We start from the raw sequence: 57,671 nt of genomic DNA on the forward strand, positions 1-57,671 counted from the left end.
TGGTCAATTTGCTCCGAATCTTGGTGGTCAGTTTACTCCGGAACAGGTGGTCAATTTGCTCCGAAAATTGGTGGTCAATTTGAGCGTTTTTTCCATATTACCAAGTATTTTAAATTTGATGAAATTCGCATAGAATTAGCACGGGAACTTAAAAAAAATGCAAAGGAAAGGGCAGAAATGACTACAAATATCAATGCTTCAAAACTTGATAATGATAAAATAAGAGATACCATTAAAAAGGATTTTCCCAACGTGAAAAACCCAAGTAAGAATGATATTGTTCGGTACAAATTGTATCAGGAATTGTCTTTCAATGCTTTTAAAAATTTATATACGGACGAAAAAATTAGTTATGAAAAACTCTACAGCAAAGATTATGATATAGACCACATTATTCCGCAGTCAAAAGTTTTTGATGATAGCTTTTCAAATAAAGTATTGGTTCCAAGACAGTCAAATTTGGATAAAGGAAATAAAACAGCAAATGATTATATGTCCAATAAATCCGCAGACACTTTTGAAAAATATTTAGCAACCGTAGAAACACTTTATAAAGAAAAGAAAATTACCATAGCAAAATACCAAAAATTACAGAAACAAGAATCTGAAATTGGAGATGGTTTTATTGATAGAGATTTGAGAGACAGCCAGTATATTGCTAAGAAAGCAAGAAATATTTTATATGAAATTTGCAGAGTTGTAACACCAACTACTGGAAGTGTTACGGATAAATTGCGCCAAGACTGGGGTTTAATCAACATAATGCAAGAGCTTAATTTTGATAAATTTAAAAAATTAGGCTTAACAGAAATGGTGGAAAAGAAAGACGGTAGTTTTAAAGAACGTATTGTAGATTGGAGCAAACGGAATGACCATCGCCATCATGCCATGGATGCTTTAACCGTAGCTTTTACGAAGAATAGTCATATACAGTTTCTCAATTATTTAAATGCGAGAAAAGATGAACATCATCAAAAACATAACGTAATAATAGGTATTGAAGGAAAGGAAACTACGTGGATTTATGATGATGACGGAAACAAAAAGCGTGTATTTAACTTACCGATTACAAATTTCAGAGAACAAGCTAAAGAACATTTGGAAAATGTATTGGTTTCACATAAAGCAAAAAATAAAGTTGTAACCAAAAACAAGAATAAGACAAAAAATAAAGAAGGGGAAAAAGTAAAGGTAGAACTCACTCCTCGTGGACAATTGCATAAAGAGACGGTTTATGGAAAATACCAATATTATGTAAATAAAGAAGAAAAAGTAAGCGGAAGATTTGATAAAGAAACCATTGAAAAGGTTTCAAATGCAGTGTATAAAAAACTTTTAATGGAGAGGCTTTCCGAAAATGAAAACGATTCTAAAAAAGCATTTACTGGTAAAAATTTTCTTAGTAAAAATCCGATTTATATTGATGAAGCGAAAACAGAAAAGCTGCCCGAAACGGTTAAATTAACTTGGCTGGAAGAAGATTATTCCATAAGAAAAGATATTACTCCGGAGAATTTTAAAGATATAAAAACGATCGATAAAATATTAGACGAAGGCGTAAAAAGAATTTTGAAAAATCGCTTGGAAGAATACGGTAGTGATCCGAAAAAAGCATTTTCAGATTTAGATAAAAATCCTATTTGGCTCAATAAAGAAAAAGGTATTTCTATTAAAAGAGTAACAATTTCTGGGGTAAAAAATGCAGAATTTTTGCATTATAAAAAAGACCATTTAGGAAATGATATTTTAGATAAGAATGATAAAAAGATTCCTGTAGATTTTGTGAGTACTGGGAATAACCATCATGTTGCGATTTATAGGGATGAAAAAGGAAATTTGCAGGAAAGGGTAGTATCATTATTTGAAGCGGTGCAATTAGTAAATGCAGGTGAGCCAATTATTTCAAAAGATTATAACCAAGGTTTGGGGTGGCAATTTTTGTTTACTATGAAGCAGAATGAATATTTTGTTTTCCCAAATTCAAATACAGGTTTTAATCCTAAAGGAATTGATTTATTAGATGTTAATAATAAGAAATTAATAAGTCCGAATTTGTTTAGGGTGCAGAAATTTACAATTAGGGATTATTTTTTCCGACATCACTTAGAAACTAATGTTGAAGACAAGTCTTTGTCTAAAGGGATTACATGGAAAAGAGAAGGATTGGGGGGAATAAATGAGATTATCAAAGTTCGCCTTAATCACCTAGGAGATATCGTAAAAATCGGCGAATATTAAATCAATAGTCTAAGCTTATGATCACCCGCTCTATCTACATAGGCAATCCAGCATATCTCAGACTAAAAGATGAGCAGATGTGCATCATGGAACCCGATAGTGGACAAATTAAAGGAAGAGTTCCCGTTGAAGATCTAGGATTACTCATGCTGGATCATTTTCAAATCACCATTTCCCATCAACTGATACAGAAAATGATGGGAAACAATGTGGTGATCATCAGTTGTGATGCGCATCATCTTCCACACGGAATAATGCTTCCCCTGCACGGTCACACCCAACATTCAGACCGGGTAAAAGACCAATTGGAAGCAAGTGAACCGCTTAAAAAACAATTGTGGAAACAAACGATAGAATGTAAAATTGAAAATCAAAAAGAAGTTTTGCTCCAGTTGGGAAATTATTATGAACCAATGATTGGCTATCAAAATAACGTGAAAAGTGGCGACATTACTAATATGGAGGGAGTCGCTGCACAACATTACTGGAAATATCTGATCAGTTTAGATTTCCTTCGGCAAAGATTTGGGGAGTCACCTAATCAGTTCTTCAATTTTGGATATGCGGTTCTTCGGAGTATTGTTGCAAGAGCGATTGTAGAGACTGGATTGCTTCCTGTATTAGGGATTTTCCATAAAAATAAATACAACCCTTACTGTTTAGCCGATGATTTAATGGAACCTTATCGTCCCTTTGTCGATTTATTGGTGATGAGCTTTTTAGAAAAAAATCCTGATACCGAAGAATTAACCAAAGATTTTAAGGCCTATCTATTACAAATTGCAACGAAAGATGTTAAAATAGACGGACTCAAGAGGCCGTTAATGGTTGCTGTAAAAACTACTGCATCTTCTCTATATAAATGTTATACAAGAGACAAACGCCTTATTTCTTATCCTGAGTTGATATGAAAGCCGACAGGTTTAATGCTTACCGAATTATGTGGATAATGGTTTTATATGATTTACCAACAGAAACAAAAGCCAATATGAGAGATGCTAATCTTTTTAGAAAAAGATTGCTGGATGATGGTTTTGCGCTGTTCCAATTTTCCATGTATATGCGACATTGTCCAAGTCGGGAAAATGCAGAAGTTCATATGAAAAGAGTAAAAGCAATTCTCCCAAAAGCGGGCAAAGTAGCCATCATGTGTATCACAGATAAGCAATTCGGGGACATTGAAATATTTTTTGCCAGGAATAAAGAAGAGCCGCCACCAATGTATCAACAGCTTGAGTTATTCTAAAAAATATTTTCTAAAAACAAAAGAAATCCACTGAAAATCAGTGGATTAACTTTTAAGGTTGTTCTTCGTCCCGAAGATAATAATTTTTGAAAGCAATTCACAACTCACCAGGTGTTGGTCCAGATGTTTTTTTAGTTGTTCTTCGTCCCGAAGATAATAATTTTTGAAAGCAATTCACAACGCGTTTTCAGCTGTGAAAATGATTTTGTTTGTTGTTCTTCGTCCCGAAGATAATAATTTTTGAAAGCAATTCACAACCCACGCTATAACGTCCTTATTTACGTTCTGGTTGTTCTTCGTCCCGAAGATAATAATTTTTGAAAGCAATTCACAACCGTTAAAGACGGTGTAGTATCGTTAATTTCGTTGTTCTTCGTCCCGAAGATAATAATTTTTGAAAGCAATTCACAACTAAAATGAGTTTTGGAAATATGCCTTTGGAGTTGTTCTTCGTCCCGAAGATAATAATTTTTGAAAGCAATTCACAACAAACGCAATAAACGAAAAGGAACTACAAAAGTTGTTCTTCGTCCCGAAGATAATAATTTTTGAAAGCAATTCACAACAGTTCATCGGACTTTAACCAGGAATAAGATGTTGTTCTTCGTCCCGAAGATAATAATTTTTGAAAGCAATTCACAACACATATGACTTTGTGGGATTAGCCTTTTCAGTTGTTCTTCGTCCCGAAGATAATAATTTTTGAAAGCAATTCACAACCGAAAATGAAGCGGAAAAACAATTTGTATGGTTGTTCTTCGTCCCGAAGATAATAATTTTTGAAAGCAATTCACAACTCCTGGAATAACTGCCATTTCTGTTTTTATGTTGTTCTTCGTCCCGAAGATAATAATTTTTGAAAGCAATTCACAACACGGATTTACATGTTAAGAAATTACATCGGGTTGTTCTTCGTCCCGAAGATAATAATTTTTGAAAGCAATTCACAACACTTCAAATACCCTTTCTAAAACGGTAGAAGTTGTTCTTCGTCCCGAAGATAATAATTTTTGAAAGCAATTCACAACAATAACTTTGTTTAAGTCTTCACTCATTTTGTTGTTCTTCGTCCCGAAGATAATAATTTTTGAAAGCAATTCACAACGGTATTCTTAAGATACCTGCAATCCATTGTGTTGTTCTTCGTCCCGAAGATAATAATTTTTGAAAGCAATTCACAACTATAATTGCCGTGATAATTTCACTTACATTGTTGTTCTTCGTCCCGAAGATAATAATTTTTGAAAGCAATTCACAACGGTGTTGGAGTTTTATTAAGTTCATCCTTTGTTGTTCTTCGTCCCGAAGATAATAATTTTTGAAAGCAATTCACAACAAATAGTACCTCGTATTCTGAAACTTGTAAGTTGTTCTTCGTCCCGAAGATAATAATTTTTGAAAGCAATTCACAACTTGTTGATTAATTGTATTGCCACCAACTGCGTTGTTCTTCGTCCCGAAGATAATAATTTTTGAAAGCAATTCACAACTGATCCAAAGCTTCTAATTTCTTAAAGAAAGTTGTTCTTCGTCCCGAAGATAATAATTTTTGAAAGCAATTCACAACCGACAATGCGACGCTTTCTAGTCTATAATAGTTGTTCTTCGTCCCGAAGATAATAATTTTTGAAAGCAATTCACAACTAGAATGTATTTTAGTATCATTGTCTTTAAGTTGTTCTTCGTCCCGAAGATAATAATTTTTGAAAGCAATTCACAACCGAAAACAATTTGTCGAATTCTTCATTTGAGTTGTTCTTCGTCCCGAAGATAATAATTTTTGAAAGCAATTCACAACCGCGGAGAGTGGAGGAGTAACCATATATACGTTGTTCTTCGTCCCGAAGATAATAATTTTTGAAAGCAATTCACAACACCAAGTGCATTATCAATAGTTGCAGGAAAGTTGTTCTTCGTCCCGAAGATAATAATTTTTGAAAGCAATTCACAACTAATCTCGCTAATCACTTCTTTTTTAGGCCGTTGTTCTTCGTCCCGAAGATAATAATTTTTGAAAGCAATTCACAACGTTTATAATCTTTGCGATTTCAGGTGCTTTGTTGTTCTTCGTCCCGAAGATAATAATTTTTGAAAGCAATTCACAACCAAGTTCAGCATCGAACTAATTGCCGTTTTGTTGTTCTTCGTCCCGAAGATAATAATTTTTGAAAGCAATTCACAACGGCGTGAAGGAAGCGGGGATGGACTGAAGGAATGGACGAAGTAAAAAAAATGAGTATGGAATTATCTGAAATTGTAAGTTCTAAAATAGAAAAATGGATTCCAGAGCATGCTTTTGCGGGAAATGTAATTGATGTAGGAATGTTTCTAAGTAGCTCGCCAGAGTATTTTTTAATTAAAAAGTGTACAGAACAAGAACTTAATGGTAAGATTGTAACCTTGGTGTGTTCAATATCTTTTTCATGGACCATAAATTCAGAAGTGATCATCCAAAGAGGTGCGATGATTTGTGCATTGGTCGATGCTTTAGAAATGGCAGGCTATCGTTGTGAGATTATTTTTAATCAGACAACAACTTATTTAAATGGAAAATTTGAGGTAGACTTGTGTTTAAAGAAAGCGCAACAATCGTTAAATATTACTGAGTTGGCATTTTGTTTAGCTCACCCTGCAATGCTTCGCAGATTTATGTTTTCAGTTGCAGAATTAGATGGTTGGGCAGATTACGCTAGTAATTACGGATACCCAGCAAAGGATACGGAAACAGGCGACTTATATATTAATGAAATATTTAGTTCGAAAGTCCCTAATTCGATAGCTATAGAGTGGGTAATTATTCAATTAAGTAATCAAGGAATTCAGATCAACAGTAACAATTAATTAAAATTTTAAACAATGAAAAAGAAAATCACTCCAGAACAAAATGCCGCAAATATGCAAAATAAAAATAAAGGCACAAACGGCTCCAACACACAAAATGCTCAAAATGAAAGTAACAAAGCGAAGCAGTTAGAACAAAATCGGAAAAAAAGTAAAAACTAAGCCTGAGAATAGTTCTCATTTTTTTTATTAAGCACAATGACACCACTCGTAAAGAATATGGTTTTTCGAAACAGAAAAAACTTAAAAGTATAGTCAATTGCTGGAACGATCAAAATATTGATTAATTTTAACCTTATGGAAATTTACTCAGACAACCGTGGCCGCGTAATCTGGCTCACCGTCAGTTCCGATGAAATTAGAGTCGATCTTCAGGATTTAAGTCCAAACTTTGAATATGAAAGATGTGCAGTCGTTAAAGATGTTGATGCAGTTTGTAAAGCTTTGAAAAGTGATTTCGAAAACATAGAAGCTAAACTTTTGGAGAAGCTGGAAAATCAAATGACCGCTTTCGATCTGTTCACCGAGTTGCTGGATAATCATGAAATTTACTTTGAGTATTTTTCTGGGAGGAGATGAACAATACACTCAACAACGCTCTTATCAAATTAAGAGGTAAAAAATTAGGAAATTAATCTTTACTTTGCGACCCTTCTTTTTATTGACTTCAAACATTCCTACCACGATTATGCTCACCAAATACCTCCTCATTTCCATGACCCTCATTACCTTCCTCACCTTTGGGCTGGATAAATGGTTGGCGAAAAAAGAGCGGGGTAGGATCTCGGAAAATGTCTTGCTCATGCTCACCTTTGTGGGGGGAACTTTTGGCGCCGTCTTGGGCATGGTTTTTTTTAAACATAAAACTGCCAAAAAAAGTTTCTTCTTCAAAATCTGCGTGGTGGTTGCACTCCAAATTTTGCTCATCTTTCTTTTAAAAAACCATTTAGAAAGTGACCGCTTATAAACAGTTATACTATTAAAAAGTTTTTTTTAATAGGTATCTACAGAAATTAAAAACTTAATTAAATGTTTGGATCGTATAGGTGGTTGCCCTTCGACAAGCTCAGGGACCGTTCGAAATTAGATGGTGCCTTCGACAGGCTCAGGCACCGCGACAGGCTCAGGCACCGCGACAGGCTCAGGCACCGCGACAGGCTCAGGCACCGCGACAGGCTCAGGCACCGCGACAGGCTCAGGCACCAGAAGTTAGTGCTTTTTTGGGGCGGCTGAGCCTGTCGAAGTCCCAAGTAATTAAAAAATAAGATTCTAATGGCTAAAGGATTTATGTATATTTTAAAATGTGCGGACGACAGTTACTACACTGGTAGTACCGTAAATCTTGAATTGCGATTACTACAACATCAGAATGGAGAAGGAGCTAACCACACCAGGAAAAGGCTCCCGGTAGTCTTGGTCTATTACGAAGAATATCAGAACATTGCAGATGCATTCTACAGAGAAAAACAAGTACAGGGCTGGAGTCGAAAAAAGAAAGAAGCGCTGATTGAAAATAGACCTGAAGATTTGCCGCTTTTGTCTAAAAATAATCAAAGTGATGAGTGAGTGCCTTCGACAGGCTCAGGCACCGCGCTAAGTTATGGCACCAGCAGATATTCGATATTTGATATATTTTACTGGTGTGGTCAGTGCCCTTGTGGTGGCTGAGCTTTCGACAAGCTCAGGCACCAGTAAGAGTTTTTCCGTCGATAGGGTTGTTCCCTCGGTGGCTGAGCCTGTCGAGGTGGCTGAGCCTGTCGAAGCCAAACCACGACAAGCTCAGGCAGCGGATAATGTAATATAATTTCCGTGGAGAAGGTTGAGCTCCTCGTGGTGGTTGCCCTTCGACAAGCTCAGGGGCCGCTCGAAATTAAAAACCGCCTTCGACAATTTCAGGCACCGCGACAGGCTCAGGCACAAGAAATAGCAGAATCTTCAATAAGAATACATCTCTCGGTGGTTGAGCTTGTCGAAACCCAGTGGCTTTCTTTTTAATTATGATCCGGTAAGAAACTATACTCTTTCGCGTACTGCAGCATCTGTTCCGAAAAGGTTTTCGGATATTTCAAAACATAGTCAGTTACTTTGCCGTTCGTGTTTTTCACAGGCGTGATGTAGGGATTTACAAAACCGCGATAGGCGGCCTCTTTGTATTTGGCGTTGCGCGCCAAGACTTCTTTGTGAATGGCCTGATCAACTTTTACACCGTAATTTTCGACCAAATTTTTCGCGGCGTTGTAATCACCTTCAGACTTGATACGTTGTGTTTCCCGCAAAAGCTGACCAAACAAATCATGAAGCTTTTCATAATTGTTGATATTGAAATAAGTTTTACCGTCTCGCATCACTTTCTCAATGACATTGTCTTTCTTGCCTTTTTCAAAAACCCAGGCGCTTACCCATTGTCGGTTTCGCATGTGAGATTCTTCAATATCCGCACCCGGCTCTAAACGCACGAGTTGCATCATCAATCCATTTCGGATATAATTGTCGTAAGCGGCTGTTCCCAAGGCTTTCCAGTCATCCACTAAACCTAGTTCCTGCAATTTAGGATCGTACAGAAAATAAAGTCCAACCAGATCTGCGCGACCTTCTTCCATGGTAGAAGCGTAACTTTTTAAAGTTTCTTTCGGCGTTCCAACACCCGGATTAATTTGTCCCGACGCGTGACCTACCACCTCATGAAGTGCCGTATGCAGTTTGCTGGAAAGCTCGCCATATTTTTCCGCCAAACGAAGTTCTTCCGAATCATTCACAAATTCTTTCAGGCGACCAGAACCACCGGCTTGATTATAAGCATCGATAATATTTCCGAGAGAAATTGATTTCGATCCATGTTCAGCGCGGATCCAGTCTGCATTTGGTAAATTCACACCGATTGGCGTGCTTGGAGAAGAATCCCCGGCTTCTGAAGCCACGATCACTGTTTTGTAACTTACGCCTACCACATTTTTTTTCTTGTGTTGCGGCATCAAGGGTGTATGATCTTCAAACCACTGCGCTTCCTTGGAAAGCACTTCCATTTTTCGCGACATGTCAAAATCTTTGATTTGAACTACACTTTCGTAAGACCCTTTGTGTCCTAAAGGATCATTGTAGACTTCAATAAAACCGTTGATATAATCAATATTACCTTCGGTCGCGCTAACCCAAGCGGTGTTGTAATCATCCCAGGTTTTCAGATCGCCTGTTTTATAATATTGGATAAGCAAGGCTAATCCTTCTGCCTGCTTTTGATTTTCAGTGACTGTTTTTGCTTTCCCTAACCAATAAACAACCTGGTCAATGGCTGAACCGTACATTCCACCGCTCTTCCAAACCTTTTCGCTGATTTTTCCGTTTTCTTGTACCAGTTGAGAATTTAATCCCGTAGATAATGGCCGTTTCGAATCGGGACTTTTCATCGCGGCGTAAAATCTTTCTGCTTCTTCAGAACTAACGTCTTCCCCATAGAAATTCACGGCTGAACCGCGGAGTAAACCTTTGCTCAGATCAAGATTTACTTTTTTATTGTCCACATTGTTAAAGAGGATATCAGCAACCTGTGGCTCCATCTTCGTCTTGGTGGCCTGTAAAAGTTGCTCAAAATAAGCTTTTGAAAAGGTGGGTTTCATCTTTTCGTTAGAGTAGTGGTGATGGATTCCGTTGGCAAACCAAACCCGTTTCAGATAAAGTTCGAAATTTCGCCAATCTTCTGTGTTCTTATTCCCCGTGAAATTCTGGTACACATTTTCCAGGGCACGGCGGATTTTAAGATTGTGTTTATAGTTTTGATCGTAGATCATGTCCCGACCTGCATATCCTGCCTGACTCAGGTAATACACGTATTCTTTTTCTTTTAAGGTTAATTCTTTCCAACCTGGAACCTCATATTTGAGGACTTCAATATCGGCAAAACGATCAATGCTGTTGGAGGTATTTTGACTTTCTTCCTGTGACGTTGATTCATTAGAAGTATTTTGCAGCGTGGTACAGGAAAATACAAGTACGGACGCAAGCGCGAGAAGGGTGATTTTGGATCTTTTCATAATCAGTAATTAAATGAATATATTTATTTTATTTTCGAAATCATAAACTGGTTTTAATATCAATCAAAGTCCAGCTGCTCATTCAAAGCATTAATTCTAAAATATTTATTTATAGAAACAAATTTTATTCCTGAAAGAAAATATCCATCGTGTCTTCATTTTGTTGAACGTTGGAATAGTACATATCGCGGGATTTGCGGTCTTGTAAGCCAGACCTTTTTTGATGTTGAACGATCAGATGAAGGCTTTCAATTTTTTCACCGAGTTTCCGCATAATCATGGAATCTATTTTGAGTAGTATTCCGGCATCGAATAATTTCGTACAATTTTTTTTAACTGAATCCTTTAAAACGGCAAATCAATTCCTTCCGGTAGAATAAAATCCTTTGAGTAGTGTTTTTCCAAAAAACTGAGGGGTGGTTTCTGGAACTGCAAAATATCTTCCCGCTGGATTCCGTACACCGACCAGTAATTGGAGAGCAGTTGCGCAAAAATATCTTCATCCCAAAAACCGAAAATAGGACGATCTGCTGTCGCAGTAATTGGGATTGCTTCAATGGAAATTCCCTTTTCCGTGTTTTCAATTTTATATTCGGGTTTATACTGCAAAATATAATCAGAGTAATGAAAGCGCGCGAATAATTCTTCAAACTGAATGGGATGCAGCACGTGACCTTCCATTTTTTCCAGGATGTCTTCCTGCTTTTCCCCAATTATTCCATTGTCTTGCAAACATGCAATAAAACCAAAACCATTGACGCCAAACTGGAAGAGTAGATTCACCGTATCATCTCGATAACTGAAAATATCCGCAGAATATTTAAGCGGAAAAACCGCGATACTCCAAGGTTTTTGACCTAAAAAAGTGATGGGTTCTACGATGGATTGCAACATCAGATGAAAATTTCCAAACCGTTCCCGAAGTGCTGCAGACAAATTAAATTGATCCCGCAGTTTGAGTTGTCGGTTGCTTTCATAGCGCATTTCGTGGTAGAGCATTCCATACACCATTCTGCCGGTCCAGAGAAAAAGCGAGTGCTCATCAAGTGCATTCATACCTTCGAAACCTAATTGATAAACAGCCTGAATTTTTTCTTCCAACTCTTCAAAAGCTTTCTTTACGCGGGGTGAACACGGCAATTGCAAATCTTGGTATTCGTAAGATTTGGATTTGTCCATCATCTCAATACGATCGGTACCGAATTTAAAATGCTCCATCAACCATTCTGGAAAAACGCTCATTTTTTCGGTGGTTAAATCGCCTGTAAGAAAACAAAATTGCTCATCGAAAATCAAATTCACAAATGGATTAAAGTAAGGTAAAGACATAAAGGAAAGAAAATTAAGTGGAAAATTTTTGCAAATATAGCCATAAACATTGGCTCCTTTTGAATAGATGACCTAGAAATTATTTCAAAAATTTTAAACGAATGATCACTTAAAAAACTCAATTTTAATTTTTGAAAGTTCAGGTGGAATTTAATTATTCTTTTTCGCTGATTCAATCTTCGGAATCCATTTCTCAAACAAACTGCTAAATTTTCTTCTTAAATCCAAGCTTTTCAATTGTTTCATCATCGCCAATAATTCATCCTGAATATATTGATCTTCTTTCCCGTAATTCCAGATCGGGACAATGCATTTTTCAAAACTCTCTAAAAAAGTGGAAGTTGGGCGATAAATTCTTGCGGTTTTTTGGTCATCAAATAAAATTTCGGGAAGTTCATGCGTCATTTTATATTGAAGTAAAGAAAATAGCGCGTGAAGACTAAGAACTGCAGTTGCCGGATCATTAATTCCGGGACTTAAACCTTTCAGCGCGATTTCTGCCAACTGATTGAAACCGTAATCTGAACTTCTGTCAATCGGTTGTCCGCTGAAAAAATCTGCAGAATCTGAGATAATCTTTAATTGGTCTTTCGTAATTTCCTCTTTTCCATAAACGCGCAAACATGGCGTATTTTCTAAAATAAAAGTTCCCTGAGAAAAATAGAAGGAAATATACAGATCATTTTCCGCGCAGTAATTCAACACTTTTTTTTCATTAAATCCTTGAAAATATCCAGATTTTTTAACTTTAATTTCTTGGGCAGATAGATGGTCCCACGTTGGCAAGTCTGCTTTAATGGGTTCAAAATCTTTTTCCATGGTTTGGTAAGTCTGCTTTTTTACACGATCAATCACCGTTTCGTATTTCACGGTTTGCGTTACATAATCCAGAAAATAAATAAAGAGAAAAATATCCACAACCGTCAATAAAATCAGAAGATAAATACTGAGTGCGGGAACATAAATTCCACTGGAAATGTCTCTGATCGTACTCAATAAAAATAAAGCATACACGATGGTTCCAATATAAATTCCGAGAATGACCTGCTGAAAACGGTTTTCGATCATGCTGGTCAAAACCCGGTTGCTCATTTGTGATGCCGCTTGATTCAGCACGATCATCACCATAGAAAAACTAAAAACGGTGAGGGAAATAATGGCACCTGCAACGGTAGAAATAATGGTTCGAGCGGTTCCAGCGTCTTTTAAACTGAGCCAACTTAAATTAGTTTTTAGTTCTTTTCCGAAAGGAGAAAAATCCAGAACCAACATGAAATAGGACAGAAACAAAAACCCTACGGCAATTAAAGCGGGGTAAAAGGCGATGCTTTCTACCATTTTGTTGTAGTAAATTCGGGACCATTTGTTTAAGCTCATCTTCTGGTAATTTTATATGTTAAAAATAAGATAAATAGTTGGGTTTGATATTTGATGTTTTTTTTATTCCAGAATTTTTTAATATCATAAGCCTTTAATTCCGAAACATTTTCCGTTTCAAAATTTTTTGAAAATCATTTTATGGACCAAAAAACCTCCACTCCCGACAATAATAAAACTTTTAAAAATAAAATTTGGATCACGACTGGAATTGTGCTTTTGGTCTTTCTGAGTGCGTATTTATTTACTACGCTTTTAAATCTTTTATTGTTAGTTCTTGCAGGTGTTTTAATGAGCGTTTATTTTCATGCGTGTGCAGATTTTTTAAAAAGGAAGTTAAAAATGGGTTCTCCATATGCGCTTATTCTTTCTGTGATTTTGAATATCATTATTGTAGGAATTTTCTTTTGGTTTGTCGGGGCACGTTTAAATTCGCAAGTGAATGAACTTTCAGACAAACTGCCTCAAACCTTGGAGCATGCGAAAAGTTGGCTTTCGGAAAGACCGTTAGGTGAAAAAATTCTGAATTATTCTACGAATTCTCTGGATTCTGGAAAAGCAAGTTCCACGATCAAATCGTTTTTCTCATCTACTTTTGGAATTTTAAGCGATCTCTATATTGTGGTTTTATTGGGTATGTTTTTTACGGCGAGTCCGAAAGTTTATCGCAAAGGGCTCATTCATCTTATTCCGCCAGAAGGTAAAGCCACAGCGGAAAATTTGTGGGATGAATTGCATCATATTCTGAAGAATTGGTTGAAAGGTCAGATTTTTGGGTTTTTCTTTATTGCCGTTTTAAGTGGGTTAGGGCTTTGGATTTTGGGAATGCCTTTGGTTTTAACCTTAGCTTTAGTGGCGGGAATACTTAATTTTATCCCCAATTTTGGACCTTTAATTGCGCTTATTCCGGCTGTTTTGCTCGGTTTAATGCAGGGAACCAACACTGCGTTATGGGTTCTTGGACTTTATACTTTTATTCAAATTATTCAAACCGCTGTCATGCAACCTTTAATTCAGAAAAAAATGGTGAGTGTTCCAGCTGCGTTATTGGTTTTTGGTCAGGTTGGAATGGGTGTTATTGCAGGATTTTGGGGCGTTTTGCTGGCAACTCCCCTTATCGCGATCGTGATGACTTTGGTGAATAAATTATATGTAGAAAAACAAGAAGGCAAGACAAAGTAAAACTTCGGAGAATGTCAGTTCTCTATTTCTCTTTAAAATTCCGCTACTTTTGCTTACTTTAGTTTTCTAATAATTGAACATGGACGAAAATATTTTAGGTCTTGTTGCGGGTGGAATTACGTCTGTGGCAATGTTGCCGCAACTCCTCAAAATTTTGAAAGAAAAAGACGTTGAAGATCTATCCTTGTGGATGATCCTAGCTTTAATTATCGGACTTTCGCTTTGGGTTTGGTATGGTGTTCTGAAGGATGAATTGCCTATTATTTTGTCTAATGGATTTGCGGTTTTGGTTAATATTTGTCTCTTAATTTCCTATTTTATTTATCGGAAAGAAAAATAAAAGTTTGGCTTACGAGAATACAATAAAGAAACCGGCGAATGATTTCTAATTAATCCACAAAATTTTTAATAAAAAAAAGCGAATCAAAAGGGATTCGCAATTTTAAAAAAGAGGTAAAGAAATGTTGAAATTTAATTCGGCAATTCTATTTTTTCTAAATCTACCGTCGCAGGTCCGTTTAAAACTTTACCTTCAATATCAAATCGAGCTCCGTGACACGGACAATCCCAGGATTTTTCCGTTTTATTCCAGCCTATAGTCCCACCCATGTGGGTGCAAGAACTTTTCACGGCAAATAACTTTCCAGATTCATCTCTATAAACTGACAGAGTTTTCCCTTGTAAAGAAACCGTTTTTCCTTCTCCATTTTTTATTTGTTCTAAATTTTCAATTTTCTCTGCGGTAAATTTATCAGCAATCAAATGGAAAACTGCATCTGCCGTTTCTTTCAGCGTATCTGCAATTCCCGCTTTAACATTAAGCCGAGAAGGATTAAATAGTTTCTCATATTTATTTGCTTTTCCAATGATACAGTCCGAAATCATCATCGCAGAAAGCGTACCGAAGGTCATTCCATTTCCATCAAAACCTGTTGCCCAATAAATATGTTCATCTCCCGGACTTTTTCCAATAAACGGCAAACCATCTGTCGGAGTATAAAATTGAGATGACCATCGATGTGTGATTTTGTCAACATCAAAATATTGTCTTACATAATTTTCTAAATTTTCAAATCGTTCCTCTGGATTTTCTTCCTGACCGGTTTTGTGATCTTCACCACCGGCAATAATGTACTTTTGACCGTCAATTTCCTGCGTTCTGTAATAGTGATATGGCTCATACATATCTGCACCTTGAGCTTCTGGGTAATCATCCGATTGTAAAGTAAATGCCAAAACATAACTCCTATAAGGTGCGGCGAGAAAATTCATACGATTCATATTGGGAATCACATGTGTTGCCCAGATAAAATCCTGAGTTTTGTACGTGAAATTGTCGGTTTTTACTTCTACCATCTTATCTTTTTCGGAAACTTCAGTAACTTTCTTGCCCAGAGAAATTGTTCCGCCCATTTTTAGAAATTCTTCGCTTACCGCTTCGATATATTTTGTGGGGTGAAATTGTGCCTGATCTTTGATTTTAATAATAGTGTCGAAAGGAATAGGAAAGGGGTTTGATGATATTCTTTCTGTCGGAATACCCACTTTTTGGGTCGCTTCAAATAAATCATCTAATTTTTTGGTTTGATCTTTATCCAAAGAAAAGATATAGGAATCTCGATCAGCAAATTCGCAGTCAATATGATGTTCGGCGATGATGGATTTTATTTGATTGATAACTTCAGGTCCGGTTTGAGCTAAAAGTTGGGCATTTTCTTCCCCAAAATCGGCAATAACTTGGTCATATTGAGCATCATAAAAAGTATTGATATGTGCTGTAGTTCCTCCAGTAGTACCGAAACCAATATTATCAGCTTCAATAATTAGACATTTTTTTCCGCTTTTCTGGAGAAGGTAACCTGCTGTAATTCCTGATATTCCTGCGCCTGCAATAATTACATCGTAATTTTTGTCCTCATTCATTGGTTTTGATGATGGCATTTGAACGTCTTGCCATAAGCTTCTATTTTCACCGTCACGTTTCATAAAATTATTTTTTTTGTGTTATTAAAGTATTTGACTTTTTGTAATCAGCAATTTCTACGCCCCAATGAGTTTGATCCTGCGCGTTGTTTATTTAACTAATTTAAGATTTGGGAATTTTTCTTCTAAAACGCATATTATTTATGCGACCATTCTGTTCTTTTGTAATCGTCAATATTTTAAGTCAGAAGTTTAAAGAATTAATTAAATGTATCCCTAAATTGTTCTGCCTTAGGTTTTTATAGAGATATTAATAATTTTATTGGTCAAAAATAGGAGATCATCTCCCGTATAATCTCTTAACAAATAATTTTTTATGAAAAAAATCGACTTTTTCCAGTTTCAGAAAAAGAGTAGTTTATTGCAGCAAAAATTGCTAATCGTGACTCTTTTTGTCTTTCTCACCCAATCTTTAGCAGCACAATATTTACGAAAGTAAGTACAGGAACTTTGGTAGAAACGCCTATAAAAACCTACAGTGTTTCGTGGGCTGATTATAATACTGATGGTTTTGATGACGTCTTAATTGTAGGCAACATTAGTTCTCCCACAACTTTATTTGCAAACAATGGGGATGGAACATTTTCCGTGACAACAGATAATTATGATGCGACCCAATCTCCAACAACTTTTCTTAAAGAATTAAGATAGTTTTTTTTATTTTTTAGGCTGAAATTGTTAATAACTTTACACAGCCAAATCGTTTGTATCATAATAATGGTGACGGAATTTTTACCAAAATTACAGAAGGTGCAATAGTGACCGATGATTTTAATACCTACAGTGCTTCTTGGGTTGATTATGACAATGATGGTTTTCAGGATATGTATGTGGTGAATTATTTTAATAATTCTTTGCCAGGGCAGAATAACTGCCTTTACCATAATAATGGCGATGGAACTTTTACGAAAAATACAACTTCTATTATCGCAAATGATGCATCGGCTTCACAAGGAAGTTCTTGGGGAGATTATAACAATGACGGTTTGATGGATCTTTTTATGATCGTTAATGATTTTGCGGATATCAAACATAATTTTCTTTACAAAAACTTAGGGAATGGAAATTTTGAAGTCCTCAACGCTGCTCCTTCAGTTGATGGTGGAGCAGGTTATGGATCAGCTTGGCTTGATATGAATAATGATGGTTTTCTGGATCTTACCGTTTCAAATAACGGAACAATTCAAAGACGCCTGAATAAATTGTATCTTAATAATGGCGATGAAACTTTCACCAATCAAGCTGCAGATGGTGTGACCACAACACCACTTCGGGATTACTGTTCCACGGTTTCTGATTATAATAATGATGGTTATCCAGATATTTTCACGCCTTCTTATTCTGCAACACTCATTCATGGATTGTATAAAAATATTGGCGGAGCTAATGATTGGATCAGTTTGCGTTTACAAGGCGTACAATCTAACCGCTCCGGGATTGGTGCCCGAATCGTTTGTTATGCCAATGGAAAAGTTCAGACCCGACAAGTTTCGTCTTCTTCAGGTCAATATACAGGAAGTACTTTGGTTCATACATTCGGTATCGGATCAGCTTCTGCCCTTGACAAAATTGAAATTGAGTGGCCATCAGGAATTCATCAGGTGATTAATAATCCTGCAACCAATCAGATCTACAATATTTTAGAAACAGCTACTTTAGCAACCACCGAAAATAACAATAATAAATCTCCCACAATTTATCCAAATCCTGCTAAATCTGAGGGAAATGTATTTATTAAATCGATGAAAAGTGGCAACTATGAATTAACCGTAACGAATTATGTTGGTCAACGAATTAAAAGTTTGAAAGTTAATTTAGAAAGTGGAAAAAGTAAATCAGTAAGTCTTGGATTTTTACAACCAGGAGTTTACATCATCTCTACTTCAAATAAGGAACATCGCGCTTCTCAGAAGTTGATCATCACAAAATAATATTAAAAAGTAGTATTAGTCAATACTGAAGAATAAATTTTACGGCAATTTTTAACCTCTCAAATCATTTTGAATTTGGGAGGTTTTTTTTACCGAATGGGTGTCATTGGTGTGAAAATATTTGTGATATTGGTGTTTAAATTCACCTTAATTTTCCGAAGGATATTTTAATAATTCTTCATCACTTAATGAACCTTAATGTTAAAAATTCTGAAAGTTAAGTTTCCTTATTTTCTCTTTATCAAATCAATCTCCTTTTTCAAACTCAAAAACATCTCTTTCACGGTCATCATATCCAAAGTCTCCGTCTCAAATTCCGCCGTAGTAATACTGCAGGCATATTCCCAAATCTCCACCAAGTCAGAAAGTTTAATGTCATAAGGTTTATATAAAGGATTGTCCGAACTCACGGTTATTGATTTCGAGGTTTTCTTTCCAAATCTTTTATAAACCACCCCTTCATTTTGGGTAATGAAAATATAAGTTTTCTTGCTTTTCAGCTCATTCACATTTTCCACATATTTCCCTACGATGAAGGTTCCATCTTTAAAAGGCGGCATGGAATCACCACTTGCGGGAAAAGCCCGGAATTTTCCGTTCCTCAAAAAAGGCAGAGAAATGGTCTGTAATTTTTCAATGTATTCCGGGTCGCTGTACCCTTGCAGATAACCCATTTGCGCTTTCTCTGGAATAATTTCTATTTGATTTTCCCCTTTTTCATCCACCATAATGGGCAGAATAATTCGGTTGTCCGGCAGTTGCATCATCTTTTCTAAAGAATATTTCCGTACATCCATTCCTACGAGCAAATCAATGCTTACGCGGTAATATTTAGACATGCGGATAAGGATTTCTATGGGCGGTTCTGTGGCGCCATCTTCATATTTTGCGTACCGTCCGCGAGTGATTAAAAGGTCGTCTGCGGTTTTCTGTTGCGCATATTTTTGCTGAGCTCTCAGATACCGCATGTTTTCTGATAAAATTGACATTGCTATAAATTATACCAACAAAGGTACAAAAAATTGATATAAAACCTACTAAGTTTGTACCCATGAATCGAGCAATTGTACATATGGATTTGGATACTTTTTTTGTGTCTTGTGAAAGGTTACAGGAATCAAAACTGAACGGAATTCCCGTCATCATCGGTGGTGGAGATCGTGGAGTAGTAGCGTCCTGCTCTTATGAAGCACGTTATTTTGGCGTGCGTTCTGCAATGCCGATCAAGATGGCTTTAAGATTATGTCCGGAAGCAAAAGTAATTCGTGGCGACTACGAAAGATATTCGAAATTTTCCAAAGAGGTTACCGAAATTATTCAGGAAAAAGTTCCCGTTTTAGAAAAAGCCAGCATCGATGAATTTTACATGGATCTATCGGGAATGGACCAGTTTTTTGGATGTTATCAATGGACCAAAGAAATTGCAGATTCCGTGACGAAAAATACGGGATTACCCATCAGTTTCGCTTTATCTACGAATAAAACGGTTTCCAAAATCGGCACCGGAGAATCTAAACCCGTTGGAAGATTTGAAATTCCTGCTCCCGATATAAAATCGTTTTTAAATCCTTTATCGGTGCGGAAGATTCCCATGGTCGGAGACGTCACTTTTCAGTTGCTTTCCCGAATCGGCATCAGAAAAATTAAGACTTTAGCGGAAATGCCTGTAACTGTTTTGCAACAAATGATTGGTAAAAATGGGGGCGAACTCTGGAAAAAAGCCAACGGAATTGATTTAACTCCCGTTGTTCCATATTCCGAAAGAAAATCACTCTCCAGCGAACACACTTTCACCAATGATACGATGGATATTTTTGAACTGAAAAGACTCATTTCGAGCATGGCAGAATCCTTGGCTTATCAATTACGGGCAGAAAAATGGCTCACTTCCACGGTGGTTTTAAAAATCCGATATGCGAATTTCGATACCGAAACGAGACAGTGCAAAATCTCTTATACTTCTATTGATCACACTTTGGCGAGAGTTGCTTTGGATTTATTCGAGAAATTATATACCCGAAGAATGCGACTTCGATTGGTTGGTTTGCGTTTTACGAACCTGGTTCATGGAACCTATCAAATGAATTTATTCGAAGACAGCGAAGAACTCATGAATCTTTACCAAGCCATGGATCGCATGAAAAATCGATTTGGTAAAAATGCTTTGGGACGAGCTTCTGGATTTGAGTTGGCTTCTTTAAATGTATAAGTTATGACAAATTAATCAAGAAAATATAAACAAAATGAATCTGATAAGTTTCATTATAACGAAACTTTATTTATCTTTGATTCGACCGAATATTTAACAAATGAAGAATCTCTTTGAAATTATCTTTTTAGAGCAAGCATTTGAGTTTTTAAGTGGACTTGGAAAAGAAGCATTATGAAAAGATTCTTTATAATGTTCGTAAGTCCCAAATCAATCACGATGCGGAACTTTTCAAAAAATTGATGGACGAAATTTGGGAAACCTAACGAAGTGGTTCGGCGAAGCCAATTTAGAACGCTTTATCAAGGTCTTCAATATCGACTTCTTGCATTCTGGGGATAAAACTTCTTCCAAACAAACATTGGTTATTTCAACCCATGGATTTATAAAAAAGAGGAGTAAAGTTCCTGATAACGAAGTTCAAAAAGCAACTAATGCAAGAATTAAATATTTTGCAGATCAACAATTAAAAAATAAGAAAAAATGAAAACATATTCTTTAAATCAAGTTCAAGATCAATTGATAGGAGAAATTGGAACATCTGAACGTGACCTATTTGAATATGAACTTCAAATGGATTTAATTGGTAAGGCGATAAAGGAAACCCGAATGGAAAGGAATTTGACCCAAGAAGAATTAGGGAAATTAGTAGGGGTACAAAAAGCTCAAATATCCAGATTAGAAAGTAACGCCAGTAATGCAACAATAGATACTTTATTGAAAGTTTTTACTGCTTTAAAAGCGAAGGTAAAATTGCAGGTAGAATTGCCAAACTTGAATATCAGTGTGGGAAAATAGTATAATTAAATATATTCGTATTATAAGCTTAAAAGTATTTTAAAAACTCTTTAATCCTGAATCTAAAAAGTGGTGTGTACTCTGTAAAAATCTCAAAGTAAAAAATGACTGAAAAAATTTTAAAAGGTGAAAGTCTTATTGAAAAGAAAAAAAGTCTGCAAAAAGTTGGAATAGATGAAAACGGTTGGAATATATATTACATCGCAGATAATTTTGAAAAATGGGTTGAAGAATATCCAAATTCCGAATTTCACGGTGGTGGACTGCCTCAACTTCGATTAATAAAAAAATTTCCTTGGGAATAAAATTAAATCCATGAAAGATTACAGAGATTAAATTATTTTTTATAAATCTCAGTATTTGTTCAAATCCTTCCTTCGCGGCATTAAAAAATACTTTAATCACAAAAGTCTAACATATTTCAATTTCCGAAGGAAATCTTAATTCTCTTAATTCCTGCACGCATTCTTAATGTTGAAAATTCCGAAATGTTTTTCACAGCAACTTCCCTTTGCTGAGAGAAACGCTTTCGCGACCTTATTATTCATCAAAAGTGTAAAAAAAATCTTTGCGTCCCTTGCGAGTAAATAATTTCAGTAAATCTCTAAATCTCAACCTCAACCTCAAAAATGTTCCTCAATTCCCACACTTTTCACAGCTTACGTTACGGCACTTTATCGGTTGAAGAACTGGTGAAGCAAGCCCTAGATTCCGGCGCGAAAAGTTTAGTTTTGACCGACATCAATACCGTAACAGCGATTTATGATTTTAAAAAAGAATGTGAAAAATTCCATATTAAACCAATTGTTGGCGTAGAAATCCGTAAAGAAAATCAACTCCTTTATATTACGATTGCCAAAGACGAAACTGGAATTGCGGAGATCAACCGTTTGCTAACCAACCACAATTGTGACGGTGCAGAACTTCCCCAAGTTTCCCCCGATTTTCAGAAAGTCTTTGTCATTTATCCATTTGCAAATATTCCGGAATATTTAAAGGAGAATGAATTTATCGGAGTTCGGGCAGAAGAACTAAATCTTTTAATTCGACCGGAATGGAAAAGGTTTTTAGATAAAATGGTCGTTTTGCATCCGATTACCTTTAAAACGAAAAAGGAATTTAATCTTCATAAAATTTTAAGAGCCATTGATCAGAATACGTTGATTTCAAAACTCTCGGAAAAAAATTTTTGTTCCCCAAATGAAGTTTTTCAGTCCGTAAAAATGATTGAAGAACAATTTAAAAATCATCCGAAAATCATTGAAAACACACAATATATTTTAGATCAATCTTCCTTTAATTTTGATTTTAAAACCCCAAAAAACAAAATCCATTTTACCCGAAATAAAAAAAATGACGATGCCCTTTTAAGAAAATTCGCGTATGATGGTTTGGAGAAAAGATATCCCGAAAAATCCAAAATCGTTCTCGAACGTATTGAAAAAGAACTGAAAGTCATTACCGAAATGAACTTTTCAGGATATTTTCTCATCACTTTAGATATTGTGAAATACAGCATCAGTCGGGGTTTTCTGCATGTTGGTCGGGGAAGTGGCGCAAACAGCATTGTGAGTTATCTGCTCGGAATTACAGAGATTTGTCCCATCGAACTGAATCTTTATTTTGAGCGTTTCCTCAATAAAAACCGAAATAATCCACCTGATTTTGATATCGATTGGAGTTGGCGGGAACGGGATGAAATTTTGACCTATATTTTTGAGCGTTTTGGAAAAGAACATGTGGCTTTTTGTGGCACCAATGTCGAGTTTAAATACCGTTCCATTTTTCGGGAAGTGGGGAAAGCTTTTGGTTTGCCCAAAGAAGAACTGGATGTTTTGGCCAAAAATCCCATGGAAATTCACGATAATAATAAAGTCGTAAAACTCGTGCAGAAATACGGAATGTTGCTCGAAAAATTCCCGAATCAACGCAGCATGCATTCCTGTGGAATTATTATTTCCCAGGAACCGATCACCAATTATACGGCTTTGGAAATGCCGCCAAAAGGTTTTCCCATCGTTCAGTTTGATATGAATGTGGCGGAAGATATTGGGTTTGAAAAGTTTGATATCCTTTCGCAGCGCGGATTGGGGACGATTAAAGATACTTTGGAACTCGTGAAGAAAAATCAGGGAATTAACATTGATATTCAGAAAACAGCCGTTTTTAAAAATGATAAAAATTGCAATGATTATTTGAGCATTGGAAAAACAATTGGGTGTTTTTATATTGAAAGTCCAGCGATGAGAGGATTGTTGCGGCGTCTGAAATGTGAAGATTACAAAACTTTGGTCGCGGCTTCCTCTATTATTCGTCCGGGTGTGGCGAAAAGTGGCATGATGCGGGAATATATTTTCCGACATAACAATCCCACGAAGTTTGAATATTTCCACGATGTTTTTAAAGAGCAACTTGGGGAAACGTATGGAATTATGGTTTATCAGGAAGATGTGATTAAAATTGCACTTCATTTCGGAGGTGTTTCTGCAGATGATGGTGATGTTCTTCGACGGGCGATGAGTGGAAAAACGCGTTCCATCCAAAAATTACAGGAAGTTCGGGAACATTTTTTTGAATCCTGTGCGCGAAAAGGTCATCCCGAGCAATTATCAAAAGAAGTTTATCGGCAAATTGAATCGTTTGCGGGTTATTCTTTTTGCAAAGCTCACTCCGCTTCTTATGCGGTAGAAAGTTATCAGAGTTTGTATTTAAAGGTCTATTATCCCATAGAATTTATGGTTTCGGCCATCAATAATGGTGGTGGTTTTTATCGGACAGAAGTTTATGTTCACGAATGTAAAATGGGCGGTGGAAAAATTAATAATCCGTGTGTGAATAAAGGTTTATTTGAAACCACGGTTTACGGCGAAGATGTTTTTTTAGGCTTCATGCACATTGAAAAACTCGAAAGCCGGATCGCGAACTTCATTCCCGAAGAAAGAGAAAAGAATGGAGATTACACCTCGTTGGAAAACTTTATCAAACGCGTTCCAGTGGGAATTGAAACCTTGCAGACCTTGATTTTTGTAGGTGCTTTTCGTTTTACCGATAAACCGAAAAATGAACTTTTGATTGAAGCCAGATTGCTCATGATCCATTTTAAACCAGAATATCGGTTGCCAACTTTTTTTGAAACACCTGTTCAGGAATATCAACTTCCGGTCTTAAACAGAAATCGGTTTGAAGACGCTTTTGATGAAATAGAAATTTTGGGATTTTCCGTTTCCTGCAGTCCCTTTGATTTATTGCAAACGAAATTTCGGGGTAAAATAATGGCAAATGATCTGCCGAAATATCATAAACGACAAGTGAAAATGTTGGCGTATTTAATTTCCCGAAAACACGTTCCGACCAAGAAAGGAACCATGTTTTTTGGAACCTGGATTGATGTGGAAGGAAACTTTTTCGACACGGCACATTTCCCGGATAATTTGCAGAAATATCCTTTTCAGGGAGGTGGTTGTTATTTGTTATTGGGACAGGTTGAAGTGGATTTTCATTTCCCCACGATCACGATTTTCAAGATGGCCAAAATGCCTTTCATTCCGGATCCGAGATATGCGGAAGATCAGCAGAAAAGTTATGAAGTTCACAAGAAAATCAATGAAGACGTGAGCATGACGTGGCGAAAACCATATCCGCAGGAAAGTGAAATTGGCTTGCCGCGGAATAAAATGGTGGTGAAATAGGTGTTGAAACTGCGGTTTTTTCTTAACGCAAAGACGCAAAGAGTTTTAACAAAAATGCTTCTGAAATTACGGTCGCAAAGGCGTTTCACTTAGCAAAGGGAATCTCTAATTTTAAAAAAAATTGGTTTCTATTGAATGGTCAAGTTGATTTTTCGTCCAAGTCCCAACTCGATTAATTTATAAAGCGTTGAAAGTTGAATGTCACTGTGTCCGTTTTCGATTCTTGAAATGAAACTTTTTTTTGCGCCAATTTTGTCCGCAAGTTGTTCTTGGGTCATGTTTGCTAATTTTCTTTCTTCTTTTATTAATTCGCCAATTGCAAAAGATTTGGCTTTACTTTCAAAGTTGGTTCTTGATTCTGTACCTATCTTACCGTGTCTTTCGTCAAGATGCTGAGTGAACGGTTTGATATTTTTATTTTTTGTTTCCATCTTTAATTTCTTTTTGTTCTAGAAAATATTCCTCCATTATTTTCTCTGCTTTTTTTAATTCTTTTGTTGGTGTCTTTTGGCTTTTCTTTTGAAATCCATTAAACAGTATAACTAAATTACCTTGATCGAAACAACAGAATATTCTGTAGATGTTACTTTCATATTCAATCCGAACTTCAAAAAGACCTTTTCTACCTTCAATGCTTTTGAAAAAATTTAGTGGGAACGCGTTCAAGAATGGTTATTATAAAAAGTACTTCGTCAATTTTATCCTTTACTTTATCAATAAGGGTTTCAAAAAACTCTTCGAAATAATCTTTATAAAAAACGATAACTCTAATGATTTTCATGTACAAAGTTAACTAATAATGGAACAAATTCAAAAGAAAAATAATTTTCTTTGAAGAACTAAAATCGTAAAAATAAAACCCACTAAATTATCTAAATATTTATTTAAAAATCCCATCTGCAGCCCGACTTGAGTGGATCCCGATGTAAAATCGGGAGGGAACGGAAGGCGGAATTGTCTGCCCAAATAACATCAATAAAAAAAATTCTCAAAAATTAATGATTTACAATTTCATCCAACATCAAACTTCCAAAAGTCGTTTTTCATTTTAAAAATAAACTTATCTTTAGCTTTCAAAAAAAATAGAAAATTCATGAGAAACGTCAAATTTTACATTCCGGTTATCGCACTTGCATTATTGCAAAGTTGCGCCGTAAATCCTATTTCTGCAAGCAATTCAACTGTATCTGCTACTACAAATTCTTCAACATTTTCCAATGCTGCATTTAAAAAATCTTTTCAATCCATCAATTCTGAGGAGCTGAAAAAGCACCTTTACATTGTAGCTTCAGATGAAATGCAAGGAAGAGATACAGGAAGTGAAGGACAAAAAAAAGCGGGCAGATATTTAATTGAGGAATATCAAAAAATGGGGGTTTCGCATCCGAAAGCCATGACTTCTTATTATCAAACCGTACCAAAAGAAGCTTTGGCGGGACGAAGAGGCAACTTACCAGAATCGGAAAACATTTTGGCTTTTGTAGAAGGTTCTGAAAAACCGGAAGAAATCATCGTTATTTCTGCGCATTACGATCATGTGGGAATGAAAGATGGGGAAATTTATAATGGTGCAGATGATGATGGAAGTGGAACAGTGGCGCTTTTGGAAATTGCCGAAGCATTTCAAATGGCAAAAAAATCAGGAAATGGCCCGAAACGTTCCGTGCTTTTTCTGCATGTAACGGGTGAAGAACATGGTTTATTAGGTTCAAAATATTATGCGGAAAATCCAATTTTTCCTATGACAAATACGGTGGTAAACTTGAATATTGATATGATTGGCCGTTGCGATCCGGGAAATTGCGGTAAAGATTATGTGTATGTAATAGGATCAGAAATGTTGAGTACCGATTTGAAAAAAATTAATGAGCAAGCCAATAAAGAAACCGTTAATCTGAAGCTGAATTATCGATATGACGATCCAAATGATAAAGAAAGATTGTACTACCGTTCCGATCATTACAACTTTGCGAAAAATGGGGTTCCGGTTATTTTTTACTTCGATGGAATTCATGAAGATTACCACAAACCTAGCGATACGCCAGATAAAATTGATTACATGGCTTTGCAGAAAAGAGCGCAACTGGTGTTCGCCACCGCTTGGGAATTGGCGAATAGAAAAGACAGAATAATCGTTGATAGAAAATAATTTTTCAAAAGTTTTATAGAAGTCTCTGAATATTTCAGGGACTTTTTTTATGAAAAGAATCCGCTCTTTAGAAGCGGATTCAGTAGATAAAATGATCTCATTTTTTAGTTAGACTCCAAGAAAAAAGAGAAGCCGACGGTGCTTCTCTTAAATTTTTATATTTAATTTAAATAATTTAATTAATCTGTGCGAAAAGAAATTGGTCTTCATCTCAATTTTTATTTCGAAGTAAAAATAATAAATTTTTTAATATCCAATGTGTATTTAATGTTAAAATTCACCACTTAGTTACAAATTTTTGTGGATAAGTGCTTGATTCTGAAAATATTTCTTGAAGTCCAAATTGGTTTTTTCTTTTTCCAAAAGAAGAAATACTCTTCATTCTAGTCCCGATTGACGTGGAAATCCTTTTTGTTTGATCGATAGATTAAACAAAAAGATTGTAGCATAAAGCGGGTCTGCTCTTTGCAAAAAAATCAAATTGTCTACTCCAAAAACTACAAGTCATCTAAACTTTCTAAAAAATCATCGGCATTTTTCAAATGATTTTTCTTTTTCTCCGCATCCATTTTCTGGAAGGAATAATGCATCATGGAAACGCGCGGATTTTTTTTGAAAAATTCTTGCTGCGTTCCGACGAATCTCCAAAATAATCCGTCCCAAATTTTTTCCCAGTCGCCTGTTCCGTAATCGCTCATTTTTTTCAGATAATTGGAACCACTTAAATAAGGTTTCGTGGCGAAAGTTCCGCCATCTGCAAATTGGCTCATTCCATAAATATTCGGCACCATGACCCAATCATAGGCATCAATAAAGAGTTCCATAAACCATTTGTACACTTCTTTTGGATCAAATTCGCAGAGCAGCATGAAGTTTCCAAGCACCATTAATCGCTCAATATGATGAGCATAACCGGTTTTTAAAACCTTTTTGATGGTATCATCGATGGGTACAATTCCAGTGGTTCCATCGTAAAAACTTTTGGGAATTTTTCGCGTGAAGTTGAAGAAGTTTTGCGTTCGGGAAAAGCGACCTTTGTAGAGATACATTCCGTGCATAAACTCGCGCCAACCAATGATCTGGCGGATAAATCCTTCCAAAGAATTAAGTGGAATTTTGTTTTTCTCGGCGAAAATTAAAGTTTGATTAATGACTTCGATCGGTTGCAACAGTCCGGAATTGATCAAAGGTGACAAAATGCTGTGATTAAGGTAGGATTCTTTTTGAACAATTGAATCTTCATAAACGCCAAAATCGTGAAAACGATAATCCAAAAATTGGTCGAGCCATTTCTGAGATTCCTCATGAGTAATAGGATAGAGCAAATTTTCGGAGATTTCGCCGGGATTATTTTTGAAATTTTCTTCGGTATATTTTACAGCTTCCTTCCAAATAGTTGATGTTTCAGGGAAATAAATTGGCGGTGGCGATTGATTTTTAGGATATTTTTTTCGGTTTTCCGTGTCGAAAGTCCATTTTTCACCTTCGGGTTTTCCGTCTTCGGTCAGTAAAATATTGAGGCGAATTCTTTCCTGTTTGTAAAAGGCAGTTTGAAAATAGAATTTTTTTCCGGGGTTAAAGAATTCGGCTAAATCGCTTTTGTTATTGATAAATTGCGGAGAATCAAGAAAATTGAGTTTAATGGTTTCAGCAACTTTTTTTATTCTTCTTTCCAGCCAATCATCACTCGGCGAAACAACATTGATTTCCGTGATATTTTTCATTTTGATCTCGGAGTGAAAATTTCTGATGTCAGATAATTTGTCTTTAATTTCAATATATATTACTTCTGCGCCATTCTGCTCCAAATAAATTTGAAATGATTTCATAGAAGCCCGATGAAAAGCGATTTTTTGTTTGTGAAACTTGAATTCTTTAAAAAATAAATGTTCTTCAATCAAATAAATGTCGCCGCCATTTATAAGTAAAGGATGGTTATGAAATAGCTGATTCGGAAAAATTAGATTAATCGATTTGGACATAATTTTTCAGTATTTTATCTAGTTTCAAATTCTTTTTGCAATTCTTTTTTGATCTTTTTCCAGTAGTTAAAAAAGGAGGGGAAATTTCCTTCCAAAGTTGAGAGCGATTTTCTGTTTTCTGAAGTTCCAAGATAATGAGAATTAGTAGGATGCTCTTTAAAATAGATGTTTTCTTTAGGAATTTTTTCATTTAATTCTGAAAATTCGCCGACGAAAATTTTGAGATCGGAAATATTTTGAGATAACTCCAAAGCGAAATTCAGAACTTTTTGAGAAATCGGAAATTTTTCAAAAAAGGAAGGTTCCAGCAAGAGAATTCTTTGAAAATTTTCTTCTTGATGCCAATCGAAATCTAAGTTATAATACGTATAAATGAGAGTTTTTTCATTTTTTATTGAAGGATTTTCCTTTAGTTCTAATGAAGTTCTCAAATTGAATTTTTCTGTTTCTTTTAAAATTTCTGGAGTTTTTAATGTGTCAAATTCGGAATAATCCACATCCAGAAAAGTGTTTTTTTGACTTCCGCCGAAATATTTATTAAGATTATCCTGATTTGCAAAATACTTTTTATTGGAAAAACTTCCTGCAACCCATTGCCAACTTAAATGATTGCTCGCCAAATCACCATCTAACAAATTACTATAGAGCCATTTTGCAGGTTCTGACCAATGACAATGCGCAATATTGCAACACACGGAAGCCAAATACATCCGCAAATGATTGTGAAGATAACCAGTTTCAAACAGTGTTTTTACCGCATCATCTAATATTGTTATTCCAGTTTCTCCTTTTAAAATAGCAGTTGGAATTCCGTTATTTTCTACATTTTCCTGGAGTTGTTTTAGGTCGGAAAAAATACGGTCACCTTCAATTTTCCAGACATTTTGAAAAAAATCGCGCCACGCTAGTTCCTGCACGAGTCTTTCGACTTCAAACCATAGCAGATTTAAAGTTTTCAAATGTTCAAAAACATCGCAGGTAGATATAACGCCACGGGAAATGTAGGGACTGAGTTTTGTGACGGCGCCATCTTTAAAATTACGGGTGATTCCATATTTGATGGGGTCAATTTCTTTGATTCTTTGCTGGATTTCTGAAATAGTAGTTGGGAATTCGATGGGAGTTGTGTATGCAAATTATTGTGGAATAAAGATAAAAATTATCTCTCATTTTTTGTGGAGTTTGAATTAATATGTTGTTGGTACAAAAAATTTGTAAAACTTCTTATTTAGAAAATTAGAATTGGTTTAAAAGCGCTGTTAGAGCTTTAAGCTCTAACAGCGCTCACAAAAAAGCCAACTAAGAAAAGCTGGCTTATTATTTAAATTAAAAACTATATTTTCTCTAACATCTACCATCTAACCTAACATCTAACATCTAACATCTAACATCTAACATCTAACTTACTACAATTTCTCCTTCAAATATTTCCCGGTATGCGATTTTTTATTCTTCACCAATTCTTCCGGAGTTCCCGCAAAAACAATTTCGCCTCCATATTTTCCAGCTTCTGGACCAATATCGATGACGTAATCTGCCGTTTTAATAATATCCGGTTGATGCTCAATCACAATTACAGAATGTCCCAATTCAATCAAGGCCTGAAGCGATTTCAGTAATTTATTAATATCATGAAAATGCAAACCTGTTGATGGCTCATCAAAAATAAATAAAGTTTTGTCCGTGGTAACGCCTTTTACGAGAAATGAGGCCAATTTTACACGTTGCGCTTCTCCGCCAGAAAGGGTAGAAGAGCTTTGTCCCAGTTGCAGATAACCCAAACCAACTTCCTGCAAAGGTTTTAGCTTGGTCACAATTTTTGTCTGCTTATTTTCGGCGAAAAATTCCAAAGCCTCATCCACCGTCAGGTGAAGAATATCGGAAATATTTTTTTCGTCGAACCTAATTTCTAAAATTTCATCTTTAAAACGAGTTCCGTGACACGTTTCACATTCGAGTTCAATATCTGCCATAAACTGCATGGATACAGTAATTACGCCTTCGCCTTTGCAATCATCACATCTTCCGCCATCTACATTAAAAGAAAAATGTTTAGGCTTCAAATTTTGCATTACTGCTAATTTTTGCTTAGAGTACAGATCTCGAATATCATCGTAAGCTTTTAAGTAAGTCACCGGATTGGAGCGGGAGGATTTTCCGATTGGATTTTGGTCAATCAACTCAATATTTTTAATGAGTTTTTTAGGGAATTCTACAGAATCGTAATCGCCTTTTTTGCCACCCATTCCGAGTTGGATTTGAATTTCATTCGTCAGAATTTCCTTCATCAAAGTTGATTTTCCACTTCCGGAAACGCCTGAAATTACGACTAAACATTCCAGTGGAACGTCTACATCGATATTTTTCAAATTATTTTGTCGAGCTCCTTTGATGTGAATCCATTCTTTAGGTTTTCTGCGGCTTGTAGGAACTTTAATTTCTAATTTTCCCGTTAGGTATTGTGCAGTGAGGGAATCAGAATCTTTCAATTCGTCGAAATGTCCTGAAAATACCAATTCGCCCCCAAGATAACCTGCTTCTGGACCAATATCAATGATATAATCTGCCGCTTTCATTACGTCTTCATCATGTTCTACCACGATTACCGTATTTCCTAAATCGCGAAGATTTTTTAAAACTCCAATTAAATTTTCGGTGTCGCGGGAATGTAAACCAATGGAAGGTTCATCTAAAATGTAAATCGATCCCACTAATGAACTTCCTAAACTCGTGGCCAAATTAATTCTTTGACTTTCTCCACCAGAAAGTGTGTTAGAGGTCCTGTTAATCGTTAAATATCCCAATCCTACTTTATCCAGAAAAGCTAAGCGAGTGGTAATTTCATAGAGCAAACGTTTCGCGATTTCTGCATCATGTTTGTTCAGTTTTAGGGATTTTACCATTGGTAAAAGTTCATCCAAAGGCAATTCTATCATGGTCTGAATGTTATGACCATCAATTTTTACCCATTTTGTTTCCTCCCGCAAACGCAAACCTTCACAACTTGGACATAAGGTTTTTCCACGATAGCGGGAGAGCATGACACGGTATTGGATTTTGTATAAATTTTCCTCCAGCATTTTGAAGAAATTTTTGATCGAAGGGAAACTTTTTGAGCCGTCACCTTTCCACAAATAATTTTTCTGGTCTTTCGTCAATTGAAAGTAAGGTTTATGAATAGGAAAATCTTTATTTTTCTTGATGAAATCTTTTTTCCATTGGCTCATAGTTTCTCCGCGCCAGCTTGCAACTGCATCTTCAAAAACGGATAAATTTTTATTGGGGATAACTAAATCCTCATCAATTCCAATTACTTTTCCGTAGCCTTCACATTCTGGACAGGCGCCGTAAGGATTATTAAAGCTGAAAAAATGGACATTGGGTTCCATAAATTCAATGCCATCTAATTCAAATTTATTGGAGAATTCTGTGATTTTACCAGTCTCAATATTTTTCAAGGAACAATAGCCATGACCTTCATAAAAAGCCATTTGAATGGAATCTGCTAATCTTTGAAGAAAACTTTCATCTTCTTCATATTTAAAACGATCGATGACCAAAAAGATCTGCATGTCTTTTTCCGGCACAAACCCGAAACTTTCCAAATCCTCAATTCCGGCTACATTTTCATTGACTTCAAGCCTGGTGAAACCTGAAACTTTTAAAGTATTTAAAAGCTCTGTGAATTGATCTACCTCAAAATTTAAAGGACTTCTGAGCAGAAAAGTTTGACCTGTACGCTCTTCTATAAAAGTGATAACGTCTGTAACGGAATCTTTTTTAACCTCAATTCCAGAAACCGGAGAAAAAGTACGTCCAACCCGCGCGAAAAATAATTTCATGTAATCATAAACTTCGGTAGAAGTACCGACGGTAGAACGAGGATTTGAGGAAATAACTTTCTGCTGAATCGCGATGGAAGGTGCTAAACCTTTAATATCATCAACTTTTGGTTTTTCTAGTTTTCCTAAAAACTGTCTGGCGTAAGAACTTAAACTTTCTACATATCGTCTTTGCCCTTCTGCATAAATGGTATCAAATGCAAGAGAAGATTTTCCACTTCCAGAAACGCCTGTAATTACAATGAGCTTATTCTTCGGCAGAAGTACGTCAATATGTTTTAGGTTGTTAAGATGTGCGTTTTTTACGAAAAGTTGTTTCTTAATATCGATTTCTGGAGTTGTAATCATAGGGAAAATTGGAGGAACAAAAATACGGATTTTTTTAGAGAAATTTTTTGGAATTTAATTTGAGAAAGTCTTGTGTAAATGGTAATTATTTTGAATATTTGCTAAACAAATAAGTAATACGATATGAGAAAGTTATTCAACGATCTGATTACGCATTTGATGAGAAAAAGATAGTGTCCGAATTAAAAGTGCAATATTAAATTTGCACTTTTTTTGTGCCCAATATTTTTTTAAAAATCCTTTTGTTATTCTGCATTTCTAGAATATATTTGCCGCTTCATTTTTTGTAATCAAGTGATTCAACCTAATAAAAAATCAAAATAAATTTAATGAAGAAAGGAATTACTAGCATTTTTATTTTAGCAACTATGCAAAATTTAAGTGCTCAGGAAAAAGAAAGCCCTATTTCTGAAGTTCTCGTGCAAGGAAAATTTTTAGAACTCCCCTTAAAAAAAGTCAACGAAAATATTACAGTAATTTCCAAAGAAGAGATTCAAAATTCACCCGCAAAAAGTGTGGATGAACTTTTAGCACAATTTACGGGATTTGATGTTAGAAGAAGGGGTGGAAATGGAGTGCAGTCCGATATTTCTATGCGGGGAAGTACTTTTGAACAAGTATTAATTTTGGTGAACGGAATTAGAATGAATGATTCCCAAACAGGACATAATTCCATGAGTCTTCCTTTTGATTTGGCTTCTGTAGAAAAAATTGAAGTGGTGAAAGGTCCTGCTGCAAGACGTTTTGGCCAAAATGCCTACGCGGGAGCGGTTAATATTATTACAAAACCTTCTGCAGAAGACAATGTGATTATTTCTGGAAGTGGCGGAGATTTTGGAACCTACTCTTTAGGAGCAGCGACCAGTTTTGGTGGTGAAAAATTTAGAAATTTTGTTCAAGCCAGTACGTCAAGTTCTGAAGGATACCGCTACAATACCGATTATAAAATCAGCAATATTTTTTACCAAAGTCAGTATCTTATTGAAAATGGAAAAATTAATTTCCAGGCTGGAATTCAAGAGAAAAAGTTTGGGGCCAATGGATTTTATTCTTCGCCAAACGCGAAAGATCAGTATGAAGAAACGCAAGCTTCTGTGGTCAGTTTAGGGATTAATAAAAAATTTTCTAACCTGAATATCAACTCTAATATTTATTGGCGAAGAGGACAGGACGAATATTTATTTGTGCGAAATAAACCTGAAATTTACCGCAATATGCACATCGGCAATAATGTGGGAGCAGAAATTAATGGAAGTTATTTATCATCATTTGGAACTACGGGACTTGGAGTTGAATTAAGAAAAGAATTTTTGGCAAGTAACAACTTAGGTCATCGGGAACGATTTGTCACGCAGCTGTTTTTGGAGCATAATTTCTCATTTTTTCAGAATAAATTGAATATTTCTCCCGGAATTTCTTGGGCGAACTACGATCAGGAAGGAGATTTTTTCTATCCCGGATTGGATGTAGGTTTTGACTTTAGTGACCATCATAAGGTTTACGGAAACATTACAAAAGTAAACAGAATCCCAACTTTTACCGATTTGTATTATGTGAGCAAGACCGAAGCTGGAAATCCCACTCTCTTGCCAGAAAATGCAGTATCTGCCGAATTGGGTTACCGCTTTCAAAGAAATAATTTCCTCGGAAAAATAAGTGGGTTTTTACGCAATTCCGATAATTCCATCGACTGGACCAAAGAAAATTTAAATGATATTTGGCGCGCGGAAAATATTGGAGAAATTATAACCAAAGGAATTGAAATTGAACTTGGGCAAAATTTTAGTTCATTCCTGAAATCCTACTCCGTTGGTTATACGTACATTGACAGCAAATCATCGCAACCTGATAATGCGATTTCTCGTTACGTTTTAGAAAATTTAAAACATCAGTTTGTAGCAAAAGTGGAGCATAAATTCCTGAAGAATTTTACAAATCAGTTGATTTACAGATACAATGAAAGAGTAAATACGGGCAGTTACCAAATTCTGGATGAGAAAATCGCTTATGATTTTAAAAATTTAAATCTGTACGTTTTGGTGAATAATATTACCAATTCTGACTATACTGAAACATTCGGAGTTCCGATGCCTAAACGTTGGTTCCATGTTGGCTTCACCTACTCAATTGGATTATGATCCTATTGAGTAGAGTGCTTTTTAACATTTAGATTTTTCCAATGTTAACAAATTCCGTATTTTCGCAACATGAAAATAAATTTTTTTTCACTGTTTATCAGTCTTTTTTCTATCAATATTTCTGCACAGCAGGAACATATTTCCAGCTTTAATTCTGTGAATGTAACCTATAAGTTTCATCCGAAATTTTTCCTTTTCGCTGAAGGGCAACTTCGGGGAATTGAAGACTATTCCTATCCAGATTATTATGAAATTAAGGGTGGAATCGGCTATAACCTGACTAAAAATCATAAGCCATTTATTGGGATTGGTCGGTACGGAAATTATAAAAATCAACGGATGGACAAAGAAGAATTCCGGATTTGGCTTCAAGATGTGGTGGATTTGAGAGCGGGAAAATTTAAATTAGAAAATAGAGTCCGTGCAGAGAAAAGTTGGTTCTACGAACCGCAAAAGGATCTACATTCAGATCGTATTCGCCTGAGATACCGAATGAATATTTCAGTACCTCTGAACGCAGAATCTGTAAAACCGGGAACTATTTCTGCCAATGTTTACGATGAAGTTTTCTTCATCACCACAGAAAAACCCACGTTTGCACGGAATCGCGTTTATGGCGGATTCAATTATCAAGTTGATGAGATTTTTGGAATGTCTACTGGCTATTTGTGGCAAAGAGAATTTGGAAAAACGGGTAACAAAAACCTCCATTTTTTGTATCTCTCTTTGAGCATAAACATCGATAATAATGAGGAAAAAAATTATCCTAATCACGGCGCTGATTAATGTTGATAACTTTTAAGATCTTTCCCTTTTAATTTTAAGGATTGTTTCCTTTTTTTGCTTCATTTTCATATATTTGTGAAAATTATTTTTTAAATGGAAATGCGTGCGTTTTCATTTGATGAATACCCAAAATAAATAAAAACGAATGAAATTTATTGTTGCAAGTGGTGAATTACAGAAAGCATTGAACACAGTGAGTGGTGTGATTTCCAGTTCCCAATCCAGACCAATTCTTGAAAATTATCTTTTTGAACTCGAAGAAAATAATCTGAAAATAACTGCTTCTGATGGCGAAACTACTTTGGTTACGACCCTAGAAGTAAAATCTGATGACACGGGAAAATTCGCAGTTCCAGCTAAAATCTTTCAAGACTTTGTAAAAACTTACAACGAACAGCCTTTGACTTTATCTGTAAAAGATGCAGCAGATGGAAACGGAAGTTTATTGGAAATTTTAGATGAGAAGGATAACTTCGCGGTCGCTTTAGATAATGCAGATGATTACCCGGAACTTCCAGAATTTGATGCTTCCCAAAGTGTTAAAATTGCTGCCGGCATTTTATCAGAAGCGCTTGCCAATACTTTATTCGCAACCAGTAATGATTCTCTTAGACCAGTAATGACGGGCGTTTTATTCCAGTTTAAAGAGGATGAAACCAATTTTGTTTCTACTGATTCTCACCGTTTGGTGGTGTACAAAAGAACAGATTTAATTAATGCTGATCCTATCGAATTCATTATGCCGAAGAAACCTTTGGCGATTTTCAAAAATATTTTAGCGAATTCTAACGATGATGTTACCATTGAGTTCAATGAAAATATGGCCAAATTTACTTTTGGAAATAACATCTGGATTTGCCGTTTAATTGATGGAAAATATCCAAATTATACTGCAGTTATTCCAAAGGAAAATCCAAACGTCTTGACCATTAACAGAAATTTATTGTTGAGTTCCATCCGAAGAGCTTCCATCATGTCTAACAAATCCACGAATCAAGTGAGATTTAAACTGTCGGGGAATATTCTTCACCTTCATGCAGAAGATACGGAATACGCGAACAAAGCAGACATGCAGATTCCATGCGATTACAATGGAGAAGATATTAATATCGGTTTTAGCTCCAAATTTTTAACGGAAATGCTATCCGTTTTAAGTTCAGATGACATTACCATGAAAATGTCTCAGCCGAACAGACCTGGAATCATTGAGCCAGTAGATGGTTTAGATGCAGAAGAAAATATCTTGATGCTTTCTATGCCCGTAATTGGAATGTAATTTTTAAAAGATTTAGAAAATACTAACGATCTAAAGTCCGAATTATTTCGGACTTTTTTCTTTTTCAAAATTTAGTGGAATACGGGAAAAAGTCATGTATAGGCAAAACCGTTTCTCTAAAATTACATTGCGGTTTTCCTCAAAAAACACGATATTTGCCACTTTCAGATTTTGACCTGATTAATGGCAAAATCCAACATCCAACACAAGAAGTAAACAGACATGAAAATCTCCAATAACTGGCTTAAAGAATATATCAAAACAGATCTGAAGACCGATAAAATCGGGGAATATTTGACGGACATTGGTCTTGAAGTTGAAGGCATTGAAAAATTTGAATCCGTACAAGGTAGTTTAGAAGGTATTGTAGTTGGTAAAATATTGACCTGCGAACAGCATCCAAATGCCGATAAACTAAAGAAAACCACCGTTGATGTTGGAAACGGAACAGTTTTAAATATCGTGTGTGGCGCACCGAATGTTGCCGCCGGACAGACCGTTCCAGTTGCAGTTGTGGGAACTATGATTCACAAAGGTGCAGATTCTTTTGCCATCAAAGAAGCGAAAATCCGGGGCGAAGTTTCCCAAGGAATGATCTGTGCAGAAGATGAAATAGGACTCAGTAATGATCATGGTGGAATTATGATTTTAGAGGATGAAAAATATGAAGTCGGGAAAAATTTCGCAGATTATTTTGATTTGGCTACAGATGAAGTTTTGGAAATTGGGTTAACGCCCAACCGAACAGACGCCATGTCTCATTATGGTGTTGCACGTGATTTAAACGCGTTTTTGGTATCAAACCAATTGAAATCTGAGTTTGAGAAAATTGTTTCGAAACCTTTAAACATAGAAGGAACATCAGATTATCAAATTGAAGTAGAAGATGCAGAACTTTGTCCAAGATATATTGGCGCCATTATAGAAAACGTAAAGGTTGAAGAATCTCCGGCTTGGTTAAAAGACCGTTTGAAAGCCATTGGTTTAGGACCAATTAACAATATTGTAGATATTACCAATTATATTTTACACAGTTTTGGTCAGCCGCTTCATGCTTTTGATGCCGATAAAATTGCAGGTAAAAAAGTAAAGATTGGTGTGAGTGCTGTGGGAACGAAGTTTACAACTTTAGATGGTGTGGAAAGAACTTTAAATGGTTCCGAAATAATGATTAAAGATGGTGAAGATACACCGATGTGCATCGCGGGAGTTTTTGGGGGCGCAACTTCAGGAGTTTCTGAAGGTTCTACGCAAATATTTTTAGAAAGCGCTTATTTCAATCCAGTTGCCGTAAGAAAAGGTGCGAAATTCCATAATTTAAATACAGACGCTTCTTTCCGTTTCGAACGTGGCGTAGATCCCAATAATACGAGAACCGCGTTGACGCATGCTATCGCCATGATTGAAGAAATTGCCGGTGGAAAATTAGTCAGTGATTTTTTGGAAAACTATCCCAAAAAATTAGAAGATCATTATGTTATTTTGCGATTCTCCAAAGTAGAGCAGATTTTAGGAACAAAGATTCACCGGGAAAAGGTGAAGGAAATTTTGAAATCTTTAGAAATTGTTGTTCTGAATGAGATTCAAAATGGTTTAGAATTATCCGTACCAGCTTACAGAGCTGATGTTACACGTGAAATTGATGTAATTGAAGAGATTCTAAGGATTTACGGATACAATAAAATTGACTCACCACAGAAAATTTCTTTCACGCCCGTAAAATTAAGTTTTGAGGATCAGGACGCTTTAGAAAATTCCTGGGCGAGAACGTTGCAAAGTCAAGGTTTTAACGAGGTCATGAACAATTCTTTAACTTCTGTAAAAGATGAAACAGATGCAGTTCGACTTTTGAATCCTTTGAGTGGTGACTTAGCATTTATGAGAAAGTCTTTGTTAGAAGGCCTTTTGGTTAATGCAGATTATAATATCAAAAGAAAAAACGCAGATATTAAATTCTTCGAGCTTGGTAAAATTTATCATAAGAAAGCCAAATACGAAGAAAGAAAACAAGTCGCAATTTTAATTTCAGGCAGAAATGCTTCTGAAAACTGGTTGCAACCAAAATCTGCGACGGACTTCTATTACCTGAAATCTTACGTGAAAATACTTTTGGACAAGCTGAACATCACCATCGAAGAGAAATTTTTAGATGACAATCGCTTTTCTGATGGATTAGAAATGGTTTCGCAGGGAAAAACGATTGCACGTTTAGGAAAAGTTTCGGCAGAAATGCTAAAAAATGCAGATTTGGATCAAGAGTGTTTCTATGCAGAAATTGAGCTGGAAATTGCGCAGGAATTGAAAGCCCTGGAGAATTTGAAGTTTGTAGATATTCCTAAATTCAATAAAACAAGACGTGATTTAGCACTTTTGGTAGATAAAAATGTGAATTATGCAGACTTATACAAAACGGCAAAAAATAATCCCTCAAAATATTTAAAGAACATTAATCTCTTTGATGTTTATGAAGGGAAGAACTTGCCGGAAGGAAAAAAATCTTACGCTTTGAGTTTTGAATTGTTAAATGAAGAAAAAACATTGGAGGAAAAAGATATATCGGAGGTAATGAACTCTTTGATTAAAACTTTTCAAAAAGAATACGGCGCGGAATTGAGATCCTAAAAAATACATTTTTAGCACAGAAAGCATTTCTTCGGAGATGCTTTTTTCATGGTTTTTTTGAAACTAAAGATGGATAAATTTCCGTAAATTTGGTAAAATAAAAAATATGAAAAATTTATTTCTATCTGTAGGGGCGGTTTTATCGGTAGTTTCTTGTGCCACCATGAACAGTTCTAAAGTGGGAACAGCACAACCCAATATTATCAATACCAGTTGGACTTTGGCAGACGATGTGAAAGGCGCAAAACCTACTTTGGTTTTAGAATCTGGTAAAGTGACAGGAAATGGTGGATGCAATAATTATTTCGGGAAACTGAGACTAGATCCTACCGCTGGAAATTTCAGTACGAGTGATTTAGGAGCTACCAAGAAAATGTGCGATAATATGGAAGTAGAATCTAATTTTATGAAAATGCTGAGTGAAGCTGACAAATACGTGTCAGAAGGAAATACGCTCCAGCTTTACAAAGGGAATTTGTTGCTTATAAAATTAAATAAGCTTTAAAATAGTTGAAATAAGACCAAAAAAAAAGGAACTCAAATTTGAGTTCCTTTTTTATTTATTCTTCGTCTTCTTCTTCGTCATATTTTGCAAGTTCCTCGTCACACCATTTGAAGGCGGCTTCTACAACTTTAGTGGCTTCATCTGCCATTGTTTCTTCATCATCGCCCTCTAAATCATCAAACCATTCTACTTCTTCTTCCTCCACATTTAGAACAAATCTTGGATATTCTGTGTGAACAACGAACAAATCTTCAGGGAAATCTGAATTGTCGGCTAATAAAAACTTTGGTAATTTCATAATAATTAATTTAACTGGTCAAAAATAGGAAAAATTATTGAAATTGATTCGTGTCAATCTTTATTTTTTGTAAAACTTTATACTGCGTTAAGACATTTTTTTTCAGCGTATCACTTGGTTTGAAAGTAATTCCCACGTTTGGATTTACCGTGCTTATTAATTCTGCAAGCTGATATTTATCAAGTTCTTTTTCATTCTTCAGGAAAAATTTAATGGGACCTTTCTCTAGGTTTTCCGACTTTAGAAACTTTGTGATTTCTTTCCGGTTTTCTAAATAATTGCCCTTTGATAAATAGGTAAAAAGCAATCCCGTCATCAGACTTAAAATGGTGATTACATAAGTAAGCCGACCAAAAATAGAATACAACTTTCTAAAATAAACCAACCAAACAGGAAAAGAAAAAGGCGCCATTAATCGATAATCAATGGGATTCACCGAATAAAAATATTGAATAAAATAGGAACATCCAACGCCGATGATTCCCATAAAAACGTAGAAAAATTCAGTTTCCGAAAGTTTATTTTTCAAGAAAACAAAAATCATGAGCATTATATTGAGCAACCCAATTCCATAAATTCCGACGTTAATAATTCCGCCTGCAGGATTTGCAATGTGAATGAAAGGATTGAAAACAGTGGTTAAACCCTGAAAAAGTTCTACTAATAATTTCGAGGTTGAATGTAAACCGATTTCCAGAAAAGTGTCCAAGTATTCTTCATTAAAGTAATCAATGAACAAAAACTTGTATAGAACTACGAATATCATTCCTGTAATTCCGGCTGCAATAAAGGTTTTTCCGTAATGTTTTCGAAATTTTAAAACTCCAAAAAGAAAAACGCCACCCATCATAAATAGGGCGGGATAGCGAATATTGTAGAGCAAAATCAAAATTAACGTAAGATATAAATAAGCTTTAATACCCTTAATTTTATCGATGATAATTTGGCGCGCCACAAACATGAAGAGAAGAACGAAAGGTAAAATCAGCCCTTCACTCATTGTATAAGAGAAGATAGACACGAAACTGAATAGTCCTACTGTGAGAATGGTTTCTTTCCAGAAGAATTTTTTCACCCACGCAAAATAAAGAATGACTGCAACTGCAACTAAGCCCACGATTTTGCTGGCCCAAAATTCATCGAACCCAAAGAGTGTAAAGAATTTTAAACTGAGTGGGTAACCGAGTGGAGTTGTGGTGTTATCAATAACAGGAAAAACATCTGCAGTCCGCATAAACCGAATAGAATCCGGATTGGTTCTGCCTTTTTCATTGAGGAGAAAACGAAGAATGACCATCACAAAAGTTGCGATGATCAATCCTATTTGAATCCATTTTTCCTGTCTTCTTTTCACTAAGAAAATTACTAAAATTTATAAACCGAAATTTCTAACATCTAACATCTAACATCTAACATCTAACATCTAACGTCTAACGTCTAACGTCTAACATCTACTTCAAAAACATTTTAGAAACTTTCTCTGCTTTTCTGGATTCAGCATAATCATAAAAACCTTCTCCAGATTTGCTACCCAGTTTTCCAGCCATTACCATATTCACTAACAATGGATTTGGTGCATATTTCGGATTTTTAAAGCCATCATGCATCACATTTAATATTGCTAAACAAACATCTAAACCAATAAAATCCGCCAATTGCAAAGGTCCCATCGGATGCGCCATTCCTAATTTCATTACAGTGTCAATTTCTTCTACGCCCGCAACACCATTGTACAAAGTTTCGATCGCTTCATTAATCATCGGCATCAGAATTCTGTTCGCCACAAAACCTGGATAGTCATTTACTTCAACTGGAACTTTTCCCAAAGTTTGACTCATCTGAAAAATCTGATCAAAAGTTTCCTTCGATGTAGAATAACCTTTGATAATTTCTACCAGCTTCATAATGGGAACTGGATTCATAAAATGCATTCCAATTACTTTTCCCGGACGATTCGTAACCGAGGCGATTTTTGTAATAGAAATGGAAGAAGTATTGGTCGCAAGGATGCAATTTTCGGGAGCCAATTCATCCATTTGCTTGAAGATTTTCAATTTCAAATCTAAATTTTCGGTCGCTGCTTCCACGATTAAATCTGCTTCTTTTGCAGCATCTTCTAATTTTGTGAAGGTGGTAATGTTGTTAAGAGTGGTCGATTTTTGGTCTTCAGTTAAATTTCCTTTAGAAATAATTCGGTCCAAATTTGCCGTAATTGTTTTTACTCCTTTTTCCAAAGCTTCAGCTGAAACATCTACCAAGCTCACTTTAAATCCGGTTTGTGCAAAGGTGTGTGCAATCCCATTTCCCATGGTTCCCGCTCCGATTACTACTATGTTTTTCATATTTTTCTATTGTAATTTTTTAATTTTTAAAGACTTCTGGAGTACGTTTTTTTCTCCTCTAAATAAATAGGTTTTGCTTGCCCGCTTACTTTGAATTTTGTTTTGATGTAATTTCTGCCGCCATCAATTTTGGGTGTGTAAACGGAAAAATGAAGATGTGGACCCATTGACCAACCTGTATTTCCGCTGTAGCCAATCAATTGACCTTCATGAACTTGACTGCCATTTTTAACCACGGAACCGTTTTGCTTGAGGTGAACATATTCTGCCAAACTTCCATCATCGTGCAAAATAGTAATTTTATTATTGAATTTCGCACACTCTTTTGTGAGACATCGCTTGGAATTGCTTGTGAAGTTTTGCACCACTTTACCTGCTCTTGCGGCGTGAACTGCTTCACCAATTTGCAGGCTAAAATCTAAAGCTTTCGCCGCTTCATGAGAAAATCTGCCCCCATAACCTTGGTAAATAGAATGTTTTTTTTGGGGAGAAAATGGCAAAGTGTAACTGATATTTTTCTCTTTGAAATCTACATTTACATCTCCTAAAACGTAGTAAACGGTATAATTGAAGTGTGTTTTTTTTTGTGGATCAAGAGTTTTTAATTCCGTCAAAAGAAATCTTTTTGCCAAGGCAGGTATCACAGTAACACTCTTCGTAGGTAAACTTGAACCCATGTTTTCTGCTGTATAACTGTATTCCAAAGAAATTGGAGCATGTTCCGCATTGTCAACATAGAGAATATAAGTTTTTTCTGCCGTCTCCCGATAAATTTTTAAATTGATGGAGTCTTGCGAATACAGGCAGGTGGAAAATGTAAGTAATATAAAGACAACTCCTTTCAGCATGCTCTTACTTTTTATTATTAAAATTGAAAACTAATCTAGAAATGTCCGCAATCATCTTGGTATTGGTTTTTTCTGTTTCCATGGAATTAGAAACGAAAACGCTGATCGCGTATTTTTTTCCATTTGGTAAAGTGACGATTCCGATGTCATTTTCTGCGATGGTTAATCCTTTTTCATTTTTCCCAGATGAGCCCGTTTTGTGTGCAACCGGAATTCCTTTCGGAAGTTGGGCTACTAATTTTGTTGCTCCTGTAGTCGTTCCAAGAAGGGTATTCATCAAAAAATCAGTTGAACCTTTTGAGATTAATTTCTTGTCGTGGAATTTTTTCAAAAGAAAATTTGCAGAATTGGTAGTGGTCCAGTTTCCATAATGAAATTCATAACCTTCGTGCATTTTTTCTTCGTTGTAGATGATATTGACGTCCTCAATTCCATTTTCGTTCATGAATTTTTGAACGATTGAAGGTCCGCCCAATAAGCGTAACAAAATATCACAGCCGTTATTATCACTTTGCGCAACGGCATATTTCAAGAGTTCCGATAAAGGTATTTCGATATTTCCTTCCGGATATTTTTCTCGAATTGGGCTCCACGTGTTTTCTAAAAGGTCAGATTTTTTGATCAATATTTTTTGATCCAAACTGAATTTTCCTTGATCAACTTCATTTAGAACTTTTAAGGCGATGTGAAATTTAAAAACACTCAACATTGGAAGCTTTTTATTTCCGTTAATGTTGAAGGACTTTCCACTCTCAAAATCTAAAACAGAAACCGCTACGGTCGCATTTTTATCTTTGATTATGTTTTTAACATCCTTCTTCAAGCCATAAAAATTTTGACCAAAAGTAAAGACGGACAGCAAAATTATAACAAATGCAAGTAAATTTTTTCTCATGTTAGAAGCTTAGTAATTCTTAGTATAACTTTTCTTTTCCTGCAAGATTTCTCCTTCAGAACTTGAGGTTTTAAATTTCGTTTGAATATAGTCTCGTTTTGCATTTAGCCGATTAAAAAAAACTGCGAAATGCAAATGTGGCCCCGTTGACCACCCCGTATTTCCGCTATATCCGAGAAATTGCCCTTTAATAATATCGTCGCCAATGTTTACTTCAACTCCGTTTTGTTTCAGATGTAAATATTCGGCGAAGGTTCCATCAGTATGGAGAATAATGATTTTATTATTGAATTTTGCACAACCTTCAGTGCTGCAGTTGGAGTTGTGTTTTTCTTCCGTTTGTACCACTTTTCCTTCTCGAGCAGCATAAATTTTATCACCAATTTTCAAGTTAAAATCTAGAGAAAGTTGACCGCGGTGAGATAATTTCCCACCGTATCCTTGAAAAACCAAGTGGGTCTTTCCTTTTTCGAAGGGCAAATCATAAACGTATGTGTCATCATGATTTTGAGCCAGAACATTCCCGAAATTATAAGTATTGGTGTAAGAAAATGAATTAGAAAGGGTAGGTGATACCGCGGAAAGTTTTGCAACTAAAAATCCTTTTTGCTTTGGTGGAATCACAACAATACTATCACTTTCCAAAGTGCTCTGCATGTTTTTCAGAATAAATTTAAATTTCGCAGACATAGGCATTTCCTCTTCATTATCTGCATAAATTAAGTATTCGCGACCGACCAATTCATTGTAAAACCGAATGTTCCATTTGCTTTGAGAAAATGTAAGGATACCAACTAAAATAAATAGGAGTGAAAAAAATCTTCTCGTCGTCATGAATTAAAATAAAAAATTTAAGAAATCAATCGTACGATTTCCAGCGCTACCTTTAAAGCCTCAGTCCCATCTTCCAAAGAAACTTCCACGTCTTTATTCTCGGTAATGGCATCTGCAAAACTTTCTAGTTCGTCTAAAATGGCATTATTGGGTTGAATATTAGGATACTCAAAAATAATTTGATTTTTTTCACCTTCTGCATTTTCTATAATCATATCAAAATCGCTTGGATTTTCTGGTGCAGCTTTCATTCGGATAACTTCGGCTTTCTTTTCTAAAAAATCTACCGAAATATAAGCGTCTTTCTGAAAAAACCTAGACTTTCTCATGGCCTTCATGGATATTCTGGAAGTAGTTAAATTTGCGACGCACCCATTCTCAAACTCAATTCTGGCATTGCAAATATCTGGTGATTTAGACACCACGGAAACTCCACTCGCATGAATTTTTTTCACTTTCGATTTTACCAAAGAAAGTAATATGTCCAAATCATGAATCATTAAATCCAGCACCACGGAAACGTCAGTTCCGCGCGGATTAAATTCTGCCAATCGATGAATCTCGATGAACATTGGGTTTTTAATAAAATCTTTGGAACCAATAAAAGCTGGATTATATCTTTCCACATGACCGACTTGTGCTTTAATACCAAATTCTCGGCATTTATACAAAATTTCTTCAGCTTGTTGCAAAGTCTGGGTAATGGGTTTTTCTATGAAAAAGTGAATTCTTTTTTCAATCGCTTTTATGGCGTAATCGTAGTGGTACAAAGTGGGCGTAACAATGTCTAACATTTCAATCTGACGTAAAAGTTCTTCCAGATTATCAAAATATTGATACCCGAATTCGGCTTCTAACTTTTTTCCATTTTCTGCATCGGCATCGTAAAAACCAACCAGATCATATTTCTCCGACTGATCCAGTAATTTTAAATGAATTTTTCCCAAATGACCTGCGCCAACCAAACCCGCTTTTAGCATAGAATTTTAATTTTGGTAAATATAATAATTAGTTGGCAGTTGAGAGTTGAGAGTTCACGGAAAATTCTAAAACGATCAACTGAAAACCAACAACCGTCAACTTAATTGTCTATTTTTGTGCAATGCAGGATACTTACGTTCATAAGGGAAAAAGAAAAATTTTGGTCAATTATCTTCGGGAAAAAATGGGAATTGCGGATGAAAATGTTTTAACCGCCATTAATGAAGTTCCGCGCCATCTTTTTCTGGAAAGTATTTTTGAAGATTTCGCCTATGAAGATCGCGCTTTTCCTATTCTTGCCCGTCAAACAATTTCTCATCCGTCCACGGTGGCAGAACAAACAGAACTTTTGGAATTAAAAGAGAAACAAAAAGTACTGGAAATTGGAACGGGAAGTGGCTATCAAACAGCCGTTTTGGTTGCGATGAAAGCTTTGGTTTATACCGTAGAACGCCAAAAAGATTTGCATGATTTTTCGCAAAAAAAATTACGGGAATTGCACCTTCGTCCGAAGTTTCAGAGTTTCGGCGATGGCTTTGCAGGTTTGCCCACTTTTGCTCCATTTGACAAGATTCTGGTTACTTGTGGTGCAGAAGTTTTGCCCACAGAATTGTTGCATCAATTAAAAATTGGGGGAACCATGGTGATTCCTTTAGGTAAAACGGAGGAGCAAACGCTCACAAGGTTTACAAAAATTTCTGAAAAAGAATTTGAAAAGGAAGAATTTGGAGCCTACAAATTTGTTCCCATGCTGAACAATACCAATCACTAATATTCTTATTTGATTGATTTTTGACCAAATTCTGATGCCTTTTCGATGAAAAGGCTTGTCTCTTTCCTGCAATTCTTTTTTTCAAATCACTACTATTTTCGCGGTTTTTTTTGAGATTCTACAATTACCTTAAACATCTTATTTACTGATAAAAAACATATATCAAATTCGATTTTTAAGAAATTAGAATGTATTTTTGCACGTTACCGATTCTTGGGTTCAATTGAGATGTTTTGATGTAAGAATTCCCCCCACAGAATCAAAATAAAATATTATTTTATGAAAAAAATTCTGGATCTATTTATTTCTACGAGGACAATGGCGGTTTTGTTGCTTTTTTATGCCTTTTCTATGGCGTATGCAACTTTTCTCGAGAATGATTTCGGAACTCCTACTGCGAAAGCGCTTATTTATGAAGCGAAATGGTTTGAAATCATCATGATTTTGCTCATCCTTAATTTCGTGGCAAATATTTCTCGTTACCGTTTATTACGAAAAGAGAAATGGCCAACTTTGGTTTTTCACCTTTCCTTTATCATTATTTTTATCGGTGGAGCTGTTACCAGATATATCAGTTATGAAGGAATTATGCATATTCGGGAAGGCGCAACATCTAATGAAGTAATTACGGATAAAAATTATTTTAAAATTCAGATTGAAGAAAAAGGCGACATTCTAAATTATGAAGATGTTCCCTTTACACCGATTCCAGATGAAGCACGTGAAACAAAATTCATTGCCAAATTGGTCGGAAAAACTTTCAAAGCAGGCTATGATTACCATGGTAAACAAATATCTGTAAAACAGTTGCAGTTTACCCAAAGAAAGAAAGATAGCTTAGTCGCTTCTCCTACAGGAACTGAATATCTTCATGTAGTTTCTACAGGCCAATCTGGTCGGGAAAATATTTACATTAAAGCAGGTGATTCTAAATTGGTGAATGGAATGTTGGTTGCCTTTAACCGTGCCATCGAAGGTGCTGTGGAATTCAACAATACCAATGGAACCTTACTCATAAAAACTCCCGTAGAATCGGAATATATGGTGATGGCAACTCAAAGCAAAGGAAATACAAAGAAAGATGAATATCAACCTTTGGTTCTAAGGAGTTTGTACACCATCAATGACCTGAAATTAGTAGTTCCCACTGGATTGATAAAAGGAAAACTGATTTCTTATGAAGGAGACAAAGTGAAAGACAAAGACGTTTCTGATCAGCTAACTGTAGAAGTTACAGGACCAAAATCAAAATTAGTGGTTGATTTACCCGTAGAAAAAGGAAATCCAAATGCTTTTAAACAGATCGCTTTAGACGGAATGAATATTATTTTAGGATTCGGACCGAAAGTTTACAATGTTCCCTTTTCTATAAAATTGGAGAAATTCGTGATGGAAACTTATCCAGGAAGTTCCGCACCAAGTGCTTATGAAAGTCATGTAAGCATCATCGACGAAGGAAAAAAAACGCCTTATAAAATTTATATGAATAACGTCTTGAATCACAGTGGGTATCGATTTTTTCAAGCCAGTTTTGATCCAGACAGAAAAGGAACAGTATTGTCTGTAAATCATGATTTTTGGGGAACGCTAATTACCTACATTGGTTATTTCTTCTTGTTTGGAGGTATGTTTGTGATCTTTTTCTGGAAAGGAACTCATTTCTGGAAATTAAATGAAATGCTAAAAAATGTAAGCAAAAAGAAAGCAGCCACGCTTTTAGTCATTCTAATGACCTTAAATTTCAATGCACAGAAAATTGAAACTCATGGTACTTCAGATGGTTCCGATCAATCAAGTCAGCAACAGCATTCTGCAGATGATGGGCATGATCATGGATCTGCCGATATAGTAACTCCTGAATCTGCTCCGAAAAAAACACAGGCGGTAGGAATGTTGAAATCTCCAAAACCCATTACGGCAGATGAGATTATTGCTCGAAATAAAATTTCTAAAGAGCACGCAAGCAAATTTGCATATTTGTTAGTTCAAAATTATGATGGCCGAATTGTGCCGATGAACACACAGGCTTTAGACGTTTTAAGAAAATTATATAAGCGAGATGCATTCCGTGGTACCGATGCAAATTTGGATGCCAATCAGTGGTTTTTATCCATCAACACCGATACGGCAAGTTGGACCATGGTTCCAATGATTAAAGTAGGAACAAAAGGTGGCGAAGAATTACAGAAGAAAACAAAAGCTAATGAGGAAGGTTACACTTCATTGATGCAAATGTTTCCGGCAGATGAAACCGGTGCATTACATTATGTTTTAGAAGAAGATTACAATGCAGCTTTCCGAAAAAAACCGGCAGATCAGACCAATTATGACAAAGAAGTAATTGCAGTTAATGATAGGGTTCAAGTCTTCAATGAATTTTTCAGCGGTCAGCTGATGAGAATTGTTCCCGTACAAAATGATCCCAATAATACGTGGCATTCTTGGTTAGATCAAAATTTCGAACCAGACGAAGCTTCTCAAAAAGTGATGGGACCTTATTTCTCCAGCGTTTTAGAAGCGCAGAAAACAGGCAACTGGTCCAAAGCAGACGAAGAGTTAAAGAAATTAGAAGCTTATCAACAAAATTGGGGAAAAAATGTAGTGCCAAATGGAGCGAAAGTGAACCTCGAAGTACTGATGAACAAAGCGAACATCAACTTTTACTTATTGATGTTCTATTCTGTAATTGGTGGTCTGATGTTGGTTTTAGGTTTTATCGAATTATTCAAGCCGAAAAAGATTTTAAATAAAATAATACGAGGATTAATTATTGTTGGGTTGGTTGGCTATTTCCTGCAATTTTTAGGTTTGGTAGGAAGATGGTATATTTCCGGTCATGCACCTTGGAGTAACGGTTATGAGGCCATTATCTTCATATCTTGGGTCGGAATTACTGCTGGTTTGTTATTATACAGAAACTCTAATGCTCTAATTCCTGCAGCTGGATTTATGGTAGCCGTAATTATGATGGGTTTTGCACACGGTGGTTCTGCACTCGATCCGCAAATTACGCCTCTGGTTCCAGTACTGAAATCATATTGGTTAATTATTCACGTCGCAATTATCGTTTCGAGTTATGGTTTTTTCGGCCTCTCCATGGTCATTGCTGTTATCGCGCTATTCTTTTACATTTTCGCCAATAAAAAATATTATAAAATCCATAATGATTCTACCATTAAAGAATTGACAATTGTCTCAGAAATGTCTTTAACAATTGGACTTTATTTCTTAACAGTTGGGACTTTTTTAGGAGGGATTTGGGCCAACGAATCGTGGGGTAGATACTGGAGTTGGGATCCAAAAGAAACTTGGGCCTTTATCTCCATCATGGTTTATGCCTTCGTTTTACACATGCGTTTGGTTCCAGGATTAAGAGGAAGATGGGCTTTTCACGTAGCTACACTGTTTGGTATTAGTACGATTGTAATGACTTATTTCGGAGTAAATTATTACTTAAGTGGACTACATTCCTACGCCGCGGGAGATCCTGTTCCGGTTCCAGCGTGGGTTTATATCGGAATAGCCGGAATGTTAACTTTGACTGGGCTATCCTACTGGAGATTTAAAAATTTACAAAAATAATTAGGCAGCTGATAAAAAATCCCGAAAATATTTTTCGGGATTTTTTTTGGAGCAAAGCAATCTGGGCTTCTTAGGAAGATTGAACGCGCTGTCCGTTCTATCTCTTTCTTCCCGATTGGAATCGGGAAAAAAGAGGATGCCACTTCCATCCCGGCTAAAAGCCCTATGTGTTCCTCCTTTCATAGGCCATAAATAATTCTTAAATTTGCCGGAATTAACTGTGAACCCTATCTCTAAATCTACCCCATAAAAATTGAGCACATACCTCACCATTCTAGGTTTTAACTCCGCCATTCCTACCATAACTTCTTCACCTACCGCACAGTTTTTAGAAATGGAAGAGCGTGCTTTTCTTATTGATTGTGGGGAGGGAACACAGGTGCAACTTCGGAAAGCAAAAGCCAGATTTTCTAAAATAAATAATATTTTTATATCCCATCTTCATGGTGATCATTGCTTTGGATTACCGGGATTAATTGCCTCTTTCCGGCTTTTGGGTAGAGATATGCCTTTGAATGTTTACGGACCAAAAGGCATCAAAGAAATGATGGAAACAATTTTTCGTTTGACAGAAACGCATCGTGGTTTTGAAGTCATTTACCATGAATTGAGCAGTAAAACTTCCGAAAAAATTTATGAAGATAATAGAGTAGAAGTCTACACCATTCCACTTGATCACCGCATTTACTGCAATGGCTATCTTTTTAAAGAAAAACCAAAAGAGCGACATTTGAATATGCAGCAAGTGTCCAAATATCCCGAAATTGAAACCTGCGATTATCATAATTTAAAACTCGGTAAAGATTTTATACTCAATGATGGTTATATTCTAAAAAACGAAACCTTGACCTCGGAGCCCTCTAAATCTGTTACTTATGCTTTTTGCAGCGATACCAGATATTTGGAAAGTGTTATTCCTATTATTGAAGAAGCAGATGTGTTGTATCATGAATCTACTTTCCTTCATGATTTAAAAGAAATGGCAGATTATACGGGACACACTACTGCTTTGGAAGCTGCAAGAATAGCGCGCAAAGCTAACGTGGGCAAACTAATTCTGGGGCATTTCTCTAATCGTTATGGAGATTTAAGTGTTTTCACTAACGAAGCCCGAGAAATTTTCCCGAATAGTTTTTTACCGAAAGCTTTGGAAGCAGTCAAAATTGGGTAGGATTTTTTCTTGAAATTTGGGAATAGACCTTTAACATTGTTCTAACCTTATTTAAATTATTACCTTTCCTCCACTAACTTATAAAAATTGGATAAAATGGTTAAAAATTTCTTACTTATCGCGCTTCTGATTTTGGCAATCGCCATGTTATATATTGGGATTACCGGAAAAATGATTCCGCCTGCGCTTACAGGAATTGGCTTTTTAATTATCGCTTATTTGTTTTATGATAAGAAAATGTAAATCGTTTGTAACACTTTCTTCTTGATCTATATCCAAAATTATCCCCTTTTCAATGACCTTTTCCGAACTTAAAGATTTTCTCGACGAAAAAGCTGACTTTTATAATAATGCTAATTTCATCGAGCATGATCCTATTGCTATTCCGCACCGATTCTCTTTAAAACAAGATATTGAAATTGCGGGCTTTCTTACAGCCACTATTTCTTGGGGGAACAGAAAAGCAATATTGAATGATGCGGAGAAAATGATGAGTTTCATGGAAAACTCTCCCTATGATTTCGTGCAAAATGTTTCAGTGAAAGAGTTGAAATCTTTAGAAAAAATAAGTATTCATCGAACTTTTATCGGTGAAGATTTCCGCGAATTTATTTTAAATCTGAAAAGAATTTATACAGAGAATGAGACTTTGGAAAATCTATTTTTAGTGAATGGAGAAGAACTTAATTTCTACCATTCTTTTCATCGATTTCGGGAGAATTTTATTGGAGAAAATCTCCATCGAAGCAAAAAGCATGTGAGTTCGACCTATAAAAACTCCTCCGCCAAAAGGTTGATGATGTTTGTGCGTTGGATGGTTCGCAATGATAATAAAGGAGTTGATTTTGGCATCTGGAAAAATATTGACCAAAAATTTCTCTCCGTTCCTTTAGATGTTCATACCGGAAATATTTCCCGAAGGTTAGAGTTGATTACCCGCAAACAAAATGACTGGAAAACCGTAGAAGAGTTGGATGTTATTCTTCGGAAACTAAATCCGAATGATCCTGCACAATATGATTTTGCCCTTTTTGGTTTGGGTGTTTCGAAAGATTTTTAACTAAATTTGCGCAAATTGATACGGCGATGAGTAAAAAAGAGGAGCAGGAAGTTAAAATACAATTTTTGACCAAAATCACGGATTGGGTCATGTGGTGGATTGGATCTATTCCATCTTTAATTATTCACTCTATCATTTTTTTGACAGCTTTTTTACTCCCAGTTTTTGGCGTGGTAGAAGTTGATAAGATGCTTTTGGTTCTTACGACAGTCTTGTCTTTAGAAGCCATTTATCTTGCTATTTTCATTCAAATGTCTGTGAATCGCAGTCAGGAACATATTGATGATATCCGAGAAGATATTGAAGAAATTCAAGACGACATCGAAGAAATCAGTGAAGACATTGAGGAAATCAGCGAAGACATCGAAGAAATTAGTGTGGACATTGATGATATTCAAGAAGATATTGAAGATATCGCGGAAGATGAAGACGAAGAAGATCACAATGAACGCGCCCGAAACGTAATGTTAAAAAGCAATGTTTCCTCCAACAAAAGTGACATTCGTGCCATGCGAGAAGTTATCGCCTCCCTGCAAAAACAATTAGAAGAGCTTAAGAAAGAGGAGGAGAAGTAGTATAAAAATTTACTTTACATCGCGTCTTTCCATTCCTGTGTAAATGATATGAAGTCCGCGATGGATAATTCTTCTGCACGTTTATCCATAAAAATGTGCGTCTGCAAAGCTTCTGGAATTTCCAACACTTTCAAAGAATTTGATAATTTTTTCCTTCTTTGGCCAAAGCCTGCTTTCACAATTTTTTTGAATAAAACTTCATTCCCCACCAAACCTTCTTTTGGATTTCTGGTTAATCGGATGACGCCTGATTTTACTTTTGGCGGCGGATTAAAAACATTTTCATGGACCGTGAACAAATAATCCACATCATATAAAGCTTGAACCAACACCGATAAAATTCCATAGGCTTTCGTGCGTGGAACAGCGGCAGTTCTTTCTGCAACTTCCTTTTGAAACATCCCAACCATTTCCGGGACATGATCGTAATAGTCTATGATTTTAAATAAAATTTGAGAAGAAATATTATAGGGGAAATTACCAATAATAGCGACTTGACTTTTAAACTGGTCTTCGAGATTTAATTTTAAAAAATCTCCTGTAAAGTGCGCCTCATCTAGTTTTTCATAATGCTGTTGCAGATAATCAATAGATTCTTTATCAATTTCTGCGACAAATATTTCAGCTTCTTTCTCCAATAAATATTTGGTCAATACGCCCATTCCAGGACCCACTTCTAATATTTTCTGGTAGTGATTCATGCTTAAAGAATCCACAATTTTTTTGGCGATATTTTCATCAGTCAAGAAATGCTGACCGAGATGTTTTTTGGCTCTTACGCTCATAGATAAACGGTTCAATGGGTAGAATTAAAGGGCGAAATCAAAATACATTTATATTTTTTTTAACACCGATTTTCTTGGTTTCTCGGCAAATTACGGAAGATTTTCTCTATTTTAGCAGAAATTTTTTATTTAATGGCAAAGACAGTTGAGGATTTTAACAAAAGGCGACTACGTTCCAGTAATATTACGGTGGTGGTGAGTATTGCACTCGTATTATTTCTACTAGGTTTAATGGGGTTAATCCTGATCAATGCGCAGAAATATTCTGATTATATCAAAGAGCAATTGGTAGTAAACGCTTATTTTGATGAAAATTATGAAGCGAAAGATTCTGCAAAAATTGTAAGACAAGAAAATGAAGCTTTTCAAAGAATTCAGAAATTGACTCCTGTGAAACGTGCAGTTTACATTTCCCGAGAAATGGCCGCAGAAGAAGCCAGAAAAAGTATGGGCATAGAGACGAGTGCACTTTTTGAGGAAAATATTTTCCCCTCTTCTGTAGAAATTGCCTTGAAACCAGAATATGTAGATCCGGCAAAAATTGATGAAGCCATCAAAGAAATTAAATCAACTCCCGGCATTATAGACGTGAAAAACAACAGCACGTTGATGGTAGAAGTGTACAATAACTTGAACAATATCTTGAAATGGATTCTCGGATTTTCTGTCCTCTTCTTAATTCTCGCCGTGGTTCTCATTAATAATTCCATACGACTCAAAATTTTCTCAAAACGTTTCATCATTAAAACCATGCAATTGGTGGGTGCAAAACGCAGATTTATCTTGAAGCCATTTATCATTGAAGCTATAATTTTAGGCGTTGTAGGAGCGCTTTTAGGGTTAGCTGTACTTTTTGGGGCTTGGTATTATTTCATTACTCAAATTGGAACTCCCTTCGCGCAAGACAATAATCAACTGATTATTTTGGTGATAGGAATCTTTTTATTGGGTGTCTTGATTACCGTTTTCAGTACCATTTTCGCAACGTGGAAATTCTTGAAGTCTAATGTAGATGATCTTTATTATTCTTAAAAATGAGCAAAAAAAATAAAAAGTTTTCTGCGGCAGATTTCGGAAAGCCAGAAGTGAAAAGAGTGCCGGAAAACACCTTCTATTTCGGGAAAGAGAATTACAAATTGATGCTAATTGGATTGGCTTTAATTCTGGTAGGTTTCCTTTTAATGCTCGGACCAGATGCCAATACAGTAGATGGAAAGTACGATCCAAATGTTTGGAATGAAGGGATTTTCTCCATCCGCAGGATCAGAATTGCGCCTTTGTTTGTGATTGCGGGTTTTGTAGTAGAAGTTTACGCAATCCTTCGTCGGAATAAAATTTAACTAATTATCAATCAATATATTACTTTGTCAAAGTTGCATAACTTTGACAAAGTTTTTTTAATTTCTACCATAAAATGGATTTAATAGAAGCAATTATCATTGCAATTATTGAAGGACTTACAGAATTCCTTCCAATTTCTTCAACTGCTCACATGGGTTTTGCCGCAAATTTAATGGGCATGGAAGAAACAGAATTTCTAAAAATGTTTCAGGTCTCTATTCAATTCGGGGCAATTTTAGCAGTGGTTGTAGCGTATTGGAAAAAATTCTTTGATCTTTCTAATCTTAAATTTTACTACAAATTAGGTTTTGCAGTTTTACCAGCGCTCGCCTTAGGATTTTTATTTGATGATAAAATTGAGGCCGTCTTAGGGAATCAAATTGCCATCTCTGCCGTTTTGATAGTGGGTGGTGTCTTTTTACTTTTTGCGGATTCTTGGTTCAAAAACCCTAAAATTAATGATGAGAAAGATATGTCCATTAAAAAAGCTGTGATTATTGGTTTCTGGCAATGTTTAGCCATGATGCCGGGAACAAGCAGAAGTGCCGCTTCAATTATCGGAGGGATGACGCAAGGCTTAACGAGAAAAGCTGCGGCGGAATTTTCCTTCTTTTTAGCGGTACCAACAATGTTGGCGGTGACGGTTTATTCCATCTTCGTAAAAACTTGGGGAAAAGAAACTGCAATGCCCATGAAAGGATATGAAATGATTTTATCTTCTTCAGAACATATTATTGCTTTCGTAGTGGGAAATATCGTTGCTTTTGTGGTTGCTTTGATTGCTATAAAATCCTTTATCGAATTATTGAATAAATATGGTTTTAAACCTTGGGGTTGGTACCGAATTATTGTGGGAATTGTGCTCTTGATTTACTTTACCCAGTTTCCGTAATTTAGGTATTCAGTTTTCCTTGTAAAAGCAATTAATTGTTATAAAAATATTCGGACTAGAAAATTGTTTCCAAATTAATTTCATGTTAAAAAATGACTGAAGAAGATCTACTTTTCGGACAAATTATCCTCCTCGACAAACCTTTGGATTGGACGAGTTTTCAGGCAGTGAATAAATTAAAATTTAAACTCAAAAGAGAATTTAATCTTCCGAAAAAGTTTAAAATTGGTCACGCCGGAACTTTGGATCCTCGTGCTACAGGTTTGCTCATTATTTGCACGGGAAAATTCACGAAGATTATTCCTGAAATTCAAGACGCACCTAAAGAATATTTCACCGAAATAAAAATTGGCGTTCAATCTGAATCTTACGATACGGAAAAACCTGAAATTCTTGCTCAGGACATTTCAGGAATAACGGAAGTTCAGATCAAGGAAACGCTGGAAAAATTTATCGGGGAAATTGATCAGACTCCGCCCATTTTTTCTGCCATCAAAATCGAGGGAAATCGCGCTTATGATTTAGCAAGAGCTGGGAAAGAAGTAGAAATGAAATCCCGGAAAACAACCATTTATTATCTCAATAATATCAGCATAGAATTGCCATTTGTACGATTTACAGTGGGATGTTCCAAAGGAACGTATATCCGCAGCTTAGCGCACGACATCGGTCAGGATTTGGGAGTTGGTGCTTATCTTACCAATCTCCGACGGACGAAAATTGGCGATTATTCTGTAGAGAATGCCAGTTCAACCTATTTGGACAATCAATTTCAATTTAATCCGGTATGAAAAAA

53 protein-coding genes, 1 pseudogene and 1 CRISPR repeat array (1 of these 55 running past the window's edge) are annotated in these 57,671 nt (G+C 35.8%); of the genes and pseudogenes, 35 read left to right on the plus strand and 19 right to left on the minus strand.

From position 1 onward, the window contains the following. The 8 genes and pseudogenes from cas9 to RCH13_RS00040 form a co-directional block, all read left to right on the plus strand. A partial coding sequence (cas9, locus tag RCH13_RS00005) for a type II CRISPR RNA-guided endonuclease Cas9 (protein WP_326985156.1) occupies window positions 1–2,238 on the plus strand: 2,238 nt, incomplete at its 5' end. Between the two features lie 17 nt (window positions 2,239–2,255). Continuing rightward, on the plus strand, window positions 2,256–3,149 hold the full coding sequence (cas1, locus tag RCH13_RS00010) for a type II CRISPR-associated endonuclease Cas1 (protein ID WP_326985157.1): 894 nt from the start codon (window positions 2,256–2,258) through the stop codon (window positions 3,147–3,149). Next, window positions 3,146–3,484 (plus strand): CRISPR-associated endonuclease Cas2, encoded by a 339-nt coding sequence (cas2, locus tag RCH13_RS00015; RefSeq protein WP_326985158.1) that lies wholly within the window; start codon window positions 3,146–3,148, stop codon window positions 3,482–3,484. The genes cas1 and cas2 overlap by 4 nt, the downstream gene beginning before the upstream one ends. A gap of 57 nt (window positions 3,485–3,541) precedes the next feature. Beyond that, a CRISPR array of direct repeats spans window positions 3,542–5,667; the repeat unit is 47 nt; unit sequence GTTGTTCTTCGTCCCGAAGATAATAATTTTTGAAAGCAATTCACAAC. Between the two features lie 22 nt (window positions 5,668–5,689). Next, window positions 5,690–6,325 (plus strand): annotated as a pseudogene (locus RCH13_RS00020) (DUF7192 family protein); the annotation flags it as partial. A gap of 15 nt (window positions 6,326–6,340) precedes the next feature. Continuing rightward, a complete protein-coding gene (locus RCH13_RS00025) occupies window positions 6,341–6,487 on the plus strand; it encodes a hypothetical protein (RefSeq protein ID WP_326985160.1) in 147 nt (48 codons plus the stop codon). A gap of 135 nt (window positions 6,488–6,622) precedes the next feature. Continuing rightward, window positions 6,623–6,904 carry a hypothetical protein gene (locus RCH13_RS00030; protein WP_326985161.1) on the plus strand — a complete coding sequence of 94 codons (282 nt, stop codon included), beginning with the start codon at window positions 6,623–6,625 and terminating at the stop codon, window positions 6,902–6,904. A gap of 109 nt (window positions 6,905–7,013) precedes the next feature. Further along, a complete protein-coding gene (locus RCH13_RS00035) occupies window positions 7,014–7,292 on the plus strand; it encodes a DUF1294 domain-containing protein (protein ID WP_326985162.1) in 279 nt (92 codons plus the stop codon). Window positions 7,293–7,597: 305 nt separating this feature from the next. Then, the gene (locus tag RCH13_RS00040; protein ID WP_326985163.1) at window positions 7,598–7,891 is read left to right on the plus strand and encodes a GIY-YIG nuclease family protein; all 294 of its coding nucleotides are present in this window, start codon (window positions 7,598–7,600) and stop codon (window positions 7,889–7,891) included. A 425-nt stretch (window positions 7,892–8,316) separates the two neighbouring features. Here the strand turns inward: RCH13_RS00040 and RCH13_RS00045 are convergent, their stop codons facing one another. The 4 genes from RCH13_RS00045 to RCH13_RS00060 form a co-directional block, all read right to left on the minus strand. Continuing rightward, on the minus strand, window positions 8,317–10,353 hold the full coding sequence (locus RCH13_RS00045; RefSeq protein ID WP_326985164.1) for a dipeptidyl-peptidase 3 family protein: 2,037 nt from the start codon (window positions 10,351–10,353) through the stop codon (window positions 8,317–8,319). Between the two features lie 124 nt (window positions 10,354–10,477). After that, window positions 10,478–10,627, minus strand: coding sequence for a hypothetical protein (locus tag RCH13_RS00050; protein ID WP_326985165.1), 150 nt, complete (start codon window positions 10,625–10,627; stop codon window positions 10,478–10,480). Between the two features lie 71 nt (window positions 10,628–10,698). Then, window positions 10,699–11,682, minus strand: coding sequence for a hypothetical protein (locus tag RCH13_RS00055; protein WP_326985166.1), 984 nt, complete (start codon window positions 11,680–11,682; stop codon window positions 10,699–10,701). Window positions 11,683–11,832: 150 nt separating this feature from the next. Beyond that, entirely contained in the window at window positions 11,833–13,059 is a 1,227-nt protein-coding gene (locus tag RCH13_RS00060; protein WP_326985167.1) for a DUF2254 domain-containing protein, read from the minus strand. Window positions 13,060–13,200: 141 nt separating this feature from the next. Here RCH13_RS00060 and RCH13_RS00065 point away from each other — a divergent pair, with 141 nt between their 5' ends. Further along, window positions 13,201–14,241 carry an AI-2E family transporter gene (locus tag RCH13_RS00065; protein WP_326985168.1) on the plus strand — a complete coding sequence of 347 codons (1,041 nt, stop codon included), beginning with the start codon at window positions 13,201–13,203 and terminating at the stop codon, window positions 14,239–14,241. 79 nt (window positions 14,242–14,320) lie between these two features. Further along, on the plus strand, window positions 14,321–14,581 hold the full coding sequence (locus tag RCH13_RS00070) for a SemiSWEET transporter (protein ID WP_326985169.1): 261 nt from the start codon (window positions 14,321–14,323) through the stop codon (window positions 14,579–14,581). 131 nt (window positions 14,582–14,712) lie between these two features. Here RCH13_RS00070 and RCH13_RS00075 read toward each other — a convergent pair whose 3' ends face one another. Further along, window positions 14,713–16,227, minus strand: coding sequence for an FAD-dependent oxidoreductase (locus tag RCH13_RS00075; RefSeq protein WP_326985170.1), 1,515 nt, complete (start codon window positions 16,225–16,227; stop codon window positions 14,713–14,715). A 447-nt stretch (window positions 16,228–16,674) separates the two neighbouring features. Between RCH13_RS00075 and RCH13_RS00080 the strand changes: the two genes are divergently transcribed. Beyond that, on the plus strand, window positions 16,675–16,875 hold the full coding sequence (locus RCH13_RS00080; protein WP_326985171.1) for a hypothetical protein: 201 nt from the start codon (window positions 16,675–16,677) through the stop codon (window positions 16,873–16,875). Between the two features lie 53 nt (window positions 16,876–16,928). Beyond that, window positions 16,929–18,155 carry an FG-GAP-like repeat-containing protein gene (locus tag RCH13_RS00085; protein ID WP_442784603.1) on the plus strand — a complete coding sequence of 409 codons (1,227 nt, stop codon included), beginning with the start codon at window positions 16,929–16,931 and terminating at the stop codon, window positions 18,153–18,155. A gap of 227 nt (window positions 18,156–18,382) precedes the next feature. On the opposite strand, the gene RCH13_RS00090 is transcribed toward RCH13_RS00085, so the two are convergent. Beyond that, the gene (locus RCH13_RS00090; RefSeq protein WP_326985172.1) at window positions 18,383–19,144 is read right to left on the minus strand and encodes an XRE family transcriptional regulator; all 762 of its coding nucleotides are present in this window, start codon (window positions 19,142–19,144) and stop codon (window positions 18,383–18,385) included. A gap of 62 nt (window positions 19,145–19,206) precedes the next feature. Here RCH13_RS00090 and dinB point away from each other — a divergent pair, with 62 nt between their 5' ends. From dinB to RCH13_RS00115, 5 genes are all read left to right on the plus strand, one after another. Beyond that, on the plus strand, window positions 19,207–20,364 hold the full coding sequence (dinB, locus tag RCH13_RS00095; protein WP_326985173.1) for a DNA polymerase IV: 1,158 nt from the start codon (window positions 19,207–19,209) through the stop codon (window positions 20,362–20,364). Window positions 20,365–20,617: 253 nt separating this feature from the next. Then, complete coding sequence (locus RCH13_RS13905) at window positions 20,618–20,851, plus strand: hypothetical protein (protein WP_442784604.1); 234 nt, start codon at window positions 20,618–20,620, stop codon at window positions 20,849–20,851. Then, on the plus strand, window positions 20,848–21,162 hold the full coding sequence (locus RCH13_RS00105; protein ID WP_326985174.1) for a helix-turn-helix domain-containing protein: 315 nt from the start codon (window positions 20,848–20,850) through the stop codon (window positions 21,160–21,162). The genes RCH13_RS13905 and RCH13_RS00105 overlap by 4 nt, the downstream gene beginning before the upstream one ends. A 104-nt stretch (window positions 21,163–21,266) precedes the next feature. Then, window positions 21,267–21,467: an Imm27 family immunity protein gene (locus tag RCH13_RS00110; protein ID WP_326985175.1), complete on the plus strand. Its 201-nt coding sequence runs from the start codon at window positions 21,267–21,269 to the stop codon at window positions 21,465–21,467. A gap of 324 nt (window positions 21,468–21,791) precedes the next feature. Continuing rightward, a complete protein-coding gene (locus RCH13_RS00115) occupies window positions 21,792–24,851 on the plus strand; it encodes a DNA polymerase III subunit alpha (RefSeq protein WP_326985176.1) in 3,060 nt (1,019 codons plus the stop codon). Between the two features lie 128 nt (window positions 24,852–24,979). Here RCH13_RS00115 and RCH13_RS00120 read toward each other — a convergent pair whose 3' ends face one another. Next, window positions 24,980–25,282, minus strand: a complete 303-nt coding sequence (locus tag RCH13_RS00120) for a helix-turn-helix domain-containing protein (RefSeq protein WP_326985177.1) — start codon at window positions 25,280–25,282, stop codon at window positions 24,980–24,982. Then, window positions 25,266–25,517 (minus strand): type II toxin-antitoxin system RelE/ParE family toxin, encoded by a 252-nt coding sequence (locus RCH13_RS00125; protein ID WP_326985178.1) that lies wholly within the window; start codon window positions 25,515–25,517, stop codon window positions 25,266–25,268. The genes RCH13_RS00120 and RCH13_RS00125 overlap by 17 nt, the downstream gene beginning before the upstream one ends. Before the next feature lie 427 nt (window positions 25,518–25,944). On the opposite strand from RCH13_RS00125, the gene RCH13_RS00130 reads away from it, so the two are divergent. Then, window positions 25,945–27,000 carry a M28 family metallopeptidase gene (locus RCH13_RS00130; protein WP_326985179.1) on the plus strand — a complete coding sequence of 352 codons (1,056 nt, stop codon included), beginning with the start codon at window positions 25,945–25,947 and terminating at the stop codon, window positions 26,998–27,000. A gap of 497 nt (window positions 27,001–27,497) precedes the next feature. On the opposite strand, the gene RCH13_RS00135 is transcribed toward RCH13_RS00130, so the two are convergent. Together RCH13_RS00135 and RCH13_RS00140 are read right to left on the minus strand one after the other, a co-directional pair. Further along, the gene (locus RCH13_RS00135) at window positions 27,498–28,982 is read right to left on the minus strand and encodes a cryptochrome/photolyase family protein (protein ID WP_326985180.1); all 1,485 of its coding nucleotides are present in this window, start codon (window positions 28,980–28,982) and stop codon (window positions 27,498–27,500) included. A gap of 14 nt (window positions 28,983–28,996) precedes the next feature. Then, the gene (locus tag RCH13_RS00140) at window positions 28,997–29,941 is read right to left on the minus strand and encodes an FAD-binding domain-containing protein (RefSeq protein WP_326985181.1); all 945 of its coding nucleotides are present in this window, start codon (window positions 29,939–29,941) and stop codon (window positions 28,997–28,999) included. Between RCH13_RS00140 and RCH13_RS00145 the strand changes: the two genes are divergently transcribed. Further along, window positions 29,942–30,079, plus strand: coding sequence for a hypothetical protein (locus RCH13_RS00145; protein WP_326985182.1), 138 nt, complete (start codon window positions 29,942–29,944; stop codon window positions 30,077–30,079). Between the two features lie 309 nt (window positions 30,080–30,388). Here RCH13_RS00145 and uvrA read toward each other — a convergent pair whose 3' ends face one another. Next, window positions 30,389–33,172, minus strand: coding sequence for an excinuclease ABC subunit UvrA (uvrA, locus tag RCH13_RS00150; protein ID WP_326985183.1), 2,784 nt, complete (start codon window positions 33,170–33,172; stop codon window positions 30,389–30,391). 329 nt (window positions 33,173–33,501) lie between these two features. Here uvrA and RCH13_RS00155 point away from each other — a divergent pair, with 329 nt between their 5' ends. The 5 genes from RCH13_RS00155 (at window position 33,502) to RCH13_RS00175 (ending at window position 40,499) form a co-directional block, all read left to right on the plus strand. Next, window positions 33,502–35,310, plus strand: coding sequence for a TonB-dependent receptor plug domain-containing protein (locus RCH13_RS00155; protein ID WP_326985184.1), 1,809 nt, complete (start codon window positions 33,502–33,504; stop codon window positions 35,308–35,310). A gap of 69 nt (window positions 35,311–35,379) precedes the next feature. Next, window positions 35,380–36,096 carry a DUF2490 domain-containing protein gene (locus tag RCH13_RS00160; RefSeq protein ID WP_326985185.1) on the plus strand — a complete coding sequence of 239 codons (717 nt, stop codon included), beginning with the start codon at window positions 35,380–35,382 and terminating at the stop codon, window positions 36,094–36,096. A 145-nt stretch (window positions 36,097–36,241) separates the two neighbouring features. Further along, entirely contained in the window at window positions 36,242–37,372 is a 1,131-nt protein-coding gene (gene dnaN, locus RCH13_RS00165) for a DNA polymerase III subunit beta (protein WP_326985186.1), read from the plus strand. Between the two features lie 222 nt (window positions 37,373–37,594). Next, entirely contained in the window at window positions 37,595–39,994 is a 2,400-nt protein-coding gene (pheT, locus tag RCH13_RS00170; RefSeq protein WP_326985187.1) for a phenylalanine--tRNA ligase subunit beta, read from the plus strand. A 106-nt stretch (window positions 39,995–40,100) separates the two neighbouring features. Further along, window positions 40,101–40,499, plus strand: coding sequence for an META domain-containing protein (locus tag RCH13_RS00175; protein WP_326985188.1), 399 nt, complete (start codon window positions 40,101–40,103; stop codon window positions 40,497–40,499). Between the two features lie 55 nt (window positions 40,500–40,554). On the opposite strand, the gene RCH13_RS00180 is transcribed toward RCH13_RS00175, so the two are convergent. The 7 genes from RCH13_RS00180 to RCH13_RS00210 form a co-directional block, all read right to left on the minus strand. Further along, window positions 40,555–40,797, minus strand: coding sequence for a hypothetical protein (locus tag RCH13_RS00180; RefSeq protein WP_326985189.1), 243 nt, complete (start codon window positions 40,795–40,797; stop codon window positions 40,555–40,557). Window positions 40,798–40,831: 34 nt separating this feature from the next. Then, entirely contained in the window at window positions 40,832–42,151 is a 1,320-nt protein-coding gene (locus tag RCH13_RS00185) for a hypothetical protein (protein WP_326985190.1), read from the minus strand. 97 nt (window positions 42,152–42,248) lie between these two features. After that, on the minus strand, window positions 42,249–43,139 hold the full coding sequence (locus RCH13_RS00190; protein WP_326985191.1) for a 3-hydroxybutyryl-CoA dehydrogenase: 891 nt from the start codon (window positions 43,137–43,139) through the stop codon (window positions 42,249–42,251). 26 nt (window positions 43,140–43,165) lie between these two features. Continuing rightward, on the minus strand, window positions 43,166–43,987 hold the full coding sequence (locus RCH13_RS00195; protein ID WP_326985192.1) for a M23 family metallopeptidase: 822 nt from the start codon (window positions 43,985–43,987) through the stop codon (window positions 43,166–43,168). Between the two features lie 4 nt (window positions 43,988–43,991). Continuing rightward, on the minus strand, window positions 43,992–44,882 hold the full coding sequence (gene bla, locus RCH13_RS00200) for a class A beta-lactamase, subclass A2 (RefSeq protein WP_326985193.1): 891 nt from the start codon (window positions 44,880–44,882) through the stop codon (window positions 43,992–43,994). A 9-nt stretch (window positions 44,883–44,891) separates the two neighbouring features. Next, window positions 44,892–45,716, minus strand: a complete 825-nt coding sequence (locus tag RCH13_RS00205; protein ID WP_326985194.1) for a M23 family metallopeptidase — start codon at window positions 45,714–45,716, stop codon at window positions 44,892–44,894. Window positions 45,717–45,733: 17 nt separating this feature from the next. Then, window positions 45,734–46,696, minus strand: coding sequence for a Gfo/Idh/MocA family protein (locus RCH13_RS00210; protein ID WP_326985195.1), 963 nt, complete (start codon window positions 46,694–46,696; stop codon window positions 45,734–45,736). Between the two features lie 122 nt (window positions 46,697–46,818). Here RCH13_RS00210 and RCH13_RS00215 point away from each other — a divergent pair, with 122 nt between their 5' ends. The 6 genes from RCH13_RS00215 (at window position 46,819) to RCH13_RS00240 (ending at window position 53,857) form a co-directional block, all read left to right on the plus strand. Continuing rightward, window positions 46,819–47,469, plus strand: coding sequence for a protein-L-isoaspartate(D-aspartate) O-methyltransferase (locus tag RCH13_RS00215; protein ID WP_326985196.1), 651 nt, complete (start codon window positions 46,819–46,821; stop codon window positions 47,467–47,469). A 279-nt stretch (window positions 47,470–47,748) separates the two neighbouring features. Then, the gene (gene ccsB, locus RCH13_RS00220; protein ID WP_326985197.1) at window positions 47,749–51,051 is read left to right on the plus strand and encodes a c-type cytochrome biogenesis protein CcsB; all 3,303 of its coding nucleotides are present in this window, start codon (window positions 47,749–47,751) and stop codon (window positions 51,049–51,051) included. Between the two features lie 253 nt (window positions 51,052–51,304). Then, window positions 51,305–52,222 (plus strand): ribonuclease Z, encoded by a 918-nt coding sequence (locus RCH13_RS00225; protein ID WP_326985198.1) that lies wholly within the window; start codon window positions 51,305–51,307, stop codon window positions 52,220–52,222. A 96-nt stretch (window positions 52,223–52,318) separates the two neighbouring features. Further along, window positions 52,319–52,465: a hypothetical protein gene (locus RCH13_RS00230; protein WP_326985199.1), complete on the plus strand. Its 147-nt coding sequence runs from the start codon at window positions 52,319–52,321 to the stop codon at window positions 52,463–52,465. Window positions 52,466–52,517: 52 nt separating this feature from the next. After that, window positions 52,518–53,282, plus strand: coding sequence for a TIGR02757 family protein (locus tag RCH13_RS00235; RefSeq protein ID WP_326985200.1), 765 nt, complete (start codon window positions 52,518–52,520; stop codon window positions 53,280–53,282). Window positions 53,283–53,308: 26 nt separating this feature from the next. Then, window positions 53,309–53,857 (plus strand): hypothetical protein, encoded by a 549-nt coding sequence (locus tag RCH13_RS00240; protein ID WP_326985201.1) that lies wholly within the window; start codon window positions 53,309–53,311, stop codon window positions 53,855–53,857. A 14-nt stretch (window positions 53,858–53,871) separates the two neighbouring features. Here RCH13_RS00240 and rsmA read toward each other — a convergent pair whose 3' ends face one another. Beyond that, complete coding sequence (gene rsmA / locus RCH13_RS00245; RefSeq protein WP_326985202.1) at window positions 53,872–54,642, minus strand: 16S rRNA (adenine(1518)-N(6)/adenine(1519)-N(6))-dimethyltransferase RsmA; 771 nt, start codon at window positions 54,640–54,642, stop codon at window positions 53,872–53,874. A gap of 132 nt (window positions 54,643–54,774) precedes the next feature. On the opposite strand from rsmA, the gene RCH13_RS00250 reads away from it, so the two are divergent. The 5 genes from RCH13_RS00250 to RCH13_RS00270 form a co-directional block, all read left to right on the plus strand. Next, the gene (locus tag RCH13_RS00250; protein ID WP_326985203.1) at window positions 54,775–55,674 is read left to right on the plus strand and encodes a cell division protein FtsX; all 900 of its coding nucleotides are present in this window, start codon (window positions 54,775–54,777) and stop codon (window positions 55,672–55,674) included. Between the two features lie 2 nt (window positions 55,675–55,676). Further along, window positions 55,677–55,982 carry a DUF3098 domain-containing protein gene (locus RCH13_RS00255; RefSeq protein ID WP_326985204.1) on the plus strand — a complete coding sequence of 102 codons (306 nt, stop codon included), beginning with the start codon at window positions 55,677–55,679 and terminating at the stop codon, window positions 55,980–55,982. 74 nt (window positions 55,983–56,056) lie between these two features. Continuing rightward, window positions 56,057–56,875, plus strand: coding sequence for an undecaprenyl-diphosphate phosphatase (locus RCH13_RS00260; RefSeq protein ID WP_326985205.1), 819 nt, complete (start codon window positions 56,057–56,059; stop codon window positions 56,873–56,875). A gap of 92 nt (window positions 56,876–56,967) precedes the next feature. Further along, a complete protein-coding gene (gene truB, locus RCH13_RS00265) occupies window positions 56,968–57,666 on the plus strand; it encodes a tRNA pseudouridine(55) synthase TruB (protein ID WP_326985206.1) in 699 nt (232 codons plus the stop codon). Next, window positions 57,663–57,671, plus strand: partial view of a hypothetical protein gene (locus RCH13_RS00270; RefSeq protein ID WP_326985207.1) — the 5' end (the start) only. The gene runs 549 nt beyond the window's last position; the window shows 9 of its 558 coding nt (coding positions 1–9); it begins with the start codon at window positions 57,663–57,665; its stop codon lies off the right edge, out of view. The genes truB and RCH13_RS00270 overlap by 4 nt, the downstream gene beginning before the upstream one ends.

The organism is Chryseobacterium sp. MP_3.2 (genome assembly GCF_035984805.1).
Lineage (GTDB): Bacteria > Bacteroidota > Bacteroidia > Flavobacteriales > Weeksellaceae > Kaistella.

Coding starts and splice junctions, on each gene's coding strand:
- RCH13_RS00175 (WP_326985188.1), top strand. CDS start 40,101: ATGAAAAATTTATTTCTATCTGTAGGGGCGGTTTTATCGGTAGTTTCT.
- uvrA (WP_326985183.1), bottom strand. CDS start 33,172: ATGATTACAACTCCAGAAATCGATATTAAGAAACAACTTTTCGTAAAA.
- RCH13_RS00035 (WP_326985162.1), top strand. CDS start 7,014: ATGCTCACCAAATACCTCCTCATTTCCATGACCCTCATTACCTTCCTC.
- RCH13_RS00090 (WP_326985172.1), bottom strand. CDS start 19,144: ATGTCAATTTTATCAGAAAACATGCGGTATCTGAGAGCTCAGCAAAAA.
- RCH13_RS00205 (WP_326985194.1), bottom strand. CDS start 45,716: ATGACGACGAGAAGATTTTTTTCACTCCTATTTATTTTAGTTGGTATC.
- RCH13_RS00115 (WP_326985176.1), top strand. CDS start 21,792: ATGTTCCTCAATTCCCACACTTTTCACAGCTTACGTTACGGCACTTTA.
- RCH13_RS00160 (WP_326985185.1), top strand. CDS start 35,380: ATGAAAATAAATTTTTTTTCACTGTTTATCAGTCTTTTTTCTATCAAT.
- RCH13_RS00075 (WP_326985170.1), bottom strand. CDS start 16,227: ATGAAACGTGACGGTGAAAATAGAAGCTTATGGCAAGACGTTCAAATG.
- cas1 (WP_326985157.1), top strand. CDS start 2,256: ATGATCACCCGCTCTATCTACATAGGCAATCCAGCATATCTCAGACTA.
- RCH13_RS00250 (WP_326985203.1), top strand. CDS start 54,775: ATGGCAAAGACAGTTGAGGATTTTAACAAAAGGCGACTACGTTCCAGT.
- dinB (WP_326985173.1), top strand. CDS start 19,207: ATGAATCGAGCAATTGTACATATGGATTTGGATACTTTTTTTGTGTCT.
- RCH13_RS00030 (WP_326985161.1), top strand. CDS start 6,623: ATGGAAATTTACTCAGACAACCGTGGCCGCGTAATCTGGCTCACCGTC.
- RCH13_RS00070 (WP_326985169.1), top strand. CDS start 14,321: ATGGACGAAAATATTTTAGGTCTTGTTGCGGGTGGAATTACGTCTGTG.
- RCH13_RS00120 (WP_326985177.1), bottom strand. CDS start 25,282: ATGGAAACAAAAAATAAAAATATCAAACCGTTCACTCAGCATCTTGAC.
- RCH13_RS00055 (WP_326985166.1), bottom strand. CDS start 11,682: ATGTCTTTACCTTACTTTAATCCATTTGTGAATTTGATTTTCGATGAG.
- RCH13_RS00215 (WP_326985196.1), top strand. CDS start 46,819: ATGCAGGATACTTACGTTCATAAGGGAAAAAGAAAAATTTTGGTCAAT.
- RCH13_RS00255 (WP_326985204.1), top strand. CDS start 55,677: ATGAGCAAAAAAAATAAAAAGTTTTCTGCGGCAGATTTCGGAAAGCCA.
- RCH13_RS00025 (WP_326985160.1), top strand. CDS start 6,341: ATGAAAAAGAAAATCACTCCAGAACAAAATGCCGCAAATATGCAAAAT.
- RCH13_RS00045 (WP_326985164.1), bottom strand. CDS start 10,353: ATGAAAAGATCCAAAATCACCCTTCTCGCGCTTGCGTCCGTACTTGTA.
- RCH13_RS00230 (WP_326985199.1), top strand. CDS start 52,319: ATGGTTAAAAATTTCTTACTTATCGCGCTTCTGATTTTGGCAATCGCC.
- RCH13_RS00065 (WP_326985168.1), top strand. CDS start 13,201: ATGGACCAAAAAACCTCCACTCCCGACAATAATAAAACTTTTAAAAAT.
- dnaN (WP_326985186.1), top strand. CDS start 36,242: ATGAAATTTATTGTTGCAAGTGGTGAATTACAGAAAGCATTGAACACA.
- RCH13_RS00060 (WP_326985167.1), bottom strand. CDS start 13,059: ATGAGCTTAAACAAATGGTCCCGAATTTACTACAACAAAATGGTAGAA.
- RCH13_RS00050 (WP_326985165.1), bottom strand. CDS start 10,627: ATGCGGAAACTCGGTGAAAAAATTGAAAGCCTTCATCTGATCGTTCAA.
- RCH13_RS00180 (WP_326985189.1), bottom strand. CDS start 40,797: ATGAAATTACCAAAGTTTTTATTAGCCGACAATTCAGATTTCCCTGAA.
- RCH13_RS00190 (WP_326985191.1), bottom strand. CDS start 43,139: ATGAAAAACATAGTAGTAATCGGAGCGGGAACCATGGGAAATGGGATT.
- bla (WP_326985193.1), bottom strand. CDS start 44,882: ATGAGAAAAAATTTACTTGCATTTGTTATAATTTTGCTGTCCGTCTTT.
- RCH13_RS00110 (WP_326985175.1), top strand. CDS start 21,267: ATGACTGAAAAAATTTTAAAAGGTGAAAGTCTTATTGAAAAGAAAAAA.
- RCH13_RS00240 (WP_326985201.1), top strand. CDS start 53,309: ATGAGTAAAAAAGAGGAGCAGGAAGTTAAAATACAATTTTTGACCAAA.
- ccsB (WP_326985197.1), top strand. CDS start 47,749: ATGAAAAAAATTCTGGATCTATTTATTTCTACGAGGACAATGGCGGTT.
- cas2 (WP_326985158.1), top strand. CDS start 3,146: ATGAAAGCCGACAGGTTTAATGCTTACCGAATTATGTGGATAATGGTT.
- RCH13_RS00130 (WP_326985179.1), top strand. CDS start 25,945: ATGAGAAACGTCAAATTTTACATTCCGGTTATCGCACTTGCATTATTG.
- RCH13_RS00040 (WP_326985163.1), top strand. CDS start 7,598: ATGGCTAAAGGATTTATGTATATTTTAAAATGTGCGGACGACAGTTAC.
- rsmA (WP_326985202.1), bottom strand. CDS start 54,642: ATGAGCGTAAGAGCCAAAAAACATCTCGGTCAGCATTTCTTGACTGAT.
- RCH13_RS00210 (WP_326985195.1), bottom strand. CDS start 46,696: ATGCTAAAAGCGGGTTTGGTTGGCGCAGGTCATTTGGGAAAAATTCAT.
- RCH13_RS00235 (WP_326985200.1), top strand. CDS start 52,518: ATGACCTTTTCCGAACTTAAAGATTTTCTCGACGAAAAAGCTGACTTT.
- pheT (WP_326985187.1), top strand. CDS start 37,595: ATGAAAATCTCCAATAACTGGCTTAAAGAATATATCAAAACAGATCTG.
- RCH13_RS00105 (WP_326985174.1), top strand. CDS start 20,848: ATGAAAACATATTCTTTAAATCAAGTTCAAGATCAATTGATAGGAGAA.
- RCH13_RS00145 (WP_326985182.1), top strand. CDS start 29,942: ATGTTCAAAAACATCGCAGGTAGATATAACGCCACGGGAAATGTAGGG.
- RCH13_RS00260 (WP_326985205.1), top strand. CDS start 56,057: ATGGATTTAATAGAAGCAATTATCATTGCAATTATTGAAGGACTTACA.
- RCH13_RS00155 (WP_326985184.1), top strand. CDS start 33,502: ATGAAGAAAGGAATTACTAGCATTTTTATTTTAGCAACTATGCAAAAT.
- truB (WP_326985206.1), top strand. CDS start 56,968: ATGACTGAAGAAGATCTACTTTTCGGACAAATTATCCTCCTCGACAAA.
- RCH13_RS00135 (WP_326985180.1), bottom strand. CDS start 28,982: ATGTCCAAATCGATTAATCTAATTTTTCCGAATCAGCTATTTCATAAC.
- RCH13_RS00195 (WP_326985192.1), bottom strand. CDS start 43,987: ATGCTGAAAGGAGTTGTCTTTATATTACTTACATTTTCCACCTGCCTG.